The sequence below is a fragment of the Burkholderia sp. LK4 genome, from assembly GCF_001043615.1.
GTDB lineage: Bacteria > Pseudomonadota > Gammaproteobacteria > Burkholderiales > Burkholderiaceae > Burkholderia > Burkholderia cepacia.
In genome coordinates, this window is record NZ_LDUL01000010.1 from 228,101 (window position 1) to 285,142 (window position 57,042).

The 57,042-nt window shown below is 67.0% G+C and carries 48 protein-coding genes; 16 read left to right on the forward strand and 32 right to left on the reverse strand.

Going from position 1 to position 57,042, the window contains the following annotated elements; all coding sequences use genetic code 11:
* Positions 1-21 precede the first annotated feature (21 nt).
* Together VK92_RS06630 and ppsA are read right to left on the reverse strand one after the other, a co-directional pair.
* A complete protein-coding gene (locus tag VK92_RS06630) occupies positions 22-456 on the reverse strand; it encodes an NfeD family protein (RefSeq protein ID WP_048020913.1) in 435 nt (144 codons plus the stop codon).
* Between the two features lie 205 nt (positions 457-661).
* Positions 662-3,064 (reverse strand): phosphoenolpyruvate synthase, encoded by a 2,403-nt coding sequence (ppsA, locus tag VK92_RS06635; RefSeq protein WP_048020911.1) that lies wholly within the window; start codon positions 3,062-3,064, stop codon positions 662-664.
* Positions 3,065-3,439: 375 nt separating this feature from the next.
* Here ppsA and ppsR point away from each other — a divergent pair, with 375 nt between their 5' ends.
* Positions 3,440-4,255 carry a posphoenolpyruvate synthetase regulatory kinase/phosphorylase PpsR gene (gene ppsR / locus VK92_RS06640; protein ID WP_021159117.1) on the forward strand — a complete coding sequence of 272 codons (816 nt, stop codon included), beginning with the start codon at positions 3,440-3,442 and terminating at the stop codon, positions 4,253-4,255.
* A gap of 103 nt (positions 4,256-4,358) precedes the next feature.
* On the opposite strand, the gene VK92_RS06645 is transcribed toward ppsR, so the two are convergent.
* The 16 genes from VK92_RS06645 to rpsB form a co-directional block, all read right to left on the reverse strand.
* Positions 4,359-5,135 carry a TrmH family RNA methyltransferase gene (locus VK92_RS06645; protein WP_048020909.1) on the reverse strand — a complete coding sequence of 259 codons (777 nt, stop codon included), beginning with the start codon at positions 5,133-5,135 and terminating at the stop codon, positions 4,359-4,361.
* Entirely contained in the window at positions 5,132-5,776 is a 645-nt protein-coding gene (gene rnhB, locus VK92_RS06650; protein ID WP_021159115.1) for a ribonuclease HII, read from the reverse strand. Before rnhB ends, VK92_RS06645 begins: the two co-directional genes overlap by 4 nt.
* Complete coding sequence (lpxB, locus tag VK92_RS06655; RefSeq protein WP_042974811.1) at positions 5,773-6,942, reverse strand: lipid-A-disaccharide synthase; 1,170 nt, start codon at positions 6,940-6,942, stop codon at positions 5,773-5,775. The genes rnhB and lpxB overlap by 4 nt, the downstream gene beginning before the upstream one ends.
* Positions 6,943-6,945: 3 nt before the next feature.
* Positions 6,946-7,734 (reverse strand): acyl-ACP--UDP-N-acetylglucosamine O-acyltransferase, encoded by a 789-nt coding sequence (lpxA, locus tag VK92_RS06660; RefSeq protein WP_021159113.1) that lies wholly within the window; start codon positions 7,732-7,734, stop codon positions 6,946-6,948.
* Between the two features lie 58 nt (positions 7,735-7,792).
* Positions 7,793-8,260: a 3-hydroxyacyl-ACP dehydratase FabZ gene (fabZ, locus tag VK92_RS06665; RefSeq protein WP_021159112.1), complete on the reverse strand. Its 468-nt coding sequence runs from the start codon at positions 8,258-8,260 to the stop codon at positions 7,793-7,795.
* A 129-nt stretch (positions 8,261-8,389) separates the two neighbouring features.
* Positions 8,390-9,469: a UDP-3-O-(3-hydroxymyristoyl)glucosamine N-acyltransferase gene (gene lpxD, locus VK92_RS06670; protein ID WP_021159111.1), complete on the reverse strand. Its 1,080-nt coding sequence runs from the start codon at positions 9,467-9,469 to the stop codon at positions 8,390-8,392.
* 16 nt (positions 9,470-9,485) lie between these two features.
* Positions 9,486-9,983 (reverse strand): OmpH family outer membrane protein, encoded by a 498-nt coding sequence (locus tag VK92_RS06675; RefSeq protein ID WP_011549544.1) that lies wholly within the window; start codon positions 9,981-9,983, stop codon positions 9,486-9,488.
* A gap of 64 nt (positions 9,984-10,047) precedes the next feature.
* Positions 10,048-12,357: an outer membrane protein assembly factor BamA gene (gene bamA, locus VK92_RS06680; RefSeq protein WP_021159110.1), complete on the reverse strand. Its 2,310-nt coding sequence runs from the start codon at positions 12,355-12,357 to the stop codon at positions 10,048-10,050.
* Positions 12,358-12,418: 61 nt separating this feature from the next.
* On the reverse strand, positions 12,419-13,804 hold the full coding sequence (gene rseP / locus VK92_RS06685) for an RIP metalloprotease RseP (protein WP_048020907.1): 1,386 nt from the start codon (positions 13,802-13,804) through the stop codon (positions 12,419-12,421).
* 11 nt (positions 13,805-13,815) lie between these two features.
* Positions 13,816-15,012 carry a 1-deoxy-D-xylulose-5-phosphate reductoisomerase gene (locus VK92_RS06690; protein ID WP_021159108.1) on the reverse strand — a complete coding sequence of 399 codons (1,197 nt, stop codon included), beginning with the start codon at positions 15,010-15,012 and terminating at the stop codon, positions 13,816-13,818.
* 15 nt (positions 15,013-15,027) lie between these two features.
* The gene (locus VK92_RS06695) at positions 15,028-15,849 is read right to left on the reverse strand and encodes a phosphatidate cytidylyltransferase (RefSeq protein WP_042974809.1); all 822 of its coding nucleotides are present in this window, start codon (positions 15,847-15,849) and stop codon (positions 15,028-15,030) included.
* Positions 15,843-16,625: a polyprenyl diphosphate synthase gene (uppS, locus tag VK92_RS06700; RefSeq protein ID WP_006478494.1), complete on the reverse strand. Its 783-nt coding sequence runs from the start codon at positions 16,623-16,625 to the stop codon at positions 15,843-15,845. Before uppS ends, VK92_RS06695 begins: the two co-directional genes overlap by 7 nt.
* A 47-nt stretch (positions 16,626-16,672) precedes the next feature.
* On the reverse strand, positions 16,673-17,233 hold the full coding sequence (frr, locus tag VK92_RS06705; RefSeq protein WP_021159105.1) for a ribosome recycling factor: 561 nt from the start codon (positions 17,231-17,233) through the stop codon (positions 16,673-16,675).
* Positions 17,234-17,324: 91 nt separating this feature from the next.
* Positions 17,325-18,038, reverse strand: coding sequence for a UMP kinase (gene pyrH, locus VK92_RS06710; RefSeq protein WP_011352459.1), 714 nt, complete (start codon positions 18,036-18,038; stop codon positions 17,325-17,327).
* A gap of 163 nt (positions 18,039-18,201) precedes the next feature.
* Positions 18,202-19,083, reverse strand: coding sequence for a translation elongation factor Ts (gene tsf, locus VK92_RS06715; RefSeq protein WP_021159104.1), 882 nt, complete (start codon positions 19,081-19,083; stop codon positions 18,202-18,204).
* A gap of 162 nt (positions 19,084-19,245) precedes the next feature.
* Entirely contained in the window at positions 19,246-19,986 is a 741-nt protein-coding gene (rpsB, locus tag VK92_RS06720; RefSeq protein WP_006483818.1) for a 30S ribosomal protein S2, read from the reverse strand.
* A gap of 377 nt (positions 19,987-20,363) precedes the next feature.
* On the opposite strand from rpsB, the gene map reads away from it, so the two are divergent.
* Genes map through VK92_RS39185 form a run of 3 tightly spaced genes read left to right on the forward strand, consistent with a single transcriptional unit; the run spans position 20,364 to position 25,824 of the window.
* Complete coding sequence (gene map, locus VK92_RS06725; protein WP_048020905.1) at positions 20,364-21,179, forward strand: type I methionyl aminopeptidase; 816 nt, start codon at positions 20,364-20,366, stop codon at positions 21,177-21,179.
* A gap of 54 nt (positions 21,180-21,233) precedes the next feature.
* Positions 21,234-23,810: a [protein-PII] uridylyltransferase gene (locus tag VK92_RS06730; protein ID WP_021159102.1), complete on the forward strand. Its 2,577-nt coding sequence runs from the start codon at positions 21,234-21,236 to the stop codon at positions 23,808-23,810.
* A gap of 16 nt (positions 23,811-23,826) precedes the next feature.
* Complete coding sequence (locus VK92_RS39185) at positions 23,827-25,824, forward strand: pseudouridine synthase (protein WP_063778372.1); 1,998 nt, start codon at positions 23,827-23,829, stop codon at positions 25,822-25,824.
* Positions 25,825-25,913: 89 nt separating this feature from the next.
* Here the strand turns inward: VK92_RS39185 and def are convergent, their stop codons facing one another.
* From def to VK92_RS06760, 5 genes are all read right to left on the reverse strand, one after another.
* A complete protein-coding gene (gene def, locus VK92_RS06740) occupies positions 25,914-26,447 on the reverse strand; it encodes a peptide deformylase (protein ID WP_048020902.1) in 534 nt (177 codons plus the stop codon).
* Positions 26,444-28,519: an NAD-dependent DNA ligase LigA gene (ligA, locus tag VK92_RS06745; RefSeq protein WP_021159099.1), complete on the reverse strand. Its 2,076-nt coding sequence runs from the start codon at positions 28,517-28,519 to the stop codon at positions 26,444-26,446. Before ligA ends, def begins: the two co-directional genes overlap by 4 nt.
* Positions 28,520-28,685: 166 nt before the next feature.
* Positions 28,686-29,978, reverse strand: a complete 1,293-nt coding sequence (locus VK92_RS06750) for a cell division protein ZipA C-terminal FtsZ-binding domain-containing protein (RefSeq protein WP_048020900.1) — start codon at positions 29,976-29,978, stop codon at positions 28,686-28,688.
* 85 nt (positions 29,979-30,063) lie between these two features.
* A complete protein-coding gene (gene smc, locus VK92_RS06755; protein ID WP_048020898.1) occupies positions 30,064-33,576 on the reverse strand; it encodes a chromosome segregation protein SMC in 3,513 nt (1,170 codons plus the stop codon).
* A gap of 139 nt (positions 33,577-33,715) precedes the next feature.
* On the reverse strand, positions 33,716-34,657 hold the full coding sequence (locus tag VK92_RS06760; protein ID WP_048020897.1) for a DMT family transporter: 942 nt from the start codon (positions 34,655-34,657) through the stop codon (positions 33,716-33,718).
* Between the two features lie 159 nt (positions 34,658-34,816).
* Here VK92_RS06760 and dapC point away from each other — a divergent pair, with 159 nt between their 5' ends.
* The 6 genes from dapC (at position 34,817) to cls (ending at position 40,987) form a co-directional block, all read left to right on the forward strand.
* Positions 34,817-36,049, forward strand: a complete 1,233-nt coding sequence (gene dapC, locus VK92_RS06765; RefSeq protein ID WP_021159094.1) for a succinyldiaminopimelate transaminase — start codon at positions 34,817-34,819, stop codon at positions 36,047-36,049.
* 44 nt (positions 36,050-36,093) lie between these two features.
* Entirely contained in the window at positions 36,094-36,921 is an 828-nt protein-coding gene (gene dapD, locus VK92_RS06770) for a 2,3,4,5-tetrahydropyridine-2,6-dicarboxylate N-succinyltransferase (RefSeq protein ID WP_014896723.1), read from the forward strand.
* Positions 36,921-37,289: an ArsC family reductase gene (locus VK92_RS06775; RefSeq protein ID WP_006478478.1), complete on the forward strand. Its 369-nt coding sequence runs from the start codon at positions 36,921-36,923 to the stop codon at positions 37,287-37,289. The genes dapD and VK92_RS06775 overlap by 1 nt, the downstream gene beginning before the upstream one ends.
* A 90-nt stretch (positions 37,290-37,379) precedes the next feature.
* A complete protein-coding gene (dapE, locus tag VK92_RS06780) occupies positions 37,380-38,519 on the forward strand; it encodes a succinyl-diaminopimelate desuccinylase (RefSeq protein ID WP_048020894.1) in 1,140 nt (379 codons plus the stop codon).
* A gap of 11 nt (positions 38,520-38,530) precedes the next feature.
* Entirely contained in the window at positions 38,531-39,439 is a 909-nt protein-coding gene (gene prmB / locus VK92_RS06785; protein ID WP_021159092.1) for a 50S ribosomal protein L3 N(5)-glutamine methyltransferase, read from the forward strand.
* 108 nt (positions 39,440-39,547) lie between these two features.
* Positions 39,548-40,987 (forward strand): cardiolipin synthase, encoded by a 1,440-nt coding sequence (cls, locus tag VK92_RS06790; protein ID WP_021159091.1) that lies wholly within the window; start codon positions 39,548-39,550, stop codon positions 40,985-40,987.
* Positions 40,988-41,047: 60 nt separating this feature from the next.
* Here the strand turns inward: cls and VK92_RS06795 are convergent, their stop codons facing one another.
* Positions 41,048-41,527: a glutathione peroxidase gene (locus tag VK92_RS06795; RefSeq protein ID WP_027787077.1), complete on the reverse strand. Its 480-nt coding sequence runs from the start codon at positions 41,525-41,527 to the stop codon at positions 41,048-41,050.
* 135 nt (positions 41,528-41,662) lie between these two features.
* Between VK92_RS06795 and VK92_RS06800 the strand changes: the two genes are divergently transcribed.
* Positions 41,663-43,594 (forward strand): ATP-binding cassette domain-containing protein, encoded by a 1,932-nt coding sequence (locus VK92_RS06800; RefSeq protein WP_048020891.1) that lies wholly within the window; start codon positions 41,663-41,665, stop codon positions 43,592-43,594.
* Positions 43,595-43,800: 206 nt separating this feature from the next.
* On the opposite strand, the gene VK92_RS06805 is transcribed toward VK92_RS06800, so the two are convergent.
* The 3 genes from VK92_RS06805 to alr form a co-directional block, all read right to left on the reverse strand.
* Positions 43,801-44,067: a DUF2866 domain-containing protein gene (locus tag VK92_RS06805; protein ID WP_021159088.1), complete on the reverse strand. Its 267-nt coding sequence runs from the start codon at positions 44,065-44,067 to the stop codon at positions 43,801-43,803.
* Positions 44,068-44,213: 146 nt separating this feature from the next.
* On the reverse strand, positions 44,214-45,590 hold the full coding sequence (gene radA / locus VK92_RS06810; protein ID WP_021159087.1) for a DNA repair protein RadA: 1,377 nt from the start codon (positions 45,588-45,590) through the stop codon (positions 44,214-44,216).
* Between the two features lie 11 nt (positions 45,591-45,601).
* Positions 45,602-46,672 (reverse strand): alanine racemase, encoded by a 1,071-nt coding sequence (gene alr / locus VK92_RS06815; protein ID WP_021159086.1) that lies wholly within the window; start codon positions 46,670-46,672, stop codon positions 45,602-45,604.
* Positions 46,673-46,890: 218 nt separating this feature from the next.
* Here alr and lplT point away from each other — a divergent pair, with 218 nt between their 5' ends.
* Positions 46,891-48,198, forward strand: a complete 1,308-nt coding sequence (gene lplT / locus VK92_RS06820) for a lysophospholipid transporter LplT (protein WP_021159085.1) — start codon at positions 46,891-46,893, stop codon at positions 48,196-48,198.
* A 58-nt stretch (positions 48,199-48,256) separates the two neighbouring features.
* The gene (gene thiD, locus VK92_RS06825) at positions 48,257-49,066 is read left to right on the forward strand and encodes a bifunctional hydroxymethylpyrimidine kinase/phosphomethylpyrimidine kinase (protein WP_048020887.1); all 810 of its coding nucleotides are present in this window, start codon (positions 48,257-48,259) and stop codon (positions 49,064-49,066) included.
* An 18-nt stretch (positions 49,067-49,084) separates the two neighbouring features.
* On the opposite strand, the gene VK92_RS06830 is transcribed toward thiD, so the two are convergent.
* Genes VK92_RS06830 through tsaB form a run of 4 tightly spaced genes read right to left on the reverse strand, consistent with a single transcriptional unit; the run spans position 49,085 to position 52,332 of the window.
* Positions 49,085-50,050, reverse strand: coding sequence for a DUF1853 family protein (locus VK92_RS06830; protein WP_048020883.1), 966 nt, complete (start codon positions 50,048-50,050; stop codon positions 49,085-49,087).
* Positions 50,047-51,081, reverse strand: a complete 1,035-nt coding sequence (locus VK92_RS06835) for a uracil-DNA glycosylase (RefSeq protein ID WP_048021134.1) — start codon at positions 51,079-51,081, stop codon at positions 50,047-50,049. Before VK92_RS06835 ends, VK92_RS06830 begins: the two co-directional genes overlap by 4 nt.
* Positions 51,068-51,568 carry a ribosomal protein S18-alanine N-acetyltransferase gene (gene rimI, locus VK92_RS06840; protein WP_021159081.1) on the reverse strand — a complete coding sequence of 167 codons (501 nt, stop codon included), beginning with the start codon at positions 51,566-51,568 and terminating at the stop codon, positions 51,068-51,070. Before rimI ends, VK92_RS06835 begins: the two co-directional genes overlap by 14 nt.
* On the reverse strand, positions 51,565-52,332 hold the full coding sequence (gene tsaB, locus VK92_RS06845; RefSeq protein ID WP_048020879.1) for a tRNA (adenosine(37)-N6)-threonylcarbamoyltransferase complex dimerization subunit type 1 TsaB: 768 nt from the start codon (positions 52,330-52,332) through the stop codon (positions 51,565-51,567). The genes rimI and tsaB overlap by 4 nt, the downstream gene beginning before the upstream one ends.
* Before the next feature lie 147 nt (positions 52,333-52,479).
* Here tsaB and VK92_RS06850 point away from each other — a divergent pair, with 147 nt between their 5' ends.
* The 3 genes from VK92_RS06850 (at position 52,480) to aceA (ending at position 56,373) form a co-directional block, all read left to right on the forward strand.
* Positions 52,480-52,749 (forward strand): acyl-CoA-binding protein, encoded by a 270-nt coding sequence (locus tag VK92_RS06850; protein WP_011352486.1) that lies wholly within the window; start codon positions 52,480-52,482, stop codon positions 52,747-52,749.
* Between the two features lie 381 nt (positions 52,750-53,130).
* Entirely contained in the window at positions 53,131-54,672 is a 1,542-nt protein-coding gene (locus tag VK92_RS06855; protein WP_021159078.1) for a DEAD/DEAH box helicase, read from the forward strand.
* A gap of 393 nt (positions 54,673-55,065) precedes the next feature.
* Positions 55,066-56,373: an isocitrate lyase gene (gene aceA, locus VK92_RS06860; RefSeq protein ID WP_048020876.1), complete on the forward strand. Its 1,308-nt coding sequence runs from the start codon at positions 55,066-55,068 to the stop codon at positions 56,371-56,373.
* A gap of 190 nt (positions 56,374-56,563) precedes the next feature.
* Here the strand turns inward: aceA and VK92_RS06865 are convergent, their stop codons facing one another.
* Positions 56,564-56,998: a universal stress protein gene (locus VK92_RS06865; protein WP_011352489.1), complete on the reverse strand. Its 435-nt coding sequence runs from the start codon at positions 56,996-56,998 to the stop codon at positions 56,564-56,566.
* Between the last annotated feature and the right edge of the window lie 44 nt (positions 56,999-57,042).

Sequence of the window (57,042 nt, forward strand, 5' to 3'; positions counted from 1 at the left end):
CCTTGTTGTATCGGCGGACGATCAGCCCGCGGGTTTCGCCACGACCACGAGACAATTGCCGCGCACGGCGCTCACCTGATACACGTGCACATCGTCGCGCTCGCCGTTCGCCAGCTCGACGTCCCAGTCGGCGCCGCGATACTGCACGCGCGCGCGGCCGTCGCGCCACGCATCGACCGTCACGGTCGAGCCGATATCGAGATTGACGTCGGGATTCGTCGACGTGTCGCGCTTCTGCTTGCGGCCGAGCCCCGAGCGGCGCAGCGCGATCATCGCGACGATCGCGACCGCGGCCGCCGCGCCGAACTGCACGTGCGGCGCGAAACCGGCCAGTTGCAGCAAGCCGCCCGCGAGAAAGCCGAGTGCGATCATCAGCAGGTAGAACGTGCCCGTCAGCAGTTCGGCCACGACCAGCACGCCCACCGCGATCCACCAGAACAGATGCCCCGACATCATTTTGGCCTCCAGAAAAACGCCCCCGATACTCACTATATTCGCTGCCGCGAGCGGAGGCGACCGGCACGCCCGGATCGGCACGTTGCGTACCGACAAATAAAAACACCCCGGTGCGTACCGGGGTGTTTATAACACGAACCTTGCATTTTGCCTTCAACGAAAGCCCGGCGGCACCGCGCTTTCGCCGAAGCGGCATCGCCGACCGTTACTTCCGGTTGGCGGCGAGCGCCTGCCACGTATCGATGATCGTGTCGGGGTTCAGCGAGATCGACACGATGCCTTCGTCGGTCAGCCATTGCGCGAAGTCCGGATGATCGGACGGGCCCTGGCCGCAGATACCGACGTACTTGCCCATCTTGCGGCAGGTATCGATCGCGCGCTTCAGCAGGAACTTGACGGCCGGGTCACGTTCGTCGAAGTCGACAGCCAGCAGTTCCATGCCCGAATCGCGGTCAAGGCCGAGCGTGAGCTGCGTGAGGTCGTTCGAGCCGATCGAGAAACCGTCGAAGTGTTCCAGGAACTCTTCGGCGAGGATCGCGTTGGTCGGGACTTCGCACATCATCACGAGGCGCAGGCCGTTTTCGCCGCGCTTCAGGCCGAACTTCTCGAGCAAGCCGACGACACGCTCCGCCTGCTTCACGGTACGCACGAACGGCACCATGATCTCGACGTTGGTCAGGCCCATCTCGTCGCGCACGCGCTTCAGTGCACGGCATTCCATCTCGAACGCCTGCGCGAAGTCTTCGGCGATGTAGCGCGATGCGCCGCGGAAACCCAGCATCGGGTTTTCCTCATCCGGCTCGTAACGCGAACCGCCGATCAGCTTCTTGTACTCGTTCGACTTGAAGTCGGACAGGCGCACGATCACGGGCTTCGGATAGAACGCCGCCGCGATCGTCGCGACACCTTCCGTCAGCTTGTCGACGTAGAACTGACGCGGCGATGCGTGACCGCGCGCGACGCTCTCGACGGCCTTCTTCAGGTCCTGGTCGATGTTCGGGTACTCGAGGATCGCCTTCGGGTGAACGCCGATGTTGTTGTTGATGATGAACTCGAGACGCGCGAGACCCACGCCGCCGTTCGGCAGTTGCGAGAAGTCGAACGCGAGCTGCGGGTTGCCGACGTTCATCATGATCTTGACCGGGATTTCCGGCAGTTCGCCGCGCTGCACTTCCGTGACTTCCGTCTCGAGCAGGCCGTCGTAGATCTTGCCTTCGTCGCCTTCCGCGCACGACACGGTGACGAGCGCGCCGTCCTTCAGGACGTCGGTCGCATCGCCGCAGCCGACGACTGCCGGCACGCCGAGCTCACGCGCGATGATCGCCGCGTGGCAGGTCCGGCCGCCACGGTTCGTGACGATCGCGGCCGCACGCTTCATCACCGGCTCCCAGTTCGGGTCGGTCATGTCGGCCACCAGCACGTCGCCCGGCTGTACGCGCTCCATTTCCGACGGATCCTGGATCACGCGCACGGGGCCCGCGCCGATCTTCTGGCCGATCGCACGACCCGTCGCGAGCACCTGCGACTGGCCCTTCAGCTTGAAGCGCTGCTCGGCCTTGCCGGTTGCCTGGCTCTTCACGGTTTCCGGGCGTGCCTGCAGGATGAAGATCTTGCCGTCGCGGCCGTCCTTGCCCCACTCGATGTCCATCGGACGCTGGTAGTGCTTCTCGATGATGACCGCGTACTTCGCCAGCTCGATCACGTCTTCGTCGGTGATCGAGTAGCGGTTGCGCTGCTCGTGCGGCACGTCGACCGTCTTCACGCGGCCCGGCTCGCCCGGCTGCGTGAATTCCATCTTGATCAGCTTCGAGCCGATCGAGCGGCGGATGATCGGGTACTTGTCCTGTGCGAGCGTCGTCTTGAACACGTAGAACTCGTCCGGGTTCACCGCGCCCTGCACGACGGTTTCGCCCAGGCCGTAGCTCGACGTGATGAACACGGCGTCCTTGAAGCCCGATTCGGTATCGATCGTGAACATCACGCCGGCCGCGCCGACGTCGGAGCGGACCATGCGCTGCACACCGGCCGACAGCGCGACTTCCGCGTGCGTGAAGCCCTTGTGCACGCGGTACGAGATCGCGCGGTCGTTGTACAGCGACGCGAACACGTGCTTCATGCGGTCGAGCACGTCTTCGATGCCGACGACGTTCAGGTACGACTCCTGCTGACCGGCGAACGATGCGTCGGGCAGGTCTTCCGCGGTAGCGGACGAACGCACGGCGAACGACAGCTCGCCCGGCGAGCCGTTCTTCAGGATGTCGAACTGCTCGCGGATTTCCTGCTCGAGACGTGCCTGCATCGGCGCATCGACGATCCACTTGCGGATTTCCGCACCGGCTTCGGCGAGCGCCTTCACGTCGTCGATGTCGAGCGACTCGAGACGCTTGGCGATGCGGTCGGTAAGGTCGTTGTGCTTGAGGAAATCGCGGAACGCGAGCGCGGTCGTGGCGAAACCGGTGGGTACGCGAACGCCTGCTTCGGAAAGCTGGCTGATCATTTCGCCAAGCGACGCATTCTTGCCGCCGACGATTTCCACATCGGTCATCCGCAACTGCTCGAACGGAATTACATACGCCTGGTCCTTTGCGACGTTTGCTGCGTTAGTCATACAAGCCCCTAAGTGTGAAAAAAATGCTCGATTGCGCAAGTGGGCTCGGACGCGGGCGCTTGCAAAAAGGCGCGGCGCGTCTTGCGCAACCTGTTGGAGAAACACTCGCAGTGGCGAAAATCTTCCGACCCGATTTGCAAAAATCCCGGCAGAAGGGCGATATTTGCAGACAAATCGCCAAACTTGCCGGGAATTATGGAATCGAGCGGCAAAGCCTGGGGCGCCGTTCGCGCCCTGCCCCCGCAATTGCTTATCCAACAGGTTGCCGCTATTCTACCGTGCCGGCTGCCGGATGTGGCGCGACCTTGTCACTGCGTCTGGAGGCGACCCTCCAGCCGCCCGCGCAACCGCCCTTCACGCTCGACGCCCAGATTCATGCTGCCTACCGTATTCATCGTCTCCGACGGTACCGGGATCACTGCCGAAACCTTCGCGCACTCGATCCTCTCCCAGTTCGACCAGAAATTCCGTCTCGTGCGCGTGCCGTTCGTCGACTCGCTCGACAAGGCCTATGCGACCGTCGAGAAGATCAACGAGGCCGCCGTGCACGACGGCCGCCGCGCGATCGTGTTCACGACGCTCGTCGACAGCGAGTCGAACGACATCGTCAAACGCTCGAACGCGCTCGTGCTCGACATGTTCCAGCGCTTCGTCGAACCGCTCGAACAGGAGCTGGAGCTCAAGTCGAGCCATGCGATGGGCCGCGGCCACCAGAACGCGGACACCGAGGAATACAAGACCCGGATCGAGGCGATCAACTTCTCGCTCGCGCACGACGACGGCCAGTCGAACCGCAACCTGTCGGAGGCCGACGTGATCCTCGTCGGCGTGTCGCGCAGCGGCAAGACACCGACGAGCCTGTATCTCGCGATGCAGTACGGCGTGAAGGCCGCGAACTATCCGCTGATTCCGGAAGACTTCGAACGCGGCAAGCTGCCGTCGGCGCTCGCCTCGCACCGCGAGAAGCTGTTCGGGCTGTCGATCGACCCGCAGCGCCTGTCGGAGATCCGGAACGAGCGGCGCCCGGGCAGCAAGTACGCCGCACCCGAGAACTGCCGCTACGAAATCAACGAGGCGGAAGCGATGATGCGCCGCGAGGGGATCAAGTGGCTGTCGTCGACGCACAAGTCGATCGAGGAAATCGCGACGACGATCCTGCAGGAAGTCCGCCTCGACCGGCAGTCGTACTAAGGTCGAGCGCCGGCGGCCGCCCTGCCGCCGCCGGAAACAAAAAGGCCGCGTCGAACGCGGCCTTTTTTCGTGGTGCGGGGAATGCGCGAGCGTGGCGCCACGCTCACCGCTGCTGGCGCACCTGCTCGAACAGGCACACCGCCGCCGCGGCTGCGACGTTCAGCGACTCCATCCCGCCCGGCTGCGGAATCGTCACGCGATGCGTGGCCACCTCGCGCCAGTACGCGGAAACGCCTGCCCCCTCGTTGCCGAACACCCACGCCACGGGGCCCGACAGGTCGCAATCGTAGATCGCCTGCGCGCCGTGCGAGTCGGTCAGCGCAACCGGCACATCGAGGCGTTCGGCAAGTTCACCGGCTTCGACATCCTCGTGGATCGACAGCAGGAAGTGCGCGCCCATGCCCGAACGCAGCACCTTCGACGACCATGCGTACGCGGTCCCCGGCGCACAGAACACGTGGCGCACGCCCGCGGCCGCCGCGCTGCGCAGGATCGAGCCGACGTTGCCGGCGTCCTGCACGCCGTCGAGCACGACCGACGTATGCGTGACGCGAGTGGGCAGCGGTTGCGCCGGCCGGTCGACGAGCAGCAGGAAGCCGACGCCGTTGACGACGTTCGACAACTGCCCGAACAGCGCGTCGGGCAGTGTGACGATCCGTTGCGCATCGATGCGCGCGACGATCGCCTGCGCCTCCGCGTGGCCGAGTGCGCCTTCGGTCACCACGCACAGCTCGGGCGTCGCGCCCGTATCGAGGTACGCGCTCGCGAGATGGAATCCTTCGAGCAGCGCCTGGCCGCTGCGGCGCTGATGGGGCGTCGAACCCGCGAGCGCCTTCAGGCGCTTGTACAGCGGGTTGTCGCGGGAAGTAATGCTTTTCATCGAATCAGGTCGAGTGCCGCGCGAACCGGCGCGAACGAGCGCCGGTGCGCTTCGCATGGCCCGTGCTCGCGCAGCGCGGCAAGATGTTTCGCGGTGCCGTAGCCCGCATGGACGTTGAAGCCGTACACCGGGAAACGTTCGTGCAGGTCGACGAGCATGCGATCGCGCGTGACCTTCGCGAGAATCGACGCGGCCGAGATGCTCGGCACGAGCGCATCGCCGCTGACGATCGCCTCGGCACGCACCGTCAACGTCGGGCAGCGGTTGCCATCGATCTGCGCGAGCGTCGGCAGCAGCGACAGGCCCTCGACCGCCCGCTTCATCGCGAGCATCGTCGCGTGCAGGATGTTCAGCGTGTCGATTTCGTCGACGCTTGCCGACGCGACGCAATACGCGCGCGAACGTGCGACGATCAGGTCGTACAGCGCGTCGCGCTTCTTCGCGGACAGTGCCTTCGAATCGTCGAGCCCGTCGATCGGCTGCGCCGGATCGAGGATCACGGCGGCGGCCACCACCGGCCCCGCGAGCGGGCCACGGCCGGCTTCGTCGACACCGCAGACGATCTCGTCGGGCCGGCTGAAATCGAAACCGTCCTGCACGTCGCTCGACGCGCGGCGGCGTGATGCACGTACTGCGGTCATGCGCGCCCCTTGCGTTGTTCGAGCACGCGCACGACCGCTTCGGCCGCCTTCGTAGCCGTGTTCTGCCGCAGCGAAAGATGCATTTCGGTGAAGACTTCGGTCAGTGTGCGGCGATTCGCGTCGTCGCGCAGCTGCGTGAGCGTCGCATCGGCGAGCGCCTCGGGCGTCGCGAAATGCTGCAGCAGCTCGGGCACGACGAAACGCCCCGCCAGGATGTTCGGCAGGCCGACGTACGGCAGGTACCCCTGCCGGCGCATGATCTGCCCGGTCAGCCAGGGCACCTTGTACGAGATCACCATCGGCTTCTTCAGCAGCGCGGCTTCCAGCGTGACCGTGCCGCTCTTCACGAGGATCGCGTCGGCCGCCGTCATCGCGACCTGCGAGCGGCCGTCGGTGAGCGTCAGCGCAAGCTGCGGATGCGCGTCGACGAGCGGCTGCAGCAGCGCGCGCAACGCGGGCGTCGCCGCCGGCATCACGAACCGCACGCCAGGCTCGCGCTGCTGCATCAGCGCCATTGCCGCAAAGAACGTCGGGCCGATCAGCGCGATTTCCGAACGCCGGCTGCCCGGCAGCACCGCGATCACCGGGCCGTCGGCCGGCAATCCGAGCGCGATGCGTGCGCCGTGCATGTCGGGTTCGAGCGGGATCTCGTCGGCCAGCGGATGGCCGACGTAGGTCGAGGCGACACCTGCCTTGTCGAGAATCGCCGGTTCGAACGGGAACAGGCACAGCATGTGATCGACGGACTTCGCGATCTTCTTGATCCGGCCGCCGCGCCATGCCCAGATCGACGGGCACACGAAGTGGATCGACGGGATACCGGCATCGCGCGCGGCCTGTTCCACGCTGAAGTTGAAGTCGGGCGCGTCGATACCGATGAATGCGTCCGGTCGCTCGGCGAGCAACTGGCGCTTCAGCTCACCGCGAATCCGCAGGATCTCGGGAATCTGGCCGAGCGCCTCGACGTAGCCGCGCACGGTCAGCTTGTCCATCTGCCAGTGCGAGTCGAAGCCCTGCGCGATCATCCGCTGCCCGCCGATCCCGTAATACTGGGCCGATTCGGGCAGCCGCTCGCGCAGCCCGCCGAGCAGCGACGCCCCGAGCAGGTCGCCCGACGGTTCGCCGGCCGCCATCGCGAGCCGGAGCTGAGTGGTCGGAAGCGGCATCGCTTAGCGGATGATGCCGCGTTGCGACGCGTCGATGAACTCGACGAACGCCTTGACCGCCGCGTCGCCGTCGCCGCCCGCTTCCGCGAGCTCGCGCAGTTGCACCTTCGCTTCCTCGAACGACAGGCCGTTCTTGTACAGCAGGCGGTAAGCGCTGCGCAGCGCCGAGATCGCATCGGGCGAGAAGCCGCGCCGACGCAGCCCTTCGACGTTGATGCCGTGCGGCTCCGCCTTGTTGCCCGCCGCGATCACGAACGGCGGAATGTCCTGCACGAGCGCCGAAGCGCCCCCGAGCATCGAATGCGCGCCGATGCGCACGAACTGGTGGACACCCGACATCCCGCCGACGATCGCCCAGTCGCCGATCTCGACGTGGCCGGCCATCTGCGCGTTGCTCGACAGGATCACGTGGCTGCCGACGGTGCAATCGTGACCGATGTGCACATAGGCCATGATCCAGTTGTCGTCGCCGAGCGTCGTCACGCCGCCGTCCTGCACGGTGCCCGTGTGGATCGTCGTGAATTCGCGGATCGTGTTGCGGCTGCCGATCACGAGCTTCGTCGGCTCGTCCTTGTACTTCATGTCCTGCGGACGGCCGCCGACCGACGCGTAATGGCCGATGCGGTTGTCCTCGCCGAGCGTCGTATGGCCTTCGATCACGCTGTGCGAGCCGATCGTCGTGCGCGCGCCGATCGTGACGTGCGGGCCGACGATCGCGTACGGGCCGATCTCTACCGATTCGTCGATCTGCGCGCCCGGTTCGACAATCGCGGTGGGATGAATCCTGGTCATGCGCCGTTGCCTCTCGATGTGATGTGTCGCGTTGCGTTGCCTGTGCGTGCCGCGTCGCTCAGGGCGCCACGTCGGTCGTCTTGACCGTGCACATCAGTTCGGCTTCCGCCGCCACCTTGCCGTCCACTTCCGCCACCGCCTTGAACTTCCAGATGCCGCGGATGTAGCGTTCGAACGTCACGTTCAGAATCAGTTGGTCGCCCGGTTCGACCGGACGCTTGAAGCGCGCGCCGTCGATCCCGACGAAGTAGTACAGCGTGTTCTCCGGATCCTTCGGCTGCTCTTCCGAGAAGGTCAGCAGCGCCGCGGCCTGCGCGAGCGCCTCGAGGATCAGCACGCCCGGCATCACCGGCCGCTTCGGGAAATGCCCCTGGAAGAACGGCTCGTTGATCGACACGTTCTTCAGCGCTTTGATTCCCTTGTGCGGCTCGAGTTCGAGCACGCGATCGACGAGCAGAATCGGGTAGCGATGCGGCAGCAGCGTGAGGATCTTGTGGATGTCGAGATTGATTTTTTCAGTGCTCATGATGGTTCGTCTCACGCAGAGGCTGCGCGGTGGTGATGCAAAGGCTGAAGCGGGCCGCCGTGCGGCCCAGTCTGGCAAACCGGGCCGGTTGCGCTGGCCGTGCCCGGTTCGAGGTCTCGCATGATGCGCTCAGGCGCCCGTGCCGCCCTGGGCGGCGAGCGCGGCTTCGAGCGCCTTGATGCGCTCGCGCAGCTTGTCGAGGTTGCGCACGAGCGCGGCGCTCTTGTTCCATTCGCCGTGGTCGACGGCCGGGAACGCGCTGGTATAGATGCCGGCCTTCGGCAGCGACTTCGAGACGCCCGAATTCGCGGTGATGATGACATAGTCGCCGAGCGTCACGTGGCCGGCGATCCCTGCCGCACCGCCGATCATGCAATGGCGGCCGATCGTCGTGCTGCCCGCGATGCCCGCCTTGCCGGCGATCACCGTGTAGGCGCCGATCCGGCAGTTGTGGGCGATCTGCACCTGGTTGTCGATCTTCACGCATTCGTCGATGACGGTGTCCGCCATCGCGCCGCGGTCGATCGTCGTGTTCGCGCCGATCTCGACGTCCGGGCCGATCGATACGCCGCCGACCTGCGGGATCTTGACCCAGCTGCCGGTGCGCGCGTCGCCGTCGCCGACGAAATCCGGCGCGAAGCCGAAACCGTCGGAGCCGATCACGGCACCCGCATGGATGATCGCGCGCGGGCCGACCTTGCAGCCGTGGTACACCGACGCGTTCGGATAGATGTGCGAGCCCGCGCCGATCGTCGTGCCGCGGCCGATGAAGACGTTCGCGTCGAGCTGCACGCCGTCCTCGATCACCGCGCCGGCCTCGACCGTCACGTGCGGGCCGATCACCGCGCTCGCGGCGACCTGCGCGGCCGGATCGATCGTCGCGCTCGGATGCACGCCGGCGGCACGCTGCGGCGTGGCCAGATCGATGAACATCTGCGCGACGCGCGCGAAGTACGCGTACGGATTCGGCGTGACAATGAAATTGCGACCCGTCGCGGCCGCGCCCAGCTTTTCCAGATCCTTCGGCGCGATCAGCACCGCGCCGGCGCGGGTCGACTCGACCTGCGACAGGTACTTCGGATTCGCGAGGAACGCGAGTTGCTGCGGGCCTGCCTGGTCGAGCGGTGCGAGCCCGCCCACCTTGCACTGTGCGTCGCCGGCGATCTCGCCGCCGAACCGCTTTACGAGTTCCTCAAGCGTCAATGCCATTCGTCGTCTGCTCCGTTCAGTTCGTCGAGCCGGACGCGAGCGCCTTGAGCACCTTGTCGGTGATGTCGATGCGCGGGCTGACGTACACGGCTTCCTGCACGATCAGGTCGTAATTCTGCTGCTCGGCGATCTGCTTGATGACCTTGTTCGCCTTCTCGAGCACGGCCGCCAGTTCCTCGTTGCGGCGCTGGTTCAGGTCTTCGCGGAACTCGCGCTGCTTGCGCTGGAAGTCGGTATCGAGCTGGGCGAGATCGCGCTGCTTCTGCGCGCGGTCGGCCGCCGACAGCGACGCGCCGTTCTTGTCCAGCGAATCGGACATCGACTTCAGGCGTGCCGCCAGATCCTGCAGATCCTTGTCACGCTTCGCGAACTCGGCTTCGAGCTTCGTCTGCGCCGCCTTCGCGGGCGCCGACTCGCGCAGGATCCGATCCGAATTGACCGCCGCGATGCGGGCGACGTCCTGTGCGTGCACCGTTGCCGCGCCCAAGGCCAGCGCAACGGTCAGCGCGCACATCACTCGTTTCGAAAACTTACCGGTTAGCAAAATTACCCTCTCGTTGCTGTTGTCATGCGTTCGGTCAGAACGCCGTCCCGATCTGGAACTGGAATTTCTGGTACTGGTCGCCTTCGTGCTTCTGCAGCGGGAAGCCGAGGCTCAGCTTCAGCGGGCCGATCGGCGAGATCCACGCGAGACCCACACCGTAGCCGTAACGCAGGCCGTTGGCGCCCGTACTCGTGCCGCCCGGCGCGTTGCCCCACACGTTACCGCCGTCGAGGAACGTGAACACGCGCAGCGTGCGGTCGTAGCCCGTGCCCGGCAGCGGGAACGTCAGTTCGATGTTGCCGACGAGCATCTTCGAACCGCCGATCGGGTCGTTCGTCTTCGTGTCGCGCGGGCCCAGCGAGCTCGGCTCGTAGCCACGCACGGAGCCGATACCGCCCGCGTAGTAGTTCTTGAAGATCGGGTACGGGTTGCCGATACCGTTACCGTAGCCGCCTTGCAGGTTCAGGCCCAGGATGAAGCCGCGCGAGAACGAATAGTAGTACTGGGCCTGCAGGTCGGCCTTGTAGTACTGGATCTTGCCGACCGGTACGCCGTACTCCATGTTCGCCTGCGTGAAGTAGCCGCGGCTCGGAATCAGCGCGCTGTCACGCGCGTCGCGCGACCACGCGACCGTCAGCGGCACGGTGTTCGACACGCGGCCGAACTCGTTCACGTAATCCTGGTAGCTCTGCGGCGTGTTCGAATCGACGTCGAGACGGTTCTGCTCGAAGCCGGCGCCGAAGTAGACCGTGTCGACTTCCGAGAACGGAATGCCGAACTTCAGGTTGCCGCCCGCGCTGATGATCCGGAAGCTCGAGCTCGTCGAATAGTAGAGCGGCTGGTACGTGCGGTAGTAGACGTCCGTGATCCGCTTGATGCCGTCGACCGTGAAATACGGGTCGACCTGCGTGACGGTCAGCGTGCGGTAGCTCTTCGCGGTGTTGACGTTCACCGACAGGCTGGTACCCGAACCGAACACGTTGTCCTGCGACACGCCCGCCGACAGCACGACCTTGTCCGTCGACGAGAAGCCGGCGCCCAGCGTGATCGCGCCGGTCGGCTTTTCATCGACCTTCACGTTCACGTCGACCTGGTCGTTCGTGCCGTCGACCGGCACCGTCGTGACGTCGACGTTGGTGAAGTAGCCGAGACGGTTCACGCGATCCTTCGACAGCGCGAGGCGGTTCGAATCGAACCACGAGCTTTCGAGCTGGCGCATTTCGCGGCGCACGACTTCGTCGCGCGTGCGCGTGTTGCCGACGACGTTGATCCGGCGCACGTACACACGGCGGCTCGGATCGACGACGAGGTTCAGGTTCACCTTGTGGTTCGCCTGGTCGATGTCCGGCTGCGCGTTGACGGTCGCGAATGCATAACCGTATTCACCGAGCTTGTCGACGATCGACTTGGTGGTCTGCTGCAGCTTTTCGGCCGAGAAGCGATCGCCCGGCTTGATCTTGATCAGCTTGTTGAGTTCGGCCTCGCGATCGAGCAGGTTGCCCGACAGCTTGATGCCCGACACCGTGTACGGCTCGCCCTCGTGCAGCGTGACCGTCAGGTACATGTCCTTCTTGTCGGGCGAGATCGACACCTGGGTCGAATCGATGTTGAACTCGAGATAACCGCGGTTCAGGTAGTACGAGCGCACCGCTTCGAGGTCGCCCGTCAGCTTTTCCTTCGAGTACAGGTCGTTCTTCGTGTACCAGGAGAACCAGTTCGGCGTGGACAGCTGCATCTCGTCGCGCAGCGTGCTGGTGCTGAATGCCTTGTTGCCGATGAAGTTGATCTGGCGGATCTTCGCGCTCGGGCCTTCGGCCACCGCGAACAGGATCGACACACGGTTCGCGTCGACCGGCGTGACCGTCGTCTTGACCTCGGCCGCGTAGAAACCGCGCGTGAGGTACTGGCGCTTGAGCTCCTGCTCCGCCTTGTCGACGAGCGCCTTGTCGTAATAACGGCCGTCGGCAAGGCCGACCGCGCGCAGCGCCTTCGTCAGGTTGTCCTTGTCGAATTCCTTCGTGCCGGTGAAGTCGATCGACGCGATGGCCGGACGCTCCTGCACCTGCACGATCACGACGTTGCCCTGCGTGGCGATGCGTACGTCGTTGAAAAAGCCCGTCGCGTACAGCGCGCGGATTGCTTCGGATGCCTTGTCGTCCGTGAAGGTATCGCCCTGCTTGATCGGCAGGTAGGCGAACACCGAACCCGCTTCGACGCGCTGCAGCCCCTCGATCTTGATGTCTTGCACCACGAACGGTGCCGCTGCATGCGCCGCGAGGCCGTGCGCGGCGAGCGCGGCCGCTGCAACTGTCTTAGGTACAAAACGATGAGGTTTGAACAACATGCATCCCCAATATTTAGCTGCATCAAATCGGGCGACTGCCCTGCGGCCGCCGCCTGACGCTTCAGAAATGGATTAACCGAGCCAGATCGTTGAACAGCGCGATCGCCGACAACGCGACGATGCAGATCAACCCGGCTCTTTGCAGAATCAGCTGCCAGCGCTCCGAGACGGCTTTCCCGGTCGCGGCTTCAACCGCATAATATAACAGATGCCCCCCGTCCAAAACGGGAATCGGCAACAAGTTCAGGACGCCAAGGCTAATGCTGACAAGGGCGAGGAACGACAGGAACGCCGACGGACCGAGCCGCGCACTCTTGCCCGCGTAGTCGGCAATCGTCACGGGGCCGGACAGGTTCTTCAGCGACGCGTTGCCCGTGATCATGCGCCCGAACATCCGCAGCGAATACACGGAGATGTCCCACGTGCGGTGCGCGCCGAGCCGCAGGCTCTCGATCGGCCCGTAACGCACGTCGACGGACGGCGCGTGCATCGACAGCGCCGCACCGATACGGCCGACCTGCTGCCCCGATTCATCGTCGCGCTGCATCTGCGGCACGATCGACACCGTCTGCGCGGCGCCGTCGCGCTCGATCTGCAGCTCGAGCGGCTTGCCTGCATGGTGTTTCACGAAATCGATGAAGCGCGTCGCGCCGCCGATCGGCTTGCCGTCGAGCGCGACCAGCTTGTCGCCGGACTTCAGGCCCGCCTGCTCCGCCGCGCTGCCGGGCTGCACCGTCGCGATCGACAGCGTGCCGCCGCCGGCCTCGAAACCCAGACGGGCCATGAAATCGTCGTCGAGCTGACTTTCGGGAACGTTGCGCAGGTCGACGCGGAAATCGAACGTCGTGTTGCCGTCGCGCGCGCCAAGCACGATCTCGCGGTGATCGAACGCGGCCGCGAGCAGCTTCCAGCGCAGGTCCGACCACGACCTTACCGGCTCGGACTCGCCGCCTTGCGCGTCGCCCGTGCGCACGTTGCGGATCGACACGATCGCCTCGCCACCGTCGAAGCCCGCGCGCGCCGCCGCCGTACCGGCGGCCGGCGGCGCGACGATCGCGGCCGGCTCGGTCACGCCGGTGGCAAATACGACGGAAAACAGGAAGATTGCCAACAGGAAGTTGGCAATCGGGCCGGCCGCGACGATCGCGATGCGCTTGTAGACCGATTGCCGGTTGAACGCCTGGCCGAGTTCCTCGGGCGGGATGCCGGGGCCGGGATCGCGCTCGTCGAGCATCTTCACGTAGCCGCCGAGCGGCAACGCGGACAGCGTCCACTCGGTGCCCGTCCGGCGGCTGACCCAGCGCGCGACGGGCTGGCCGAAGCCGATCGAGAAACGCAGCACCTTCACGCCGCACCAGCGCGCGACGCGATAATGTCCGTACTCATGCACGACGACCAGCACCCCGATCGCCACCGCAAACGCGATCAGTTCGACCAGCACGTTCATGAGCACCCCATTCAGACAGTACGCTCCACGCGTGGCGCAGGCGCTTTGGCAATGATCTCGGCGGCGAGGCGGCGTGCCTCTGCATCCGCCGCCAGGACGTCGTCGAGCCCGTCGGGCGCGCGGTTCGGCAGCGTGTTGAGCACGGCGTCGACCGTCGCCGCAATCGCCATGAAGCCGATGCGGCGCGCGAGAAACGCTTCGACCGCCACTTCGTTCGCCGCGTTCAATGCGGCGCTCGCGATACCGCCTTCCTCGAGTGCCTTCAGCGCGAGCGCGAGGCACGGGAAGCGCGCGTAATCGGGCTTCTCGAACGACAGCTGGGCGATCTGCGCGAGGTCGAGCTGATCGACGCCCGCATCGACGCGCTCGGGGAACGCGAGTGCGTGCGCGATCGGCGTGCGCATGTCGGGGTTGCCGAGCTGGGCGAGCACCGAGCCGTCGCGGTACGACACGAGCGAATGGATCACGCTCTGCGGATGGATCAGCACGTCGATCCGGTCGCCCGGCAGCCCGAAGATCCAGTGCGCCTCGATCACCTCGAGACCCTTGTTCATCATCGTCGCGGAGTCGACCGAGATCTTGCGGCCCATCACCCAGTTCGGATGCTTGCACGCTTCGTCCGGCGTCACGTCGACGAGCGTGGCCGGCTCGCGCGTGCGGAACGGGCCGCCCGACGCGGTCAGGATGATCTTCGAGATCCCGCCGTGCTCGTTCTCGTCGCGGGGCATGCACTGGAAGATCGCGTTGTGTTCGCTGTCGACCGGCAGCAGGATCGCGCCATGGTCGCGCACGGCGTCCATGAAGATCGCGCCCGACATCACCAGCGATTCCTTGTTCGCGAGCAGGATGCGCTTGCCGGCGCGCGCGGCCGCGAGGCTCGGCGCGAGGCCGGCCGCGCCGACGATCGCCGCGACCACCGTGTCGCAGCCGTCGCTCTTCGACACGTCGACGAGCGCCTGCGGCCCGTGCAGCACGGTCGTCTTGCTGCCCGCCGCACGCAGCTTCGCTTCGACCTGTGCGGCGGTCGCGGCATCGCCGACCACCGCCACTTCAGGCGCGAAGCGCAGGCATTGCTCGACCAGCTTGTCGCCGTTGCGGTGTGCGGTCAGCGCGTAGACCGAGAAGCGCTCGGGATGGCGCGCGACCACGTCGAGCGTGCTGTCTCCGATCGAGCCCGTGGAACCGAGCAATGTCAGACGTTTTTGCATAACAGAAATAGTGGTTTAACCAAGCAGCAGCATCGCGAGCGGCAGCACCGGAAGCAGCGCGTCGACACGGTCGAGCACGCCGCCATGGCCAGGCAGCAGTCCGCTCGAATCCTTCACGCCCGCCTGCCGCTTCAGCAGCGACTCGAACAGGTCGCCGATCACGCTGTACGCGACCAGCAGCGTCAGTGCGGCCCACGCACCGGGCATCCCGTAACGCACGGCGAACGCGGAAAACAGGGTCGGCTCGAACGCGTGCACGACCATCGCGACACCGGCGACGACCATCACGGCGAGCCAGCCCCCGATCGCGCCTTCCCAGCTCTTGCCGGGACTGATCGTGACGGCCAGTTTACGCTTTCCGAAGGCCTTGCCCGCGAAGTATGCGCCGATATCGGCCAGCCAGACGACCAGAAGCAGCGACAGCACGAACGGCACGCCCAGCGCGCGCGCCGCGACGAGCGCATGCCAGCAGGCTGCAAAGACCACGAGGCCGGCCGCCAGCAGGAACGGCCGCCAGACGCCGCCCGCGAGTTCTGGCTTGCGCCGCAGCGCGAACGGGCCGACCAGCAGCCAGAACACGCCGGCTGCCATGAAAAGGGGACGGGACGAAGCCGCATCGACGCCGAGCGGCACCGTTGCCGCGAGCGCAAGCGCCGCGACGACGGCATAGACGACCGGGCCGGCGCCGCCGAGCTTGAGCAGGCGCGCCCATTCCCACGCGGCGAACACGAGCACGACGCCGATCAGCGCGCCGAACGCGGTGAGCGGCGCGAACAGCGTCACCGGCAGCAGCACCGCCAGCATCACGATCGCCGTGATCACACGGGTTTTCAGCATGAAAGGGAGTCGGCGTTCTGCGATTGCGGTTCGAGCTGTGCGCTCGTGCGGCCGAAACGACGTTCGCGCTCCGTATACGACGCCATGGCGTCGGCCAGTGCCGCGCCGTCGAAATCCGGCCAGTATTTGTCGGTGAAATAGAATTCGGCGTACGCGAGCTGCCACAGCAGGAAGTTGCTGACGCGCTGCTCGCCACCGGTACGGATGAAGAGATCGGGCTCCGGCGCATAGGCCATCGCCAGGTGCGGCGCGAACGCGTCCTCGGTCACTTCGACCTCGCGCCCTTCGCGCACGGCCTGCTCGACGAGCTTCTTCGTCGCCTGCAGGATGTCCCACCGGCCGCCGTAGTTGGCCGCGATGGTGAGCGTAAGACGGGTGTTGCGCGCCGTCTTGGTTTCGGCGCGGCGAATCAGTTCGCGGATGCGCGGCTCGAAACGGTCGAGATCGCCGACGACACGCAGGCGGATCCCGTTCGCATGGAGCTTGCCGACCTCGCGCTCGAGCGCGGTGATGAAGAGCCGCATCAGGAACGACACTTCGTCGTTCGGCCGGCGCCAGTTTTCCGAACTGAACGCGAACAGCGTCAGGTATTCGACGCCGGCGCGCGCGCAGCCTTCGACCACCGCCCGCACGGCATCGACGCCGCGGGTATGCCCCGCGACGCGCGGCAAGCGGCGTTCGGTCGCCCAACGGCCGTTGCCGTCCATGATGATCGCGATGTGACGCGGCACGACACCGACGTCAGGCACGCGAACGGTAGAGCTGGTATAGGTCATGGCCGTTGAGACAGTTGCGGGAAGAAGGCGGCGCGCGAGGACGGTCGTCAGACCGTCATGATCTCGGCTTCCTTGGTCTGCACGAGCTTGTCGATTTCGGCGACGTGCTTGTCGGTCAGCTTCTGCACGTCGTCGCTCGCACGGCGCTCGTCGTCTTCCGAGATTTCCTTGTCCTTCACGAGCTTCTTGAGCGCTTCGTTCGCGTCGCGGCGCAGGTTGCGGATCGCGACCTTGGCCGTTTCGCCTTCGCTCTTGACGACCTTGGTCAGTTCGCGGCGGCGCTCTTCCGTCAGCGCGGGCATCGGCACGCGGATCAGGTCGCCGGCCGTCGCCGGGTTCAGGCCCAGGTCGGCTTCGCGAATGGCCTTCTCGACCTTCGCGACCATGTTCTTTTCCCACGGCTGCACGCCGATCGTGCGCGCATCGACGAGCGTCAGGTTAGCGACCTGCGAGATCGGCACCATCGACCCGTAGTAGTCGACCTGCACGTGATCGAGCAGACCGGTGTGTGCACGGCCCGTACGGATCTTTGCCAGATCGTTCTTGAACGCCTCGATCGAGCGCTGCATCTTTTGCTCGACGCCCTTCTTGGTATCAGCGACACTCATTTCAACCTCCGAACCTTCTAACCTTCAAAGAACGCGGGCCCTGCCCGGCGCGTCCGGCGCGCCGCGGCCGATGGCCCGCATCCGCGGGAGTTTACACGTGGACGAGCGTACCTTCGTCCTCGCCCAGCACGATGCGCTTGAGCGCGCCCGGCTTGTTGATCGAAAACACGCGAATCGGCAGCTTCTGGTCGCGGCACAGCGCGAAGGCCGTCGCGTCCATCACCTGCAGGTTGCGGCTGATCGCCTCGTCGAACGTGATCGTCGTGTAGCGCGTGGCCGACGGATCCTTCTTCGGATCGGCAGAATATACGCCATCGACCTTGGTCGCCTTCAGCACCACCTCGGCGCCCACTTCCGAACCGCGCAGCGCGGCGGCCGTGTCGGTCGTGAAGAACGGGTTGCCCGTACCGGCCGCGAAGATCACGACGCGGCCTTCCTCGAGCTGGCGAATCGCGCGGGGCCGGATGTACGGCTCGACGACCTGGTCCATGCGCAGCGCGGACTGCACGCGCGCCTCGATGCCGGCGTGGCGCATCGCGTCCTGCAGCGCCAGCGCGTTCATCATCGTCGCGAGCATCCCCATGTAGTCCGCCGTCGCGCGATCCATGCCGGCCGCGCCACCCGCGACACCGCGGAAAATATTACCGCCACCGATCACGACCGCGAGCTGCGTACCGAGACGCACGACTTCGGCGATATCGGCCACCATCCGTTCGATCGTCGCGCGATTGATGCCGAAGGCATCGTCGCCCATCAGCGCTTCGCCGGAGAGTTTGAGGAGGACGCGTTTATAGGCATTGGACATAGGGGCTTCCGAGCGACGAGAGGATGACAACCACGAACTGTAGGGGCGAAATACTGATTCGGGCAAGCGCCGACGGTCGAACCGGGTTTCCCGGCCGGCCGGCGGCGGCGCCGACCGCGGCGGAGCGGACGCCCGCCGCGGATACTGCCTGACTGCTTACGGCTTACTGCTGCTTTGCTGCTGCGACTTGCGCGGCCACTTCGGCGGCGAAGTCGTCCTGGCGCTTCTCGATGCCTTCGCCGACGACGAACAGCGCGAACTTCTGCACTGCCGCATTCGCTGCCTTCAGCATCTGCTCGATCGTCTGCTTGTCGTTCTTCACGAACGTCTGGTTCAGCAGCGACACTTCCTTCAGGTACTTCTGGACGCTGCCGTCGACCATCTTCGCGACGATCTCGGCCGGCTTGCCCGATTCCGCAGCCTTCTGCTCGGCCACGCGGCGTTCCGTCTCGATCAGTTCCGCCGGCACGTCAGCCGACGACAGCGCGACCGGCTTCATTGCCGCGATGTGCATCGCGACGTCCTTGCCGACCTGCTCTTCCGCGCCCGTGTACTCGACGATCACGCCGATACGCGCGCCGTGCAGGTACGTTGCGATCTTGTTCGCGGTTTCGAAACGGACGAAACGGCGGATCGAGACGTTCTCGCCGATCTTGCCGATCAGGGCCAGACGCACTGCGTCGACCGTCGAGCCTTCGAGCGGCAGTGCCGACAGCGCTGCCACGTCGGCCGGGTTCTGCGTCGCGACGAGTTCTGCAACCGTCTTCGAGAATGCGAGGAAGTCGTCGTTCTTCGCGACGAAGTCGGTTTCGCAGTTCAGCTCGACCAGCGCGCCTGCGTTGCCGCCGACGAACGATGCGACGACGCCTTCTGCCGTCACGCGCGATGCCGCCTTGCTTGCCTTGTTGCCGAGCTTGACGCGCAGCAGCTCTTCAGCCTTGGCCAGATCGCCGTCGGCTTCCGTCAGCGCCTTCTTGCACTCCATCATCGGTGCGTCGGTCTTCGCGCGCAGTTCTGCCACCATGCTTGCGGTAATTGCCGCCATCATTCGCTCCTTGAGTCTGTATTCACAACGCCGCCCGCTTGGACGCGAACGGCCGAAAATCGTTTCCGGACCCGCGCCGATTCGGCGCGATCAGGTCCGGCGCACAAGCTTAAAAAAAGGGGGCCTGTTGAGAGCCCCCTTTTTGCGCCGGCTCGGGGCCAGTTACGCGTTTTCCTCGACGTACTCGTCGTCGCCGCGTGCGGCCTGGACCACTTCGTTGACCGCGTTCGCACGGCCTTCGAGGATCGCGTCGGCCACGCCTTCGGCGTACAGCGCGACTGCCTTGCTCGAGTCGTCGTTACCCGGGATCACGTAATCCACACCTTCCGGCGAGTGGTTCGTATCGACCACGGCGATGACCGGCACGCCCAGCTTGTTCGCTTCCGTGACGGCAATCTTGTGGTAGCCGACGTCGACGACGAAGATTGCGTCCGGAATGCCGCCCATGTCCTTCACGCCGCCGATCGACTTCTGCAGCTTCGCGATTTCGCGTTCGAACAGCAGCGCTTCCTTCTTGCTCATCTTCTCGAGCTCGCCTGCCTCGACTGCCGCTTCCATGTCCTTCAGGCGCTTGATCGATACCTTCAGCGTCTTGAAGTTGGTCATCATGCCGCCGAGCCAGCGTGCGTTGACGTACGGCATGCCCGCGCGCTGCGCTTCCTGGGCGATCGTGTCACGCGACTGACGCTTCGTGCCGACGAACAGGATCGTGCCGCGGTTCGCTGCCAGCTGGCGCACGTACTTCTGTGCGTCCGTGAACATCGGCAGCGTCTTTTCGAGGTTGATGATGTGAATCTTGTTGCGGTGACCGAAAATGAACGGAGCCATCTTCGGGTTCCAGAAGCGCGTCTGGTGACCGAAGTGGACACCCGCTTCCAGCATTTGGCGCATCGTAACTGCCATGTAAATTCTCCACGAGGGTTGGGTCTTAAGCCGGCCGCCGTACCGCCGCACGAACCTGCCCCGAAAGGCACGATTTCCGCGCGGCCGGCACCCTGGTTGCGCCGGCTTGCGATTCGGCACGTGCAAAACGCCCGTGCCGTAAGCCTTTCACCGCGATGCCGCCCCGCAACGGGGCACTACGGCATTTGGATGTCGACTTAGCCAAAGAGTATAGCACGCCGATTTGTCCGCTCTCAAGTCGCTCACCACTTTCGCTTGCCGCGCGGCAGCCGGCCGGACAATCCGCGAAAACCCGCATCCGCACCGCCGGCAGGGGCTGCGACGCCTGCCAGAAGGTGCGATAATCCGTCAATTCACCGCATTCCAGGCATACCTCGATGGCTATTACGCTCAAAAACGAACACGATATCGCCGAGATGCGCGTCGCCTGCCGTCTCGCGAGCGAAGTGCTCGACTTCATCACGCCGCACGTCGTCGCCGGCATCACGACCGCCGAACTCGACCGCCTCTGCCACGAGTTCATGCTCAACGAACAGGGCACGATCCCGGCACCGCTGAACTACCAGCCGCCCGGCTACCCGCCGTACCCGAAGGCCACCTGCATTTCGGTCAACGACGTGATCTGCCACGGCATTCCCGGCGAGAAGGTGATCAAGAACGGCGACGCGCTGAACATCGACATCACCGTGATCAAGAACGGCTACTTCGGCGACACCAGCCGGATGTTCATCGTCGGCGAGGGCTCGATCCTCGCGAAGCGCCTCGTGCAGACCACCTACGAGTGCATGTGGCTCGGCATCGACCAGGTCAAGCCCGGCGCGCACCTCGGCGACATCGGCTACGCGATCCAGAAGCACGCGGAAGCGCAAGGCTACAGCGTCGTGCGCGAATACTGCGGCCACGGCATCGGCACGGTGTTCCACGAGGATCCGCAGGTCGTCCACTACGGCCGCCCGGGCACCGGCATCGAACTGAAGGCCGGGATGATCTTCACGATCGAGCCGATGATCAACGCCGGCAAGCGCGACATCCGCACGATGCCCGACCAGTGGACCGTCAAGACGCGCGACCGCAGCCTGTCGGCGCAGTGGGAGCACACGGTGCTCGTCACCGAAACCGGCTACGAGGTGCTGACCGTGTCGGCCGGCACGCCGGCGCGCCCCGTGTTCACGCAACCGGCCGCCGCGGTCTGAGCGCTCTCGCGCCAGCCCGCCCTACCCGCACCACCCGCACCTGACCGGCTGCCCATGAGCGCTCACGCCGCCCCCTCGCCCGACGCGCTGTCGCGGCGCGCCGAATTCAAGGCCGCCAAGACGGAGATGCTCGAGCGCTTTCGCCGCGCGACGAACGTCGCGTCCCTGATGCACGCGCTGTCGAAACTCACCGACGATGCGCTCAAGCGCGTGTGGGACGATTGCGGGCTGCCCGCGACGCTCGCACTCGTCGCCGTCGGCGGCTACGGGCGCGGCGAGCTCGCGCCCTATTCCGACGTCGACATCCTCGTGCTGCTGCCCGATGCGCACGACCCGGCGCTCGACGCGCGCATCGAGCGCTTCATCGGGATGGCGTGGGATCTCGGCCTCGAGATCGGCAGCAGCGTGCGCACGGTCGCGCAGTGCATCGAGGAGGCGTCGCAGGACGTCACGGTGCAAACGTCCCTGCTGGAAGCACGGCGCATCGTCGGCAGCACCGCGCTGTTCGAGCGCTTCACGGTGCGCTACCACGAGGCGCTCGACGCCCGCGCGTTCTTCACCGCGAAGGTGCTCGAGATGCGCCAGCGCCACGCGAAGTTCCAGGACACGCCGTACAGCCTCGAGCCGAACGTGAAGGAAAGCCCCGGCGGCCTGCGCGACCTGCAGACGATCCTGTGGATCGCGCGCGCGGCGGGCTTCGGCAGCAGCTGGCGCGAACTCGACACGCGCGGCCTCATCACCGATCGCGAAGCGCGCGAGCTGCGCCGCAACGAAGGTTTCCTGAAGACGCTGCGCGCGCGGCTGCACGTGATCGCCGGCCGCCGCCAGGACATGCTCGTGTTCGACCTGCAGACGCAGGCGGCCGAGAGCTTCGGCTACCAGCCGACGCAGACCAAGCGCGCGAGCGAGCAGCTGATGCGCCGCTATTACTGGGCCGCGAAAGCCGTCACGCAGCTCGCGACGATCCTGATCCAGAACATCGAGGCGCAGCTCTTTCCCGCGACGAGCGGCATCACGCGCGTGCTGTCGCCCGACCGTTTCGTCGAGAAACAGGGGATGCTCGAGATCGTCGACGACGGCGTGTTCGAGCGCCATCCCGACGCGATCCTCGAAGCGTTCCTGCTGTACGAGACGACCCGCGGCGTGAAGGGCCTGTCCGCCCGCACGCTGCGCGCGCTGTACAACTCGCGCGAGATCATGAACAACGCGTGGCGCCGCGATCCGCAGAACCGCGACACGTTCATGCGGATCCTGCAGCAGCCCGAAGGGATCACGCACGCGTTCCGGCTGATGAACCAGACGAGCGTGCTCGGCCGCTATCTGCTGAACTTCCGCCGCATCGTCGGCCAGATGCAGCACGACCTCTACCACGTGTACACGGTCGACCAGCACATCCTGATGGTGTTGCGCAACATCCGCCGCTTCGCGGTGGCCGAGCACGCGCACGAATATCCGTTCTGCAGCCAGTTGATCGGCAACTTCGAGCGCCCGTGGGTGCTGTATGTCGCCGCGCTGTTCCACGACATCGCGAAAGGCCGCGGCGGCGATCACTCGACGCTCGGAATGGCCGATGCGCGGCGCTTCTGCCGCGAGCACGGCATCGCCGGCGACGACGCGTCGTTGATCGTGTGGCTCGTCCAGCATCACCTGACGATGAGCCAGGTCGCACAGAAGCAGGACACGAGCGACCCCGAAGTCATCAAGCGCTTTGCCGAAGTCGTCGGCAACGAACGCTACCTCACCGCGCTATACCTGCTGACCGTCGCCGATATCCGCGGCACGAGCCCGAAGGTGTGGAACACGTGGAAAGGCAAGCTGCTCGAGGACCTGTACCGCATCACGCTCGCGGTGCTCGGCGGGGCCAACCCCGACGCGCATTCGGAGTTGAAATCGCGGCAGGAGCAGGCGCTCGCGCTGCTGCGCCTCGAGACCGTGCCCGACGACGCCCATCGCGCACTGTGGGACCAGCTCGACGTCGGCTTCTTCCTGCGTCACGACGCAGCCGACATCGCGTGGCAGACACGCGTGCTGTACCGGCACGTGAACGCCGAAACCGCGATCGTCCGCGCGCGGCCGTCGCCGATCGGCGATGCGCTTCAGGTGCTCGTGTACGTGAAGGATCGGCCCGACCTGTTCGCGGGCATCTGCGCGTATTTCGACCGCAACGGGCTGTCGGTGCTCGACGCGCGCGTCAGCACGACGCGGCACGGCTACGCGCTCGACAACTTCATCGTCACGCAGACCGAACGCGACGTGCGCTACCGCGACATCGCGAATCTCGTCGAACAACAGCTCGCGTCGCGGCTCACCGAAACCGCATCGCTGCCGGAGCCGTCCAAGGGCCGCCTGTCGAGGCTGTCCCGGACGTTTCCGATCACGCCGCGCGTCGACCTGCGGGCCGACGAGCGCGGCCAGTACTACATCCTGTCCGTGTCGGCCAACGACCGGCCGGGCCTTCTCTATTCGATCGCGCGCGTACTCGCCGAGCATCGGATCGGCGTCCATGCGGCGCGGATCAATACGCTCGGCGAACGCGTCGAGGACATCTTCCTGCTCGCGGGTGCCGGCCTGTCCGACAACCGCCTGCAGATCCAGCTTGAAACCGAGTTGCTGCGTGCGATCGCAGTCTGAATGAATTCCAGCGTTTATGCGCACCAAACTAACCGTCAAGAATCCGAAGCCGGCGTCGCCGACCCGCGCCCCTGTCCGCTCCGGCAGCCTCGTCGCCCGCAAGGCGGTGCGTCCCGCTGCGCCGCCCGCAGGGGACAAGCCGGCCCGCCCGAAGAAGGCGTCCCCGGCCGCCGCCGGCGAACGCTCGTTCAAGCCGCGCGGCGCGGCAGGCGCCGAGCGCCCGGGCGCGGATCGCGCACCGGCCAAGCGTGCGCCGCGTGACGGCGGTGCCGAACGCGGCACGCGCGCGCCGTATCGCGACAACGCGGCCGGCGAAGGGGCGAAGCGTAGCTTCGGCGACCGCCGCACGTCGTCCGATCGACCGCCGCGCCGTGATGACGAAGCACGTCCGCGTCGCGCAGGTGGCGACGACGACAAACGCTCGTCCTATCGCGACAAGGCAGCCGGTGAAGGGGCAAAGCGCAGCTTCGGCGATCGACGCACGTCGTCCGATCGTCCGCCGCGCCGTGATGACGACGCCCGTCCGCGTCGCGCGGGTGGTGAAGGCGGCGCACGCGCGCCGTACCGCGACAATGCATCCGGCGAAGGCGCGAAGCGCAGCTTCGGCGACCGTCGCACGTCGTCCGATCGACCGCCGCGCCGTGATGAAGATGCCCGTCCGCGCCGCGCAGGTGGCGACGACGACAAACGCTCGTCCTATCGCGACAAGGCAGCCGGTGAAGGCGCAAAGCGCAGCTTCGGCGACCGCCGCCCGTCGTCCGACCGTCCGCCGCGCCGCGATGACGATGCCCGTCCGCGCCGCGCAGGTGGCGACGACGACAAACGCCCGTCCTATCGCGACAAGGCAACCGGCGAAGGCGCGAAGCGCAGCTTCGGCGACCGTCGCCCGTCGTCCGATCGACCGCCGCGCCGTGATGACGATTCCCGTCCGCGCCGCGCCGGTGGCGACGACGACAAACGCCCGTCTTATCGCGACAAGGCAGCCGGCGAAGGCGCGAAGCGCAGCTTCGGCGACCGCCGCCCGTCGTCCGATCGTCCGCCGCGTCGTGATGACGATGCCCGTCCGCGCCGCGCAGGTGCCGACGACGGCAAACGCCCGTCCTATCGCGACAAGGCACCCGCCGAAGGCGCAAAGCGCAGCTTCGGCGACCGCCCGGCTCGCCCCGCACGCGACGGCGAACGCCGCTCGTTCGGTGCGGTCAAGACCGCGCAACCGGTCAAGCGCGCGGCGGCCGACGTCGACTACGGCGACGAAACGGGCCTGATGCGCCTGTCGAAGCGGATGTCCGAGCTCGGCATGTGCTCGCGCCGCGAAGCCGACGAATGGATCGAGAAGGGTTGGGTGCTCGTCGACGGCGAACGCATCGACACGCTCGGCACCAAGGTCCGCGCCGACCAGAAGATCGAGATCGACGAGCGCGCGAGCGCCGCGCAGGCCGCGCAAGTGACGATCCTGCTGCACAAGCCCGTCGGTTATGTGTCGGGCCAGGCGGAAGACGGCTACGAGCCGGCAGCCGTGCTGATCACGCGCGCGAACCGCTGGAGCGGCGACCATTCGCCGGTCCGCTTCTCGCCGCAGCACCTGCACGCGCTCGCACCGGCCGGCCGCCTGGACATCGATTCGACCGGCCTGCTCGTGCTGACGCAGAACGGCGTGATCGCGAAGCAGTTGATCGGCGAGCAGTCGGATATCGACAAGGAGTACCTGGTGCGCGTGCGCTTCGGCGAACGGCTGATCGACATCGACCAGCACTTCCCGGCGGAATCGCTCGCGAAGCTGCGCCACGGCCTCGAGCTCGACGGCGTCGCGCTGAAGCCCGCGATGGTGAGCTGGCAGAACGGCGAGCAGTTGCGCTTCGTGCTGCGCGAAGGCAAGAAGCGCCAGATCCGTCGCATGTGCGAACTGGTGGGTCTCGACGTGATCGGCCTGAAACGCGTCCGGATGGGCCGCGTGATGCTCGGCGCACTGCCGCAGGGGCAATGGCGCTATCTGTCGGCCGACGAGACGTTCTGACCGCCGGCGCGCCACACGTGGCCATGCAATGAAAAAGCCCGCGCAAGCGGGCTTTTTCTTGTCTGCGAGAAACCGGGAAAGCAGGGGGATCAGTCGTCGGAAGCCGGATCGAGCCCCGGGAACAGCACCTCCGTGAAGCCGAAGCGCGTGAAATCGGTGATCCGCATCGGATACAGCTTGCCGATCAGGTGGTCGTATTCGTGTTGGACGACGCGTGCGTGAAAACCGTCGGCGACACGATCGATCTTCTCGCCGAACTGGTCGAAGCCGCTGTAGCGCACCTTCGCGTAGCGGCTGACGACGCCGCGCATGCCCGGCACCGACAGGCAGCCTTCCCAGCCCTCTTCCATGTCCGGCGGCAGGTACTCGACCTTCGGGTTGATCAGCACGGTCTCCGGCACCGGCGGCGCTTCCGGGTAGCGGTTGTTGTTGCCGAAGCCGAAGATGATGATCTGCAGCCCGATGCCGATCTGCGGCGCGGCCAGGCCGGCGCCGTTCGCATGGTGCATCGTCTCGAACATGTCCGCGACGATCTCGTGCAGCTCGGGTGTATCGAACCGCTCGACCGGCTTGGCGACTTCGAGCAGGCGCGGATCGCCCATCTTCAGGATCTCGCGAATCATGGCGTATTGCCCTCCAGGAGTTGGTGCAGGCCGTCTTCGTCCAGCACGGGGATGCCGAGTTCCTCGGCCTTCGCGAGCTTGCTGCCGGCTTCGGCGCCCGCGACCACGTAATCCGTCTTCTTCGATACCGAACCGGCCACTTTCGCGCCCGCCGCTTCGAGCATTTCCTTCGCGGCATCGCGCGTGAGCGTCGGCAGCGTGCCCGTCAGCACGACGGTCTTGCCGGCCAGCACGCCCTGCGGCGCCTTCGGCGCGGGCGGCCCTTCCGGCCACGTCACCTTGCCCGGCGCGCGCAATTGCTCGATCACGGTCCGGTTGTGCTCTTCCGCGAAAAACTGGTGGAGCGACTCGGCGACGATCGGCCCGACGTCGTTGACTTCGAGCAGCTCTTCGATCGACGCGTCCATGATCGGCGTGAGCGAGCCGAAATGCTTCGCGAGATCCTTCGCGGTCGATTCGCCCACGTGACGGATACCGAGCCCGTAGATGAAGCGCGCGAGCGTCGTGTGCTTCGCCTTCTCGAGCGAGTCGAGCAGGTTCTGTGCGGACTTCTCGGCAAACCGGTCGAGCTCGGCGAGCGTCGCAAAGCCGAGATTGAACAGATCGGCCGGCGTGCGCACGAGATTCAGCTCGACGAGCTGGTCGATGATCTTCTCGCCGAGACCGTCGATGTCGAGCGCGCGGCGCTGCGCGAAGTGCCACAGCGCCTGCTTGCGCTGCGCCGGGCAGAACAGGCCGCCCGTGCAGCGCGCGATCGCCTCGTCCGGCAGGCGCTCGATCTTCGAGCCACACACCGGGCATTCGGTCGGCATCACGAATTCGGCCGCATCGGCCGGGCGCCGGTCGAGCAGCGCACCGACCACTTCGGGGATCACGTCGCCGGCGCGGCGCACGATCACGGTATCGCCGATCCGGATGTCCTTGCGGCGCACCTCGTCCTCGTTGTGCAGCGTCGCGTTGGTCACCGTCGCACCGCCGACGAACACGGGCTCGAGGCGCGCGACCGGTGTGATCGCACCGGTGCGCCCGACCTGCACGTCGATCGCGACGAGCTTCGTCAGCGCTTCCTGCGCGGGGAACTTGTGAGCGAGCGCAAAGCGCGGCGCACGCGACACGAAGCCGAGGCGCTCCTGCTCGTCACGCCGGTTGACCTTGTAGACGACACCGTCGATGTCGTAGGGCAGCGACTCGCGCTTCTCGCCGATCTTGCGGAAGAAGTCGAGCAAACCCTGGGCGCCCTGCACGACCGCGCGCTCGCGGTTCACGGGCAGGCCGAGCGACTCGTACCAGTCGAGCAGCGCGCTGTGCGTATCGGGCATCGGCATCCCGTCGAGCACGCCGATCCCGTACGCGAAGAACGACAGCGGACGCTGCGCGGTGATCTTCGAGTCGAGCTGGCGCAGGCTGCCGGCCGCCGCGTTGCGCGGGTTCGCGAATTCGCGCTGCTCGGCCGCGCGCTGGCGTTCGTTCAGGCGTGCGAAATCGCGCTTGAACATCAGCACCTCGCCGCGCACGTCGAGTACGGCCGGCACGTTCTTGCCCTTCAGCTTCAGCGGAATCGAGCGGATCGTGCGCACGTTCTCTGTCACGTCCTCGCCGGTCGTGCCGTCGCCGCGCGTCGACGCCTGCACGAATACGCCCTGCTCGTAACGCAGCGAGATCGCGAGACCGTCGAACTTCAGTTCGCACGCGTAGTCGACCGGCTCCGTCACCGAACCGGCGAGATCGGTCGCCTTGTCGAGCGCATCGGCGACGCGCTTGTCGAACGCGACGATGTCCTCGTCGGTAAAACCGTTGTTCAGCGACAGCATCGGCGCGTCGTGGACGACCGGCGTGAAGCCGCCGGCCGCCTCGCCGCCTACGCGCTGCGTCGGCGAATCGGGCGTCACGAGTTCGGGATGATCGGTTTCGAGCTGCTGCAGTTCGCGAAACAGTCGGTCGTACTCGGCGTCGGGCAGATCCGGCTGATCGAGCACGTAGTAGGCGTAGTTCGCCCGCTCGAGTTGGTCGCGCAGCCACGCGGCGCGCGCGTCGGGCTGGCTGGCTGGCGGTTCGGCTTGGGTTCGGGCCATGCTGGCGGCAGATTCGTTCTGAGAAAATCGGATGCCCGATTATCTCAGTTTGCCGCCGTGGCGGGGCGCGCAAAACGCGCCCGATGCGCGTGCTGCAGCGCAAACAGCGAGGTGTGCGCCGCAGCGACGAACGGCGGTGCCGAAGCCCGCCGCCCGTGCGTTCGCGTTACTGGCTGAAGAGGCGGCGCGTGACCGGCGAACCGGCCGGGATGCCGGCTTCCTCGAGCTTCGCGTACAGCTTCATCAGTTGCTGGTCGATCGCGACGAGCGTCGATTCCGGCAGCGGCCGGCGCGAATCGTCGACGACGCGCGCACCGATCCGTTCGGACAGCGACTTCGCGTAGTCGCACATCAGCCGGAACGGCAGGATGTCCTCTTCGGCGACCGGCACGTCGAGCACCAGCGTGATCATGTTGCCGCCCTTGTACGTGAGGTCGTCACGCAGGAAGTTCGTGTCGCCGAACTGCAGCATGAACACCGGGTTCTGCTTCGCGTCGAGCTTAACGAAACGCGTGCCGTCCCGCGACAGCAGCAGCCCGTCCTGCGACGCGACCGCCTGCACGTAGTTCGCCGACCACGGCGCGCCGTCCGACATCACGTTGATCGACAGTTGCGCGTCGCATTGCGCGGCAAACGCGTCGAGCTCGCGCGCCATCGCGACCGTTTCCATCATGTCCGGGAATTCCGGCGCGCCGTCGATCGCGTCGGCGAACTGCTGGACACCCGTCACGAATTCGGAGAACTCGAGCTCGTTCAGCGCGCCGCTGCGGTTCGCGAGCTGCGCGGCCGCGCGCAGTTCCTCGTAGCGCACGCCGTTCTGCAGCAGCTCCCACTGGCCGCCTTCGGGCTTGCCTTCGATATGCACGGGCTTGCTGCCCGCGCGGCGCAGCCGCTGCGCGGCCGGCAGGATCTTGTCGCCCGGCAGCAAACCGTTGAGCCGGATCGGCACGATGCAGTCGATCCGGCGGTCGACGATCGCCGGCGGTGCCGACGAGATCGTCGTCGCGGCCGGCAGCACGGGTTCGACCGGCTCGGCCGCTTCAGCGTGCGTGTCGTGCGCGGCGGCCGGCACGGTGTCTTCTCCGGCAACCGCGTCGACCGGCTCGGCCGGCTCTGCCGACGGCTCGACACCGGTCGCCTCGGCCTGCAGGTCGGCCGGCATGTCGGCAGGCGCCGCACCGCCGAAGGTCGGCTCGACGCGCGCGACTTCCGCCGACGTGGCGGCCGCAGCAGCAGTCGCAGCCGGCACAGCAGGCTCGCGCCGCACCGGCTGACGCACCGGCTCGATGAACGGCAACTCTTCGTCGCGCTCGGGGCGGTTCATCGCCTCGGCCGCTTCCTCCGGCATCGGGCGCGGCATCCTGCGCCGCACCTTCGCGCCCTGCCATGCGTTGTAGACCACGACGCCGCCCACCACGACGGCGCCCGCGCCGATCAAACCGAGTGTCAACTCGTCCATGCACGCTCCATCAGCAATTCTTGTTCGTCGGAACCGCGAACGGGCGCCCATGCGCCGCGCGAACGCGGTCCGGTTTCGTCAAACGTCAATTCTGGGCAAAACCCGCGGCGGTTTCCATGTCCACCGCGACGATCCGCGACACGCCCTGCTCCTGCATCGTCACGCCGATCAGTTGCTGCGCCATCTCCATCGCGATCTTGTTGTGCGAGATGAACAGGAACTGCGTCTTGTCGGACATCGCGCGCACGAGATTCGCGAAACGCTCGGTGTTCGCGTCGTCGAGCGGCGCGTCGACCTCGTCGAGCAGACAGAACGGCGCCGGATTGAGCTGGAACATCGCGAACACCAGTGCGGTCGCGGTCAGCGCCTTCTCGCCGCCCGACAGCAGGTGAATCGTCGCGTTCTTCTTGCCCGGCGGCTGCGCCATCACCTGCACGCCGGCATCGAGGATCTCGTCGCCCGTCATGATCAGCTTCGCCTGGCCGCCGCCGAACAGGCGCGGGAACAGGTCGCTGAAGTGACGGTTGACCTCGTCGAAAGTGCCTTGCAGCAGCGTGCGGGTTTCCTGGTCGATCTTGTGGATCGCGTCCTCGAGCGTCGTGATCGCGTCGATCAGGTCGGCCGACTGCGCATCGAGGAACACCTTGCGCTCGCTCGCGGCCTTCAGCTCGTCGAGCGCGGCCATGTTCACCGGGCCGAGCGCGTTGATCGCGTTGTTCAGGCGCGTGACCTCGCCTTGCAGGTACGACGGCTTCAGATCCGGCGTGAGCTTCGCGCTCAGCGCTTCCTCGTCGACCTCGGCCGCGGTCAGTTGCTCGGCGAACTGCTCGACCGCCAGGCGCGCGGCCTGCTCCTTCAACTGCAGCTCGGTGATGCGGTCGCGCAGCGGCTGCAGCGAGCGCTCGGCGACGAGCCGCTGCTCGTCCGACGCGCGCAGCTTCGCGGTCAGGTCGTCGAGTTCGATCCGCGCGGCCTGCAGCGCCTCTTCCTTCACCGCACGCACTTCGAGCGCGTCCTGCAGGCCCGTGTGCGCGGTCTGCTCGTTGATCGTCTCGAGTTCGGCGCGTGCGTCTTCCAGCGATCCGGCAACACGTTCGCTCTGCTCGTGCGCGACCTGGATGCTGCGCTTGAGTTCGTCGATCCGCGTGACCGCGTTGCGTGCGGCGAAGCGCGCGTCGTTCGCGCCGCGCTCCAGGTCGCGCGCTTCCTGACGCGCCTGCGTCAGCGATTCGTCGAGTGCTTCGAATGCGAGCTGGTTGTCCTCGAAGCGCGCCTGCAGCTCCGCGAGTTCGCCGTCGAAACGCTCGAAATTCGCTTCCGATTCAGCGCGCATCGCGCGCTGCTCTTCGATCTGCGCGCCGATTTCCTCGAGTTCCTCGCGGATCTGCGTGCTGCGCTGCGTGTAACGTTCGTGCGCCTGAGCGAGCTTCAGCACGTCCATCTGCAGCGCGTGCACGCGTTGCGTCGCACGCTCGGCCTGTGCGCGCACGTCGCCGAGCGCCTGCGTGGCCTGCGTGTGCGCGGCTTCCGCGCGCACGGCTGCCGTGCGCGCCTCGTCGGCGAGCAGCGCCTGCGCACGCACCTGGCGCGTCAGGTTTTCGATTTCCTGCTGGCGGGCCAGCATCCCGGCCTGCTCCGAATCGGCGGCATAGAGCTGCACGCCGACGCGCGTGACGACATGGCCGGCCTTGACGACGAACGCGCCGCCTGCCGGCAGCTGCGTGCGCGTCGCGAGCGCCTGTGCGACGTCGTCGGCGACATACACGTTGCCGAGCCAGTCGTTCAGCACCGCACGGATGCCCGCATCGTCGATGCGCACGAGCGACAGCACCGGGCGCAGGCCCGCCACGGCCGCGGGCGGTTCGCCGGCCGCAGGCGGCGCATAGAACGCGAGCTTCGCCGGCGGCGCATCGGTCGCGAATGCCTTCACCCAGTCGAGATTCGACACTTCGAGCGCGGCGAGACGCTCGCGCAGCACGGCCTCGAGCGCCGCTTCCCAGCCGGCCTCGACGTGCAGCTTCTTCCACAGGCGCGGCAGCGCACCGAGCTCGTGCTTGTCGAGCCACGGCTGCACCTTGCCTTCGGTCTGCACGTTTTCCTGCAGTTGCTTCAACGCGGCGAGACGCGCCTCGAGCTGGTGGATCTGCGCGGCCTCGGCCTGCACGCGCTCCTGCGCGGCACGGCGTTCGCCATCGAGGCGCGGCACCGTTTCCTGCGCGTCGGCGAGGCGCGCCTGCGCTTCGGCAAGGATCTCTTCCTGCTCGGCCAGCTGCATGCGCAGCTCCTCGAGCTGGGCCTCGTCCGGCGCGTCGAGCCCGCCCGCTTCGCTCTTCAGGCGCTCATGGCGCTGCTGAAGCTGCTGAAGCTGCTGGTCGGCGTTGCGCTGGTGCGCGGCCTCGAGTTTCAGCGACTGTTCGGTCTGCGCGATCCGCGCGCGCTCGTCGTTGAGCTGCGCCTGCGCATCGCGCCATTTCGCTTCGAGCGCCGGCAGCGCGTCGTGCTTCGCGGCGGCGTTGTCTTCGGCGAGCGCGGCCTTCTCGTCGGCCATCGCGCGCGCTTCCTCGGCTTCCTCGAGCTCGTCCTGCGCCTTCTCGGCCTGCGCGCGCCATTGCTCGCGCTGCGCATTCAGCGCGGCGATCTGCGCCTGCACGCGATTGCGCGATTCGACGATGAACTTGATCTCGGCTTCGAGGCGGCTCACCTCGGCATTCGCCTCGTAGAGCGAACCCTGCGCGCCCTGCATCGCGTCGCTCGCCGAGTAATGCGCGACACGCAGCGTCTCGAGCTGCGCCTCGACCTCGCGCAGCTTCGCCGTCTGCGCCTCGAGGTCGATCTGCGCCTGTTCGATCGCGCGCTGCTGCTTCTGCTGCTCGCCGGCGGCCTCGTTCTTGCGCAGCAGCCACAGCAGGCGCTGCTTCTCCTCGCCGTCGGCGACGAGTTCCTTGTACCTAGTCGCGACCACCGCCTGCGCCTCGAGCTTTTCGAGGTTCGCGCCGAGTTCGCGGACGATGTCCTCGACGCGCGTCAGGTTCTCGCGCGTGTCGTGCAGGCGGTTCTCGGTTTCGCGGCGGCGCTCCTTGTACTTCGATACGCCCGCGGCTTCCTCGAGGAACACGCGCAGCTCTTCCGGCTTCGCCTCGATGATCCGCGCGATCATGCCCTGCCCGATGATCGCGTATGCACGCGGCCCGAGGCCCGTGCCGAGGAAGATGTCCTGGATGTCGCGGCGACGTGCCGGCAGGTTGTTGATGTAGTAACTCGACGTGCCGTCGCGCGTGAGCACGCGCTTCACGGCGATCTCGCCGTACTGGCCCCACTGGCCGGCCGCGCGGCCGTCGGAGTTGTCGAAGATCAGTTCGACGCTGGCCCGGCTGCCGGGCTTGCGGGCGGTCGAGCCGTTGAAGATCACGTCCTGCATCGACTCGCCGCGCAGCTCGGAAGCGCGCGACTCGCCGAGCACCCAGCGCACGGCGTCGATGATGTTGGACTTGCCGCACCCGTTCGGGCCCACCACGCCGACAAGCTGGCCCGGAACCTGGAAATGCGTGGGATCGACAAAGGATTTGAAGCCAGCGAGTTTGATCGAGCTCAGACGCACGGCGGTATCGGATGTGAAGAAGGTGTGAAACGGACGGAGCCGCACTGCGCGAGGCCGGACGGCCCATGCGCGCGACGCGCCCCGGAATTCAAAAGCGGGGCCGCGCGCATCCAGCGTTGGGCCCCGCAAACGGCTTCCATCATACCATCGCGCGTGCACCGTCCCGACCGTCGCCGGGTTTGTCCGGTGCCGGCGCGGCACGATGGACCCGGCTCGACAGCAGCGTGGCCAGCACGATGCATGCGCCGCCCGCCCACTCGCGCGCGGTCGGCAGCTCGTTCGCGAACACCCACGCCGACAGCGCGGTGATCACGATCTCGAACAGCATGATGATCGACGCGCGGTTCGCCGGCACACGTGCGAGCCCGTACTGCACGAGCAGGTTGTTCGACGCCATCGTCACGCCGATCGCGACGATGATCAGCGCGGCGACACCGAGCTGGCCGCCCGCCGGCGCAGCCGGCAGCCCCTCGAACAGCGACGCGATCGCGCCGAACACCGCCGCGCCGCCGAACAGCGTCGCGGTGCGCATCTCCGCGCGCATCTCCGGCAACTCGCGGCTCGCCTTGATCACGAGCACGTTGCTCATCGCGAAGCTCAGCCCGGCGGCCAGGCCGGCCCATTCGGCCGGGCTGGCCGGCAGCGGCAGGCCGAGCGCCGGCGACCACAGCATCAGCATCGCGCCGCCGATCGACAGCGCCGCGAGCCCGGCGCCGGCCCAAGTCAGCCGCTCGCGCAGCAGGAAGTGTGCGTAGATCGCGGTCCAGGCCGGCGTCAGGTAGAACAGCAGCATCACGCGCAGCACCTCGCCGTGGATCGTGCCCCAGACGAACCCGAGGTTCGTCACGCCGGCCGTCACCGCGATGCCCGGCAGCACCCAGTGCCAGCGCAGCGTCGCGATCGTGCGGTGCCGCGCGACGATCACGAACAGGAAGGCGACGAGGCTCGTCAGCGCGCTGGCCAGCGTGCCCGTCACGCCGAGCGACGCGAGGATCCGCAGCGGATACCAGATCAGGCCCCATACCGACGCGCCGATCAGGATGGCCAGCGTCGGCAGGCTGCCGCGTACCGCGTTATTCATTTGGTTCGATACCCTTTATTCGACCGGCCCGGCCGCCGTTCCGGCAGGCCGTGACCGCGTTCCGTCACGCTATAATCGTCCGTTGCGACCCGTGCGCCCGCGGCGCCCGTTCGCAGCCGCGCGGCGCGCCCGCCGCTTCTTTCGCTCCAACCGGCCGCGATGGCCGCTTCGCCCGTGAACCCTCGACTCGACTCGCTCCAGCCCTATCCCTTCGAAAAGCTGCGCGCCCTGTTCAAGGACGTGACGCCCTCCGGCGCCCTCAAACCGATCAGCTTCGGCATCGGCGAGCCCAAACATGCGACCCCGGCGCTGATCCGCGACGCCGTGGTGGCCGCGCTCGACGGTCTCGCGTCGTACCCGGCCACCGCCGGCTCGGACGCGCTGCGTACGTCGATCGCGCACTGGCTCGAGCGCCGCTACGGGCTGCCGGCCATCGATCCGGCCACGCAGGTGCTGCCCGTGTCGGGCTCGCGCGAGGCGCTGTTCTCGCTCGCCCAGACGGTGATCGACGCACGCCCGTCCGAAACGGGCGAGAAGGCGATCGTACTCTGTCCGAATCCTTTCTATCAAATTTACGAAGGCGCGGCGCTGCTGGCCGGTGCCGAACCCTATTTCGCGAACAGCGACCCGGCCCGCAACTTCGCGTGCGACTACGCGTCGGTGCCCGACGCGGTCTGGGCGCGCACGCAGCTGCTGTACGTGTGCTCGCCGGGCAACCCGACGGGCGCCGTGCTGACGCTCGACGACTGGCGCGAGCTGTTCGCGCTGTCCGACCGCCACGGTTTCGTGATCGCGTCCGACGAGTGCTATTCGGAAATCTATTTCGACGAAGCGGCACCGCCGCTCGGCGGCCTCGAGGCCGCGCACCGCCTCGGCCGCGGCTTCGAGCGGCTCGTGATGCTGTCGAGCCTGTCGAAGCGCTCGAACGTGCCGGGCATGCGCTCGGGTTTCGTCGCCGGCGACGCCGCGCTGCTGAAGCAATTCCTGCTGTACCGCACGTACCACGGCGCGGCGCTGTCGCCGGTCTGGCAGCACGCGAGCATCGCCGCGTGGAACGACGAGGCGCACGTGCGCGAGAACCGCGCGCTGTACCTGCAGAAGTTCAGCACGGTCACGCCGATGCTCGCCGACGTGATCGACGTGAAACTGCCCGACGCGGCGTTCTACCTGTGGGCCAACGTGTCGCGCACCGGCCTGTCGGACACCGAGTTCGCCCGCCGCCTGTACGCCGACTATAATGTGACGGTTCTGCCCGGCTCGTACCTGGCGCGCGATGCGCACGGCACGAATCCGGGCCGCGATTTCATCCGGATCGCGCTCGTCGCGGGCACCCCCGAATGCGTCGAGGGCGCGCAACGCATCGTCGATTTCTGCCGGTCTCTCGCGCGGTAATCGTCCATCCGATCAATTCCATCCAATCTCCTGCGAAAACGAACATGTCGCAACAACTTCAGCAAATCATCGATACCGCCTGGGACAACCGCGCCGAGCTGTCGCCGAAGGCCGCACCGGCCGACGTCCGCGAAGCCGTCGCGCACGCGATCGAGCAGCTCGACAAAGGCGCGCTGCGCGTTGCCGAGAAGATCGACGGCAACTGGACCGTGCACCAGTGGCTGAAGAAGGCCGTGCTGCTGTCGTTCCGCCTGGAGGACAACGCGCCGATGCCCGCCGGCGGCTACTCGCAGTTCTACGACAAGGTGCCGTCGAAGTTCGCGAACTACACGGCCGAAGATTTCGCCGCAGGCGGCTTCCGCGTCGTCCCGCCGGCCATCGCGCGCCGCGGCTCGTTCATCGCGAAGAACGTCGTGCTGATGCCGTCGTACACCAACATCGGCGCGTACGTCGACGAAGGCACGATGGTCGACACGTGGGCAACGGTCGGTTCGTGCGCGCAGATCGGCAAGAACGTGCACCTGTCGGGCGGCGTCGGCATCGGCGGCGTGCTCGAGCCGCTGCAGGCGAACCCGGTCATCATCGAAGACAACTGCTTCATCGGCGCCCGCTCGGAAGTCGTCGAAGGCGTGATCGTCGAGGAAAACTCGGTGATCTCGATGGGCGTGTACCTCGGCCAGAGCACGAAGATCTACGATCGCGAGACGGGCGAAGTCAGCTACGGCCGCATCCCGGCCGGTTCGGTCGTCGTCGCCGGCAACCTGCCGTCGAAGGACGGCTCGCACAGCCTGTACTGCGCGGTGATCGTCAAGAAGGTCGACGCGAAGACGCGCGCGAAGGTCGGCCTGAACGAGCTGCTGCGAGGCGACTGATGGCGAAGCCGCACACCGTGGTCGTCTACGGCATTCCGAACTGCGACACCGTGAAGAAGGCCCGCGTGTGGCTCGACGATCACGGCGTCGAATTCGAGTTCCACGACTTCAAGAAGCTCGGCGTCAGCGCGCCGCTGATCGAAGACTGGCTGAAGGACGTGTCGCTCGACGCACTCGTCAACAAGCGCGGCACCACGTGGCGCGGCCTCGACGACGCAATGAAGGCGGCCGCCGAAACGAAGACCGGCGCGGTCGCGCTGATGATCCACAAGCCGTCGGTCATCAAGCGCCCCGTGCTGGTGGTCAACGGCCGCGTGAAATCGCTCGGCTTCGTGGCCGATCAATACGCGGCGCTGTTTGCCGCATAGGGCTGCCCGCGCTGCGCCTGTCGGCGCGGCCCGACGTCTTGTCGCTGCCGGCCACCGCGCCGGCATTTTTTATCGAAAGTGGTCCGAACCATGTCCGCCACCCTAGCCCTTACCGAACAGCTGATCGCCCGCGCGTCCGTGACGCCCGACGACCAGCACTGCCAGCAGATCATGACCGAGCGCCTCGCCGCACTCGGCTTCGAATGCGAAACCATTGCGTCGCACGGCGTGACCAACCTGTGGGCCGTCAAGCGCGGCGCCGACGGCCGCAACGGCAAGCTGCTCGCCTTCGCGGGCCACACCGACGTCGTACCGACCGGCCCGCTCGAGCAATGGAGCTCGCCGCCGTTCATCCCCGCGCATCGGGACGGCAAGCTGTACGGCCGCGGCGCGGCCGACATGAAGACGTCGCTCGCGGCGTTCGTCGTCGCGTCCGAGGAATTCGTCGCGGCACACCCCGGCCACCGCGGTGCGATCGCGTTCCTGATCACGAGCGACGAGGAAGGCCCCGCCACCGATGGCACCGTGAAGGTCGTCGAGCTGCTCGAAGCGCGCGGCGAACGCATGGACTACTGCATCGTCGGCGAACCGACGTCGACCCACGAACTCGGCGACGTCGTCAAGAACGGCCGCCGCGGCTCGATGTCGGGCGAACTGGTCGTCAAGGGCGTGCAGGGCCACATCGCCTATCCGCACCTCGCGAAGAACCCGATCCACCTGCTCGCGCCGGCGCTCGCCGAGCTCGCCGCCGAGCAATGGGACGAAGGCAACGAATACTTCCCGCCGACCACCTGGCAGGTATCGAACCTGCACGCCGGCACCGGCGCGACCAACGTGATCCCCGGCCACGCCGACCTGCTGTTCAACTTCCGCTTCTCGACCGCGAGCACGGTCGAGGGCCTGCAGGCACGCGTGCACGCGATCCTCGACAAGCACGGCCTCGAATACACGCTGAAATGGTCGGTGAGCGGCCTGCCGTTCCTCACGCCGCGCGGCGAGCTGTCGGGCGCGCTGGAAAACGCGATCCGCACCGAGACCGGCATCACGACCGAGCTGTCGACCACGGGCGGCACGTCGGACGGCCGTTTCATCGCGCGCATCTGCCCGCAGGTGATCGAGTTCGGCCCGCCGAACGGCAGCATCCACAAGATCGACGAGCACATCGAAGTGCGCTTCGTCGATCCGCTGAAGAACGTGTACCGCCGCGTGCTCGAACAACTGATCGCCTGATGGAGCCTCGCATGACGACACCTTTTGCCACAGTCCGCGACCTGCTGCGCTACGCGGTCACGCGCTTCTCGAAGGCGAAGCTCGCGTTCGGCCACGGCTCCGACAATGCGTACGACGAAGCGGCCTACCTCGTGCTGCGCACGCTCGACCTGCCGCTCGACACGCTCGAGCCGTTCCTCGACGCACGGCTCCTGCCCGACGAAATCGCGGCCGTGCTCGCCGTGATCGAACGGCGCGCGACCGACCGCGTGCCGGCCGCGTACCTCACGCATGAAGCCTGGATGCATGGCCACCGCTTCTACGTCGACGAACGCGTGATCGTGCCGCGCTCGTTCATCGGCGAACTGCTCGACGACGGGCTGCAGCCGTACGTCGCCGATCCCGAACAGGTCGGCGCCGTGCTCGAGCTGTGCACGGGCTCGGGCTGCCTCGCGATCCTCGCGGCGAGCGCGTTCCCGAATGCCGAGATCGACGCGGTCGACCTGTCCGACAAGGCCCTCGAAGTCGCCGAGATCAACGTGCGCGACTACGGCCTCGAAGACCGCATCGGGCTGCACCGCGGCGACCTCTACGCGCCGCTGCCCGCATTCCGCACGGACCCGGACTCGCGCTACGACGTGATCCTGACGAACCCGCCGTACGTGAATGCGTCGTCGATGGCCGCACTGCCGCCCGAGTACCGGCACGAGCCGGAGATGGCGCTCGCGGGTGGCGACGACGGGATGGACATCGTTCGACGCATCGTCGCCGAAGCCCATCGCTGGCTGCACGACGACGGCGTGCTCGTCGTCGAGATCGGCAATGAGCGCGAGAACGTCGAAGCCGCGTTCGGCGGCCTCGAACTCACGTGGCTGCCGACCAGCGCGGGCGACGACGCCGTGTTCCTGATCCAGGCGTCGGACCTGCCGCGCAAGGCCTGAGCCTTTTCGGCTCGCCCACCGTGCGGTGCACCGTTGCGCCGCACGGTTGGGTAAGATGCGCGTAGGCGGCCGCCCGGCCGCGCGACCTCAGGAGTCCGTCACGCGCCCATGACCCTCGACTGGCTACATCTCGGCACCCTGATCCTGACCATCCATGTGCTCGGGATCGTCGCTGCGTGCCACGCGATCATGAACACGCGCACGTCGCAAGGTGCGATCGCATGGGCCGTCTCGCTTGCGGCCATGCCGTACCTGACGCTCGTTCCGTACCTGTTCCTCGGTCGCAGCAAGTTCTCCGGCTACGTCGACGCCCGGCGCCACGAGCTGGAAATGTTGCGCATGCACACACCCCGCTCGCCCTGGCTCAGCACCGACGCGACCGACGGGCCGGCCGCCGACGCGATCGGCCAGGCCGCGGTGCTCGCGCTTACGCGTCTCGGCGGCATGCCGTTCCTCGGCGGCAATTCGGTGCGCACGCTCGTGAACGGCGATGCGACGTTCTCGGCGATCCTCGCCGCAATCGACGCCGCGCGCGATTACGTGGTGGTGCAGTTCTTCATCGTGCGCGACGATGCGCTCGGCCGGATGCTGCGCGACTCGCTGCTCGCGCGTGCGGCAGCTGGCGTGCGCTGCTGCCTCCTGTACGACAGCATCGGCAGCTTCGACTTGCCGCACAGCTACGTCGACACATTGCGCCGGGGCGGCGTCGAGGTGCATCCGTTCGCGACCAACCGGAAGTTCGTCAACCGTTTCCAGCTCAACTTCCGCAACCACCGCAAGATCGTCGTGGTCGACGGCAATCGCGCGTTCGTCGGCGGCCACAACGTCGGCGTCGAATATCTCGGCGCGAAGCCGCGCCTGTCGCCGTGGCGCGACACGCACATCGAGATACGCGGCCCCGTGGTCGCGAGCATCCAGTACGTGTTCGCCGAAGACTGGCACTGGGCGACGCAGAAGCTGCCGCCGCTCGCGATGCCGCCGCCCGCGCAGCCGGGCGACAACATGCATTGCCTCGCCGTGCCGATGGGGCCGGCCGACAAGCAGGAGACGGGCTCGCTGTTCTTCGTCGAGGCGATCAACGCCGCACGCGAACGGGTCTGGATCACCACGCCGTACCTCGTCCCCGACGAAGCCGTGATCTCCGCGCTGAAGCTCGCCGTCATGCGCGGCGTCGACGTGCGCATCCTGATTCCGAGCCGGCGCGATCACTACGTGGTATTCGAGGCGTCGAAGCTGTACGCGCGCGACCTGGTCGATGCGGGCGTGAAGGTATTCCGCTACCGGCCCGGCTTCCTGCACCAGAAGGTCGTGCTGATCGACCGCATCGCGGCGGCGATCGGCAGCGCGAATCTCGACAACCGTTCGTTCCGCCTCAATTTCGAGATCATGGTGCTGACCGTCGACCGCGCATTCGCCGACGAGGTCGAGACGATGCTCGCTGCCGACTTCGCACAGGCGTACGAGGTCGATGCGAACGAATACCGCCGATCGCCTGCCTGGCGACGCATCGCGATGCACGTCGCGCGGCTGTTCGCACCGATCCTCTGACGGCCGGGACCGCGGCGGGCAGGCGCCCCGCACCGGCGCCGCGAACGACGCCGGCAGCCGTCACAGCAGCTTGTCGATATCCGCGGCGATTTCGTCCGGCTTGGTGGACGGCGCATAGCGCTTGACGATGCGCCCTTCGCGATCGATCAGGAATTTCGTGAAATTCCACTTGATCGCCTTGAGGCCGAGAATGCCGGGCGCCTCGTCGGTCAGGTAGCGGTACAGCGGATGCGCATGGTCGCCCTTCACGTCGATCTTCGCGAACATCGGGAACGTGACGCCGTAATTGCGCTCGCAGAACGCGCCGATCTGCGCGGCGTCGCCGGGCTCCTGCTTGCCGAACTGGTTGCACGGGAAGCCGAGCACATAGAAGCCGCGCGCCGCGTACTGGTCGTACAGCTTCTGCAGGCCCGCGTACTGCGGCGTGAAACCACACTCGCTCGCGGTGTTGACGATCAGCAGCACCTTGCCGCGATACGCGTCGAGCGAGGCCGGCGCGCCGGCAAGCGTCTCTGCGCTGAACGAATACAGGGTGGACATCGGGCACTCCTTTACGAAACCGGATCGACGTGGAGTCTAGGCGAAATTGCGCCATTGCGGCATCCGCCGAACGGCCAATGCCCGGCGCAAGCGGCGCGCAGTCTAGAATAGCGGTTTTGGCCAGTCATTTCCGCCGTGATCCGTTTCAATCAGTTCAGCCTTGCGCGCGGCACCAAGCCGCTGTTCGAGTCGACCTCCTTCGTGCTCAATCCCGGCGAGAAAGCCGGCCTGATCGGCGCGAACGGCGCCGGCAAGTCGACGCTGTTCTCGGTCCTGCGCGGCGAGCTGCACTCCGACGGCGGCGATTTCTCGATGCCGCCGTCGTGGCGGATCGCCCACGTGTCGCAGGAAACGCCCGCCGTCGACCGCTCGGCGCTCGACTACACGCTCGACGGCGACGCCGCGCTGCGCGAGATCGAGGCGCGCATTGCCGCCGCGTCCGCCGCGCATGACGGCGCCGCCGAAGCCGACGCGCACGCGGCATTCGCCGACGCCGACGGCTACACCGCGCCGGCCCGTGCCGAGGCGCTGCTGCTCGGTCTCGGCTTCACGCTCGCGCAGACGCGCGAATCCGTCGCCAGCTTCTCCGGCGGCTGGCGCATGCGCCTGAATCTCGCGCAGGCGCTGATGTGCCGCTCCGACCTGCTGCTGCTCGACGAACCGACGAACCACCTCGACCTCGACGCGATCGTCTGGCTCGAAGACTGGCTGCACCGCTACCCCGGCACGCTCGTCGTGATTTCGCACGACCGCGAATTCCTCGATTCGATCTGCAATGTCACGCTGCACCTGGAAAACCGCCAGGTGAAGCGCTACGGCGGCAACTACTCGCAGTTCGAAGTGCTGCGCGCGCAGCAACTGGCGCTCCAGCAAAGCGCGTACGAAAAGCAGCAGAAGACGATCGAGCACCTGCAGAGCTTCGTCGACCGCTTCAAGGCCAAGGCGACCAAGGCCAAGCAGGCGCAGAGCCGGATGAAGGCGCTCGAGAAGATGGAGCTGATCGCGCCCGCGCATATCGCATCGCCGTTCACGTTCGAATTCCGCACGCCCGACGCCGCGCCGAACCCGATGATGGTGATGGAAGACGTCCGCTGCGGCTACCACGCCGACGGCGGAGCGGAGATCCCGATCGTCGAGCGCGTCGCGCTGTCGATCCAGAACGGCCAGCGCATCGGCCTGCTCGGCGCGAACGGCCAGGGCAAGTCGACGCTGATCAAGACGCTGGCCGGCACGCTCGCGCCGCTGTCGGGGCACGTCCGCGACGGCAAGGGGCTGACGATCGGCTATTTCGCGCAGCACCAGCTCGAAACGCTGCGTGAGGACGATTCGCCGCTCGCGCATCTGGCGCGGCTCGCACCCGACACGCGCGAGCAGGAATTGCGCGACTTCCTCGGCGGCTTCAATTTCTCGGGCGACATGGCAACCAGCCCCGTCGGGCCGTTTTCGGGCGGCGAAAAGGCACGCCTCGCGCTCGCGCTGATCATCTGGCAAAAGCCGAACCTGCTGCTGCTCGACGAACCGACCAACCACCTCGACCTCGAAACGCGCCATGCGCTGACGATGGCGCTCGCGCAGTTCGAGGGCACGCTGATCCTCGTCTCGCACGACCGCCACCTGCTGCGCGCGACGACCGACCAGTTCATGCTGGTCGCGAAGCACCGGCTGCAGCCGTTCGACGGCGACCTCGACGACTACCGCGACTGGCTGCTGCAGCACGCGGCCGAGCAGCGCGCCGCCGCGAAGGCGGACAGCGCAGCTTCGTCGGGCGCGGGTGCCGCGGCCAACCGCAAGGACCAGAAACGTCAGGCCGCCGAGGAACGGCAGCGCCTGTCGGTGCTGAAGAAGCCGCTGCAGACGCGCATCACCAGGCTCGAAAAGGAAATGGAGACGCTGCACGCGGAGAAGGCCCGCCTCGACGCATTCGTCGCCGATCCGGCGAGCTACGAAGCCGAGCGCAAGACGGAGCTGACCGATGCGATCCGCAAGCTCGGGGACGTCAACACGCGTCTCGAGACGGTCGAGGCCGACTGGCTTGCCGCGCAGGAAGAGCTCGAGCAGATCGGCTGACCGCTGTCGCGGCGCAACCGGCCGGTATGCCAGCCCGGCGTGCCGGCTGCCTCGGCACCGCGGCACCTTGATATCGCGGCATCTCGACAGGCCCATCCGTCCTTCTTCGGGCCCGGATACGACAAGGCCGGGCGCACGGTCCCGGCCTGTTCATTCACTACCGTCGTCACCCTGTTGGTTCGCCGGCCATCCGCCAGGCTGCCGGCTCAGCGGCGCGGCAGCGTATCGCGCGGCATCTGCTCGTCGTCGCCCATCAGGTACCGGCGCCCTTCGGTCGGCCGCCGGATCGCGGCAGCGACTTCCGCTTCCGTCACGTCCTCGGACACGACCTTGCGCGCGAGTCGCCCCTCTTCGTCGATCCACTCGACGATCCGGCATCCCCCACCCCAGGGCTGGCGAATCGGCTCCGATACGCGGCAGCCGCGCAGGTTGTAAAGGCGTCCGCCCGGCGCTTCCCCATAGGATTTCAACATAGGTTCCCTTCGCATTGCGCGGTTCGACAATCCGGCCAAGGATAGGGAAAAGCGATGTCCGGCGGGTTACAGAAGCCTACATATTCTTTACAACGAATTACGCGCCAGATCGCCGGCAGGCCCGGCCCGCGTGCCGGTGCAGCCGGTCACTCGAGATCGCGCACGCGGTCGATCGCCTGCTCGAGCCGATCGACGGCCATCACGTTCAGCCCTTCGATCGGCTGCTTCGGCGCGTTCGCCTTCGGGATCAGCGCGGACGTGAAACCGAGCTTCGCGGCCTCGCGCAGCCGCTCCTGCCCGCGCGGCGAGGGTCGGATCTCGCCCGCCAGCCCCACTTCGCCGAACACGATCAGCCCCTTCGGCAGCGCCTTGTTGCGCATCGACGAATGGATCGCGAGCAGCACCGCGAGGTCGGCGGCCGGCTCGGTGATCTTCACGCCGCCCACCGCATTGAGGAACACGTCCTGGTCGAAGCACGCGATGCCCGCATGACGGTGCAGCACCGCGAGCAGCATCGCGAGCCGGTTCTGTTCGAGGCCGACCGCAAGCCGGCGCGGGTTCGGCACGTGCGCGGTGTCGACGAGCGCCTGGACTTCGACGAGCAGCGGGCGCGTGCCCTCCTGCGTAACGAGCACGCACGAGCCGGGCACGACCTGCTCGTGCTGCGACAGGAACAGTGCGGATGGATTCGCGACGCCGCGCAGCCCGCGCTCCGTCATCGCGAACACGCCGAGTTCGTTGACCGCGCCGAAGCGGTTCTTGAACGCGCGCACGAGCCGGAACGACGAGTGCGTGTCGCCTTCGAAGTACAGCACCGTGTCGACGATGTGCTCGAGCACGCGCGGGCCGGCCAGGTTGCCTTCCTTCGTCACGTGCCCGACCATGATGATCGCGGTGCCCGACTGCTTCGCGATGCGCGTGAGCTGCGCCGCGCATTCCCGCACCTGCGCGACGGAGCCGGGGGCCGACGTGAGCGCTTCCGAATAGACGGTCTGGATCGAGTCGATCACGGCCACGTCCGGCCGTTCCGTGTCGATCGCGGCCTGGATCTTCTCGAGCTGGATCTCCGCGAGCAGCTTCAGTTCGTCCGCCGGCGTACCGCCGTCGAGCAGCGCAAGCCGTTGCGCGCGCAACGCGATCTGCGCGGCCGATTCCTCGCCGCTGATATAGAGCGCGCGCCGCTCGCTCGCGATGTCCGCAAGCGACTGCAGCAGCAGCGTCGATTTGCCGATACCCGGGTCGCCGCCGATCAGTACGACGCCGCCCGGCACGAGCCCGCCGCCGAGCACGCGGTCGAATTCGCCGATGCCGGTGGAGAAGCGCGGCACGTCGGCGGCTTCGATGTCGACGAGACGCTGCACGGGCGCACGCTTGGCGAGCGACTGGAAACGATGGGCCGACGGCGCCTCAGGAACCGATTCGACGAGCGTATTCCAGGCCTGGCACGACGGGCATTGCCCTTGCCACTTCGGGGTCTGTCCGCCGCACTCGCTGCAGACGTATACGGTTTTCTGTTTGGCCACGCGCGACGCCCTTATTCCGCGCGCACGGGCACGCGGCCGGCGACTGCACACATCAGCTCGTAACCGATCGTGCCGCAGTGGCGGGCGACGTCGTCGATCGGCAATGCATTGCCCCACAGCTCGACCCGCGCGCCGACGCCGGCTTGCGGGCACGGGGTCAGGTCGACGGTAATCATGTCCATCGACACGCGGCCGACGATCCGCGTGCGGATGCCGTCGACGATCACGGGCGTGCCTTCGGGCGCGACCCGCGGATAACCGTCCGCATAACCGCATGCGACCACGCCGATCCGCATCGGCGCCTGCGCGGAAAACGTCGAGCCGTAGCCGATCGCCTGGCCCTTCGCGATCGTCTGCACCGCGATCAGTTCGGACGCGAGCGTCATCGCCGGCTTCAGCCCCGTGTCGGCGATGTCGGACGACAGCCCCGACGGCGACGCGCCGTACAGCACGATCCCCGGGCGCACCCAGTCGAAATGCGTGTCCGGATGCCACAGCACGGCGGCCGAGTTCGCGAGACTGCGCGCGCCGGCGATGTTTTCCGCGCCGCGCTCGAACGTCGCGAGCTGCTCGGCGACGCCGCGCTCGTTGTCCGCATCCGAAAAATGGGTCATCAACGTGATCTGGCCGATGCCGGGGCACGCGCGGGCGCGCTCCCACGCGGCGCGGTATTTCTCCGGCAGGTAGCCGAGCCGGTTCATCCCGCTGTTCATCTTCAGCTGCACGTTGACGGGTTTCGACAGCCGCGCCGTTTCCAGCATCCGCATCTGCTCGTCGTTGTGGACGGTCGTCGTCAGGCTGTAGCGGTCGATCACGTCGATGTCGGTCGAGCGGAAGAACCCCTCCAGCAGCAGGATCGGGCCGGCCCAGCCGAGCTCGCGCAGCTTGACTGCCTCGTCGAGGTCGAGCAGGCCGAAGCCGTCGGTGCCGCGCAGGCCCGGAAACGCGCGGGCGAGACCGTGCCCGTACGCGTTCGCCTTGACGACCGCCCAGACCTTGGACGGGCCGGCAAAGCGGCGGACGACGGAGAGATTGTTCGCGAGAGCGGCGGTGTGGATGGTGGCGGAGATCGGGCGCGGCATGGGAAATTTACGTAAAGACGCTTGCGAATCATCAGCTTACCGCGCCTTTTGAGCACTGAAGCCGACAACTTGCGGAACGATCGGGGAATCTTGCTAGTCCGAACTGGCGTATTTTCATGTTATAAAGCCGTGCGCACAACCCATTTCGAACGGAATAAGCCGATCGCATACCAGGCGGCCTACGCGGCCCTGCCGCAGCGACGAAAGCATCGCATCAGATGAAAAAAGGTTTTTACACCATCATGGCCGCGCAGTTTTTCTCGTCGCTGGCCGACAATGCGCTCCTCATCGCCGCCATCGCCCTGCTGAAAGACCTCCACGCCCCCAACTGGATGACACCGCTGCTGAAGCTGTTCTTCGTGTTGTCCTATGTGGTGCTGGCGGCGTATGTCGGTGCGTTCGCGGATTCGCGACCGAAGGGCCGCGTGATGTTCATCACCAACTCGATCAAGGTGATCGGCTGCATGATCATGCTGCTCGGCGCCCACCCGCTGATCGCGTACGGGATCGTCGGCTTCGGCGCGGCAGCCTACTCGCCCGCGAAATACGGCATTCTCACCGAGCTGCTGCCGGCCGACCGGCTGGTTGCCGCCAACGGCTGGATCGAAGGCACGACCGTCAGCTCGATCATCCTCGGCACCGTGCTCGGCGGTGCGCTGATCAGCCCGCACATCGCGTCGCACGTGATCGCGCATACCCCCGCCTGGATCGGCACGCCCGCCGAAGCGGCGATGGCGATCATCATGGCGATCTACGTGGTCGCCGCGCTGTTCAACCTGCGCATTCCCGATACCGGCGCCCGCTACCCGAAGCAGGAACGCGGCCCGGTCAAGCTCCTCACCGATTTCGCCGACTGTTTCATGGTGCTGTGGCGCGACAAGCTCGGCCAGATCTCGCTGGCGGTCACGACGCTGTTCTGGGGTGCGGGCGCGACGCTGCAGTTCATCGTGCTGAAGTGGGCTGAAGTCTCGCTCGGCATGTCGCTGTCGGAAGGCGCGATCCTCCAGGCCGTGGTCGCGGTCGGCGTCGCGGCCGGCGCAATCGCCGCCGCGGCCCGGATCCCGTTGAAGAAGTCGCTGACCGTGCTGCCCGTCGGCATCGTCATGGGCATCGCGGTGATGCTGATGGCGTTCTACACGCGCGACCTGTTCCCGCCGCACTGGGCCGTGCATTTCGGCCACCTGCGCATGCCCGTGTACCTGATCATCGCGTACATCTTCCTGATGTGCGTGGGCGCGCTGTCCGGTTACTTCGTCGTTCCGATGAACGCGCTGCTGCAGCATCGCGGCCACGTGCTCCTGTCGGCCGGCCACTCGATCGCGGTGCAGAACTTCAACGAGAACCTGTCGGTGCTCGTGATGCTGTGCCTGTATGCGGTGCTCGTGTGGCTCGACGTGCCGGTCGGCGTCGTGATCGTCCTGTTCGGCACGTTCGTCTGCCTGACGATGTGGCTCGTGATGCGCCGCCACCAGGCGAACCAGCGCCAGTTCGACTCGGTCGCGCTGATCGGCGAATCGCGGCACTGACGCTACACTCCTCGTTTCCGTCCGCCGGCGCCGGTCTTTGAACCGGCGCATTGCCCCGATGACGCACCCGATACCCAACATCCTGACGATCGCCGGCTCCGATTCGGGCGGCGGCGCAGGCATCCAGGCCGACCTGAAGACGTTCTCCGCACTCGGCGCCTACGGCGCCAGCGCGATCACCGCGTTGACCGCCCAGAACACCCGCGGCGTAACGGGCGTGCATGCGCCGGACGCGGCGTTCGTGACCGCACAGCTCGACGCGGTGTTCAGCGACATCCGCATCGATGCGGTCAAGATCGGGATGCTCGCGAATGCGGCGATCGTGCACGCGGTCGCCGACGCGCTGCGGCGTTATGCGCCACGCTTCGTCGTACTCGACACGGTGATGATCTCGAAGAGCTCGCACGCGCTGCTGGCGCCCGATGCCGTCGACGCGTTGCGCGATGCGCTGCTGCCGCTCGCGACGGTCGTGACGCCGAACCTGCCCGAGGCCGCCGCGCTGCTGAACGACGTGCCCGCCACCACGGAAGACGACATGGTCCGGCAAGGCCGGGCCCTGCTACGGACGGGCGCGCGTGCCGTACTGATGAAAGGCGGCCACCTGCCGGACGCGTCCGCGAGCCCCGACTGGCTCGTCGAAGCGGCGCGCACCGTGCGGCTCGACGGTGCACGCGTGCCGGTCAGCAACACGCACGGCACCGGCTGCACGCTGTCGTCGGCGATCGCCGCGCTGCTGCCGCAACAGCCCGACCTCGAAAGCGCGGTGCGCGAAGCCAAGACCTACCTGACCGGCGCGATCGCCGCGAGCGGCCACCTCGACGTCGGCCACGGCGTCGGCCCCGTCCATCACTTCCATCGCTGGTGGTGAGCGCCGGCTGACGCGGCGTCAGTGATCCTGCGCCGCGAACGCCTGCGCGCGCACCGGCCAGTCGTCCGGCACGACGAACCCACGCGCCCGTTCGCGCCAGGTGCCGTCACCGTCCTGTTCATGCATGCCGATCAGCGCGGGGGCCTCGCGCGTCGTCAACACGGGCGGCAGCTCCAGAGTGGCCGCCAGCGGTTCCGGCTCGAATCCGGTATCGGCGGCGGCACGTCGCGGCGCGAGCCACGCGAGCCTCGGTAACACACTCCATGCGGCGCCGGCGGGCTGCGCGGCCGCCCACGCCGGCCACTGCGCGTGCGTCAGCCAGAATCCACGCGGGTGATCCGGCGCGATTTCGGCGGACACCGACGGCAACGGCGCGCCGTGCGGATAGAACAACCAGCCCTTGATGAACATCTGTGCGTCGGACGGTGCGCCATAACCGAGCCGCGCGAACCCGTCGTGTTCGCCGAGGCGCAACTGGTGATCGAGCAGCCGGCTGCGCTTGCGGTCGAACCGGTCGACGAGATTGGGGCCGACGAAGTCGGCAAGCGATGCACCGTCGCGTACCGGCGCGCACAAATAGCACTTCACCGCGAGCTCCCAATGCAGGCGCTGACCGCCCGGCGCGTCGACGAGAAAATCGACTTCGCCGAGCGTCTTGCCGTTGCTGCGCAGCGGCAGATTGGCCGCGACGAGCCGCAGTGACGGGCCGTGCGTCAGGAAATACTCGAGCAGGCATTCCGCGTAGCGGCCGAGCCGGGTGGGCCGGAACCCGTCGAGCGCGCGATGCAGCGGCCCGGGCTGCGCATCGAGCGCGACGAGCCATGCGTGGACGGCCGACTGCCCGGCCGCATCCGGCCACGGGCGCGCAAGCGGCGCTCCCGGTACCGCGGTGAGGAGGCTCGGGCTGGCAAGCAACCAGCCCAGATCGCGAACCGCGGCGTCATGCAGCGTGTCGACGAGTGCGCACGCCGCGCCCGTCGTCATTGCCCGGCCGGCCCGTTCACGTCGGCGCCTTCCGCGCGCCGGAACGTGTCGCGTGCGAGGCACAGGTCGGCCCATGCCTTCGACTTGTCCTGCAGGCTGCGCAACAGGTATGCCGGGTGGTAGGTCACGATCACCGGCACGCCCTCGTACGCATGCACGCGGCCGCGCAGCGACGCGATGCTCGCATCCGTCTTCAGCAGGGTTTGCGCGGCGAAACGGCCGAGCGCGACGATCAGCTTCGGCTTCACGAGCGCGACCTGACGCTGCAGATAAGGCTCGCAGCGCGCGACCTCGTCCGGCTCCGGGTTGCGGTTGCCGGGCGGCCGGCACTTGATCACGTTCGCGATGTATACGTTGTCGCCGCGCTGGAGCGACAGCGACTGCAGCATGTTGTCGAGCAGCTTGCCGGCCTGGCCGACGAACGGCTCGCCCTGCTTGTCCTCGTTCTCGCCCGGCGCTTCGCCGATCAGCATCCAGTCCGCCTCGCGGTCGCCGACCCCGAACACGGTGTTGGTCCGCTTCTCGCACAACCGGCAGAGTGTGCAGTCGGCCACGCGCGCAGCCAGCGCGTCCCAGTCGAGTGTCGCAACCGGGGTTTCGGCGCGTCGCAATGGGGCCGTCGGCGCGGGATCGCCCGGCGGCGCCGCATCGAACCACGCAAAATCGTCGGCTCCGGCAGGCGGCGCATCGTCCATCGGCGGCATCGTGTCGGTCGATGCGACCGGCGCGGCGCGTGCGGGCACGCGATCGTCGTCGACGCGGTGCGCCGGGGCGGCAGGCTCGCGAACCGGCGGAACATCGACGCTCCGCGCCACTGCCGGCGTCGCCTCGTCTTGCGCCGGCGTGCGCGCGGTGCGCGCAGGTCGCTCGGCCGCAACGACGGCTGGTGCGGCGTTCGCCGCCCCCGTTTGCGCCGCGGCGGGCGCTTCGACTGCCGCGCCCGCGTCCGCGCCTTCATTCGCGCCCTGCCCGCGCCGCACCCAGATCTGCGCGAGGCCTATTTCCTCGAGCGCCGCTTCAGCCCATGCCATGCGCGTCCCCTTCATCCTTGTTCAGCGTCAGACGCATCACGATCGCGTCTTCCCGGCTGTGGTGCTTCGCCGGGTAGTAATTCTTGCGCCGGCCGATCGTCACGAAGCCGAAGCGCTCGTACAGATGGATCGCGCGCGGATTGGACGGCCGCACCTCGAGCAGCACGCCGTCGAGCCGCTCCGCACGCGAAATGCGCACGGCCTCGCGCAGCAGCGCAAGGCCCGCACCCGCGCGCTGCGCGGCCGGCGCGACGCACAGGTTCAGCAGGTGCATCTCGTCGACCACCGGCATCAGCACGCAATAGCCGACGAGCGAACCCGTCACGTGCCGCAGGCACACGCCCAGGTAGCCGTTGCGCAACGAATCCTCGAAGTTGCCGCGGCTCCACGGGAACTCGTACGCGACGTGCTCGATCGCGACGACCTCGTCGAGATCGGCATCCGTCATCGGCGCCAGGTAGCGGTCGCTCAGCAGGACGCCCGTCATCCCTTCGCTCCGCCTGCCTGAGCGGCGCGTGCCGCGACGCGCTCGGCGGTCGTCTGTGCCACCTTGTCGCGCACGTACTCCGGTGCGGCCTGGTCGGCCGGCACCGCACGGCCGGCGCGGAACGCGCGCAGCGCGGCATGGGCGACCGCCAGCGCGTGCGGCATCGCGTCGCCGTCGATCACGGCCGCGTGCGCCGCGGCCGGCAACTGCGCGCCGAACGCGGCGGCCGCATTGCCCGCGAGCGTGAACGGCGTGTCGGGCACGCCGACCGCACCCGGCGCATCGAGCGAAGCCGGATGCAGCGTGAGCCAGTCGCCGGCGCTTTCGTCCCACGCGAAGTCGGCCCAGTAGGCTTCGTCCATCCGCGCATCCAGCGCGGCGAGGACGCGGGTCGTACCGGGGGCGCGCAGCCGCGCGTGCTCGGCACACGCGAGCAGCGTGCCGATCGGCACGACCGGCAGCCCGCGCCCGAACGCGAGCCCCTGGGTGATGCCCGTCGCGGTGCGCAGGCCCGTGAACGACCCGGGGCCCGCGCCGAACGCGATCGCGTCGCAATCGGCGAGCGTCAGCCCCGATTCGGCGAAGAGTTCCTGGATTGCCGGCAGCACGCGCGTGCTCGACACGGCGCCCGTCAGTTCGTGGCGGACCCAGGTTTGCGGGATGGAAACGGCGTCATCGGCGTGGGCCGAGCGCAGCAGCGCGACCGAGCAGTATTCGGTCGACGTATCGATGGCGAGGAGCACTGTTTGCGTCATGGGCGACATTGTAATGCGGCACCCCGCTCCCACGGGCGATCGGGCCCGATCCGTGCGCACGCGCACGCCCGGCGGCGGTTTGGAAGGATCGCTCGACCCCGCGCGGCGGTCCGCTTGTTAAGATCGCCCGACCTGAAACCCTTACGGAGACACCCGATGAGCGAACTCACCGCCCAATTCGACCAGGCCCAGATCGACGTCAAGCAACTGACCGAACGGCCGGGCAACCTGACCCTGCTGCGCCTGTACGCGCTCTTCAAGCAGGCGACCGACGGCGACGCCCATGGCGACAAGCCGGGCTTCACCGACATCGTCGGCAAATACAAGTACGACGCATGGGATGCGCTGAAGGGCACGTCGCAGGATGCGGCAAAGCAGCAGTACATCGAACTCGTCGAATCGCTGAAGAACGGCACGGCATCCTGACCGAATAGCCTCCGGCCGTCCCCGGCCGCCCCCCGGTTGCAATAGGCAATCAAATCAGTGGCGCAGCGCAGCAAATCTCTTTATAATGCTGGCTGCGTCATCTCCGCGCTCGGCTCGCAAGCCGTTCCGGCCCGACGCCTCGTAGCGTTAAGCTCCAATCCGGTTTAGAACCTGTCCCCTCCTGCTTCGACCTTCGCGGTCGTCACTTATCAGGCTGGCGGCCCCGCTCCTGAAGCGCGCCGCACCCAAAACAGCTTCTAATGCCTCATCCGCCGACGGTTCGGCGGATTGCACCCGTTTCCCGATTTGCTCGCTGAATCCGACGACTTGGGTATGCGCGATTGGCGCCGACGTTTCACCCACTGTGTTTCAAGGATTGTTATGACTTCGAGCATCAACTCCAGCCCGCTCAACGCGATCGCCGACCAGGCGCTCGGTCTCGACGACGCCGCCGCACCGGCCGCGGTCGAACCGGCGTCGGACGAGCCGAGCTTCGCGTCGCTCGGGTTGTCGCCGGAGATCGTCTCCGCGCTGCAGGCCGCCGGCTATGTGAAGCCGACGCCGGTCCAGCAGCGCGCGATTCCGGCCGGCATCGCCGGCCGTGACCTGCTGGTCTCGAGCCCGACCGGTTCGGGCAAGACCGCTGCATTCATGCTGCCCGCGATCGAACGTTTCGCGCAGCTCCAGAAGGCACAGGCGCAGCAACCGCGCGCGCCGCGTGAACCGAACCAGGGCGACCGCCGTGCGCGCCGCCCGCAACCCGTCGCGCGCCCGGGCCTGCTCGTGCTGACGCCGACCCGCGAACTCGCGATGCAGGTCACCACCGCCGCGTCGACCTACGGCAAGCACCTGAAGCGCCTGCGCACGGTCAGCATCCTCGGCGGCGTCGCCTACGGCCAGCAGCTGATGCTGCTCGCGAAGAACCCCGAAATCCTGGTCGCCACGCCGGGCCGTCTGCTCGATCACCTCGAACGCGGCCGTATCGACCTGTCCGAGCTGAAGATGCTCGTGCTCGACGAAGCCGACCGCATGCTCGACATGGGCTTCATCGACGACATCGAAACGATCGTCGCCGCGACGCCCGCGACGCGCCAGACGATGCTGTTCTCGGCCACGCTCGACGGCAAGATCGGTTCGCTGACGAGCCGCCTGCTGAAGGATCCCGAGCGTATCGAGATCCAGCAGCGCCTCGAGTCGCGCGCGAACATCGCACAGACCGTGCATTACGTCGACGACCGCGACCACAAGGATCGCCTGCTCGATCACCTGCTGCGCGACGACGCGCTCGACCAGGCGATCATCTTCACGGCGACCAAGATCGATGCCGACCAGCTCGCCGGCCGTCTCGCCGACGCAGGCTTCGAATCGGCCGCGCTGCACGGCGACCTGCCGCAGGGCGCGCGTAACCGCACGATCCGTGCGCTGCGCGAGCGCCGTGTGCGCGTGCTGGTCGCGACCGACGTCGCGGCGCGCGGCATCGACATCCCGGGCATCACGCACGTGTTCAACTACGACCTGCCGAAGTTCGCGGAAGACTACGTGCACCGTATCGGCCGTACGGGCCGTGCGGGCCGTTCGGGCACCGCGGTGAGCCTCGTGCACCACGCCGAACAGGGCGCGCTCAAGCGCATCGAACGCTTCGTGCGCTCGCCGCTGCCGGTCAACGTGATTGAAGGTTTCGAGCCGCGCAAGGCACCCCCGCGCAACGGCGGCACCGGCGGCCGCGGCCGTCCGGGCGGCGGTAACGGCGGCGGTCGACGTTTCGGCGGCAAGCCGGGCGGCGGTCATGGCGGCAACGGCCGCAGCTACGGCGGCGGCAATGGCGGCGGCTGGAGCGGCAAGCCGGGCGGCAGCCGTGACGGCGGCCCGCGCCGCGACGGTCAACGCAGCGGCGGCCCGCGTCGCAGCAACTCCGCGTCGTAAGCACGCACGGGCGGCCACTGGCCGCCCAACGGATGGCACTGCCCATTCAGCCAACCGGCGCATCTGCGCCGGTTTTTTTTCGCCCCGCCCCACATTTCACGATGCGGAAAATTTTTTTGTGTCGTAAAAAATCATGCTGCGTGGCACAACCCGAGCGATTGCAGGATGGGAAAGAGCGTTTCTTATCTCGAAATCACAACTTCAAGCCATTGATTAAAAACAACTAAAAATTTGACTGCCGCCCCACAAAGCCCCCTGTCCCGCCCCGGTCGATTTGCCTAGACTCTTATACAAGACCTCACGAACCGGAACACAACGCTCCCGGCTTCGAGAACAGCCTCACCACCGTCAGATTCAACCCATCAGGCATCGCACCGCATCAAGGAGCTCATCATGTCGCGTCAGCAACAGGCACAGGAACTGCAAAAGCAATGGGAAACCGATCCGCGCTGGAAAGGCATCAAGCGCAGCTATTCGGCTGAGGACGTGGTCCGCCTGCGCGGTTCGGTGCCGATCGAGCACACGCTCGCCAGGCGCGGCGCGGAAAAGCTGTGGAGCCTCGTCAACAACGAGCCGTTCGTCAACGCACTCGGCGCGCTGACCGGCAACCAGGCGATGCAGCAGGTGAAGGCCGGCCTGAAGGCCATCTACCTGTCCGGCTGGCAAGTGGCCGGCGACGCGAACGTCGCGGGCGAAATGTACCCGGACCAGTCGCTGTACCCGGCAAACTCGGTGCCGCTCGTCGTGAAGCGCATCAACAACACGCTGACGCGCGCCGACCAGATCCAGTGGTCGGAAGGCAAGAATCCGGGCGACGAAGGTTATGTCGACTTCTTCGCACCGATCGTCGCCGACGCGGAAGCCGGTTTCGGCGGCGTGCTGAACGCGTTCGAGCTGATGAAGGCGATGATCGAAGCCGGCGCCTCGGGCGTCCACTTCGAGGACCAGCTCGCGTCGGTGAAGAAGTGCGGCCACATGGGCGGCAAGGTGCTCGTGCCGACCCGCGAAGCCGTCGCGAAGCTGTCGGCAGCGCGCCTCGCGGCCGACGTGATGGGCACGCCGACCGTGCTGGTTGCCCGCACCGACGCGGAAGCCGCCGACCTGATCACGTCCGACGTCGACGACAACGACAAGCCGTTCCTCACGGGCGAGCGCACGGTGGAAGGCTTCTTCCGCACGAAGCCGGGCATCGGGCAGGCGATCTCGCGCGGTCTTGCCTACGCACCGTACGCCGACCTGGTCTGGTGCGAAACCGGCAAGCCGGATCTCGAGTACGCGAAGAAGTTCGCGGAAGCGATCCACAAGCAGTTCCCGGGCAAGCTGCTGTCGTACAACTGCTCGCCGTCGTTCAACTGGAAGAAGAACCTCGACGACGCGACGATCGCGAAGTTCCAGAAGGAGCTCGGCGCGATGGGCTACAAGTTCCAGTTCATCACGCTGGCCGGCTTCCATGCGCTGAACTACTCGATGTTCAACCTCGCGCACGGCTATGCCCGCACGCAGATGAGCGCCTTCGTCGAACTGCAGCAGGCCGAGTTCGCGGCTGCGGACAAGGGCTTCACGGCCGTCAAGCACCAGCGCGAAGTCGGCACCGGCTACTTCGACGCCGTGACGCAGACGGTCGAACGCGAAGCGTCGACGACCGCACTGCACGGCTCGACCGAGGACGAGCAGTTCTTCGACGGCAAGAAGGTCGCGTAACACGCGCCAGGCGTGTCATGCCGATGCCCGCCCCCGTCTCGCGACGGCGCGGCATCGGCCACCGAACAAAAATCAGGGAGGAGACGGCAGGCGCGCGATACCGATCGCGCGACCGGCCGCGCGGCCTGCGTGCCGCCAGCAACGACGCGCGCCGGCTTCGTCCGGCGCGCCCTTTTTCCAGGGCACCGCCCTACCGATAGACGATCACCGGAATTTTCGTATGGGTCAGCACGCGCTGCGTCTCGCTGCCGATCAGCAAGCTGCCGAGCCCGCGGCGTCCGTGGGACGCCATGAAGATCACGTCGCAGCCGCCGCGTTCGGCCGCCTCGATGATGCCGAGATACGGCGACGGATGGACGCTCGTCCAGGTGTCGCAGTCGACGCCGGCCGCCTTCGCGGCCGATTCGACCTCGTCGAGATGCGTACGCGCCTCGCGCTCGCTGCGCGCCCGGAAATCGGCGGGCGGCTCGATGATCACTTCGGAAAACGGCGAGTACGGATACTGCGGCAGGCACGCGTACGCCGTGACGCGCGCACCGACCGCCCGGGCCAGGTCGATCGCGCCGTCGATCGCCTTCTGCGACAGTTCGGAACCGTCGGTTGGAACGAGGATGTGCCGGAACATCGCGCCCTCCTTCGTCAAGTACACGCCGCAAGCCGCGATCCCAT

What these genes read in the sequence shown, in the direction of transcription:
- VK92_RS06645 (WP_048020909.1), bottom strand. Translation starts at nt 5,135, where the DNA reads ATGAAAAGCATTACTTCCCGCGACAACCCGCTGTACAAGCGCCTGAAG.
- tsf (WP_021159104.1), bottom strand. Translation starts at nt 19,083, where the DNA reads ATGGCGGCAATTACCGCAAGCATGGTGGCAGAACTGCGCGCGAAGACC.
- dapD (WP_014896723.1), top strand. Translation starts at nt 36,094, where the DNA reads ATGTCGCAACAACTTCAGCAAATCATCGATACCGCCTGGGACAACCGC.
- pyrH (WP_011352459.1), bottom strand. Translation starts at nt 18,038, where the DNA reads ATGTCCAATGCCTATAAACGCGTCCTCCTCAAACTCTCCGGCGAAGCG.
- lpxA (WP_021159113.1), bottom strand. Translation starts at nt 7,734, where the DNA reads ATGACCAGGATTCATCCCACCGCGATTGTCGAACCGGGCGCGCAGATC.
- fabZ (WP_021159112.1), bottom strand. Translation starts at nt 8,260, where the DNA reads ATGAGCACTGAAAAAATCAATCTCGACATCCACAAGATCCTCACGCTG.
- lpxD (WP_021159111.1), bottom strand. Translation starts at nt 9,469, where the DNA reads ATGGCATTGACGCTTGAGGAACTCGTAAAGCGGTTCGGCGGCGAGATC.
- VK92_RS06805 (WP_021159088.1), bottom strand. Translation starts at nt 44,067, where the DNA reads ATGTTGAAATCCTATGGGGAAGCGCCGGGCGGACGCCTTTACAACCTG.
- VK92_RS06775 (WP_006478478.1), top strand. Translation starts at nt 36,921, where the DNA reads ATGGCGAAGCCGCACACCGTGGTCGTCTACGGCATTCCGAACTGCGAC.
- cls (WP_021159091.1), top strand. Translation starts at nt 39,548, where the DNA reads ATGACCCTCGACTGGCTACATCTCGGCACCCTGATCCTGACCATCCAT.
- uppS (WP_006478494.1), bottom strand. Translation starts at nt 16,625, where the DNA reads ATGACCTATACCAGCTCTACCGTTCGCGTGCCTGACGTCGGTGTCGTG.
- rimI (WP_021159081.1), bottom strand. Translation starts at nt 51,568, where the DNA reads ATGACGGGCGTCCTGCTGAGCGACCGCTACCTGGCGCCGATGACGGAT.
- VK92_RS06850 (WP_011352486.1), top strand. Translation starts at nt 52,480, where the DNA reads ATGAGCGAACTCACCGCCCAATTCGACCAGGCCCAGATCGACGTCAAG.
- dapE (WP_048020894.1), top strand. Translation starts at nt 37,380, where the DNA reads ATGTCCGCCACCCTAGCCCTTACCGAACAGCTGATCGCCCGCGCGTCC.
- VK92_RS06830 (WP_048020883.1), bottom strand. Translation starts at nt 50,050, where the DNA reads ATGACGACGGGCGCGGCGTGCGCACTCGTCGACACGCTGCATGACGCC.
- lplT (WP_021159085.1), top strand. Translation starts at nt 46,891, where the DNA reads ATGAAAAAAGGTTTTTACACCATCATGGCCGCGCAGTTTTTCTCGTCG.
- VK92_RS06750 (WP_048020900.1), bottom strand. Translation starts at nt 29,978, where the DNA reads ATGGACGAGTTGACACTCGGTTTGATCGGCGCGGGCGCCGTCGTGGTG.
- ppsA (WP_048020911.1), bottom strand. Translation starts at nt 3,064, where the DNA reads ATGACTAACGCAGCAAACGTCGCAAAGGACCAGGCGTATGTAATTCCG.
- prmB (WP_021159092.1), top strand. Translation starts at nt 38,531, where the DNA reads ATGACGACACCTTTTGCCACAGTCCGCGACCTGCTGCGCTACGCGGTC.
- tsaB (WP_048020879.1), bottom strand. Translation starts at nt 52,332, where the DNA reads ATGTCGCCCATGACGCAAACAGTGCTCCTCGCCATCGATACGTCGACC.
- bamA (WP_021159110.1), bottom strand. Translation starts at nt 12,357, where the DNA reads ATGTTGTTCAAACCTCATCGTTTTGTACCTAAGACAGTTGCAGCGGCC.
- dapC (WP_021159094.1), top strand. Translation starts at nt 34,817, where the DNA reads ATGGCCGCTTCGCCCGTGAACCCTCGACTCGACTCGCTCCAGCCCTAT.
- lpxB (WP_042974811.1), bottom strand. Translation starts at nt 6,942, where the DNA reads ATGCCGCTTCCGACCACTCAGCTCCGGCTCGCGATGGCGGCCGGCGAA.
- alr (WP_021159086.1), bottom strand. Translation starts at nt 46,672, where the DNA reads ATGCCGCGCCCGATCTCCGCCACCATCCACACCGCCGCTCTCGCGAAC.
- frr (WP_021159105.1), bottom strand. Translation starts at nt 17,233, where the DNA reads ATGAGTGTCGCTGATACCAAGAAGGGCGTCGAGCAAAAGATGCAGCGC.
- rseP (WP_048020907.1), bottom strand. Translation starts at nt 13,804, where the DNA reads ATGAACGTGCTGGTCGAACTGATCGCGTTTGCGGTGGCGATCGGGGTG.
- aceA (WP_048020876.1), top strand. Translation starts at nt 55,066, where the DNA reads ATGTCGCGTCAGCAACAGGCACAGGAACTGCAAAAGCAATGGGAAACC.
- VK92_RS06865 (WP_011352489.1), bottom strand. Translation starts at nt 56,998, where the DNA reads ATGTTCCGGCACATCCTCGTTCCAACCGACGGTTCCGAACTGTCGCAG.
- VK92_RS06730 (WP_021159102.1), top strand. Translation starts at nt 21,234, where the DNA reads ATGAGCGCTCACGCCGCCCCCTCGCCCGACGCGCTGTCGCGGCGCGCC.
- VK92_RS06855 (WP_021159078.1), top strand. Translation starts at nt 53,131, where the DNA reads ATGACTTCGAGCATCAACTCCAGCCCGCTCAACGCGATCGCCGACCAG.
- VK92_RS06795 (WP_027787077.1), bottom strand. Translation starts at nt 41,527, where the DNA reads ATGTCCACCCTGTATTCGTTCAGCGCAGAGACGCTTGCCGGCGCGCCG.
- def (WP_048020902.1), bottom strand. Translation starts at nt 26,447, where the DNA reads ATGATTCGCGAGATCCTGAAGATGGGCGATCCGCGCCTGCTCGAAGTC.
- VK92_RS06675 (WP_011549544.1), bottom strand. Translation starts at nt 9,983, where the DNA reads ATGTGCGCGCTGACCGTTGCGCTGGCCTTGGGCGCGGCAACGGTGCAC.
- VK92_RS06695 (WP_042974809.1), bottom strand. Translation starts at nt 15,849, where the DNA reads ATGCTGAAAACCCGTGTGATCACGGCGATCGTGATGCTGGCGGTGCTG.
- rpsB (WP_006483818.1), bottom strand. Translation starts at nt 19,986, where the DNA reads ATGGCAGTTACGATGCGCCAAATGCTGGAAGCGGGTGTCCACTTCGGT.
- ligA (WP_021159099.1), bottom strand. Translation starts at nt 28,519, where the DNA reads ATGGCCCGAACCCAAGCCGAACCGCCAGCCAGCCAGCCCGACGCGCGC.
- VK92_RS06835 (WP_048021134.1), bottom strand. Translation starts at nt 51,081, where the DNA reads ATGGCATGGGCTGAAGCGGCGCTCGAGGAAATAGGCCTCGCGCAGATC.
- VK92_RS06760 (WP_048020897.1), bottom strand. Translation starts at nt 34,657, where the DNA reads ATGAATAACGCGGTACGCGGCAGCCTGCCGACGCTGGCCATCCTGATC.
- VK92_RS06690 (WP_021159108.1), bottom strand. Translation starts at nt 15,012, where the DNA reads ATGCAAAAACGTCTGACATTGCTCGGTTCCACGGGCTCGATCGGAGAC.
- rnhB (WP_021159115.1), bottom strand. Translation starts at nt 5,776, where the DNA reads ATGACCGCAGTACGTGCATCACGCCGCCGCGCGTCGAGCGACGTGCAG.
- ppsR (WP_021159117.1), top strand. Translation starts at nt 3,440, where the DNA reads ATGCTGCCTACCGTATTCATCGTCTCCGACGGTACCGGGATCACTGCC.
- VK92_RS06630 (WP_048020913.1), bottom strand. Translation starts at nt 456, where the DNA reads ATGATGTCGGGGCATCTGTTCTGGTGGATCGCGGTGGGCGTGCTGGTC.
- VK92_RS39185 (WP_063778372.1), top strand. Translation starts at nt 23,827, where the DNA reads ATGCGCACCAAACTAACCGTCAAGAATCCGAAGCCGGCGTCGCCGACC.
- thiD (WP_048020887.1), top strand. Translation starts at nt 48,257, where the DNA reads ATGACGCACCCGATACCCAACATCCTGACGATCGCCGGCTCCGATTCG.
- map (WP_048020905.1), top strand. Translation starts at nt 20,364, where the DNA reads ATGGCTATTACGCTCAAAAACGAACACGATATCGCCGAGATGCGCGTC.